Here is a 52,041-nt window from a genome sequence, read left to right on the forward strand (position 1 = left end):
AAAATGGCCGACGACGAGATCATCCTTTCCGAGCTTTCCGACGACGAGTTGGTGCAGCAGATGCACGACGACCTCTATGACGGGTTGAAGGAAGAGATCGAGGAAGGCACCAACATCCTGCTCGAGCGCGGCTGGGTGCCTTACAAGGTGCTGACCGAGGCGCTGGTCGAAGGCATGCGCATCGTCGGCGAGGATTTTCGCGACGGCATCCTGTTTGTTCCCGAAGTGCTGCTGTCGGCCAACGCGATGAAGGCCGGCATGTTCATCCTGCGCCCGCTGCTCGCCGCCACCGGCGCGCCCAAGCAGGGCAAGATGGTGATCGGCACCGTCAAGGGCGACATCCACGACATCGGCAAGAACCTCGTCGGCATGATGATGGAGGGCGCCGGCTTCGACGTCATCGATCTTGGCATCAACAATGCGGTCGAGAAATACATGGCAGCGATTGAAGAGCATCAGCCCGACATCATCGGCATGTCGGCGCTGCTGACCACGACTATGCCCTACATGAAGGTCGTCATCGACACGATGAAGGAAAAGGGCATTCGCGACGACTATGTCGTGCTGGTTGGCGGCGCGCCGCTCAACGAGGAATTCGGCAAGGCCGTCGGCGCCGATGCCTATTGCCGCGACGCGGCGGTGGCGGTCGAGACTGCCAAGGACTTCATGAAGCGCAAGCACAACGTCCGCGCTTCATAGCCCCAAGGCAATCTTCCGTCCTTCATGGAAGGCATAGGGCGCCTGGCGCGGCGCGACGCCGTCGCCGACCTCCATGAAAGGCTGGGATGTATTTTCCAACTCTTTCGCCAGCCAATTCGCTGCCACATTGGTGGTTGCGAGAACAAGGCAATCGCCCGGCACAAAGGTCTCGTCACGGGTGTTGTGGTCGACGACGGTCGCGCCGTCCCCGTGCCACTCCAGCACGCTGACATCCACCAGCCATTTGACGCCAAGCTGACGCAATGTCCGCCGCAGCGGGAAATCGGCAGCCGTGCGCTGCAGTTCCTTGCCGACCAGCGGGTCGGGCGTGAGAATGGTGACTTGGTGGCCATCCTCGGCAAGTTTCCAGGCTGTGCCGCCGCCGCGCCAACCGCCGCCCTCGTCGAGCAAAAGCACATGCTTACCCGGCCGCGCAACGCGGGCCATAACGGATTCGATCGAGAAGACATTGCCCCTTTCGATGCCGGGCAGGCTCGGCATTGCCGGCAGAGCCTTCTGAAACCCGGTTTCAGGAGACACGGACCCCGTGGCAAGGATGACGGTATCAGCTTGGAATGAGGCGATTTCCGAAGCTTCGACATAGGTGTTCAGTCGTACGTCGACGTTCAGTTTGCCGAGCTGGCGCTCATACCACCCAAGGAGGTCGAGGATTTGGCCGCGTCGCGGTTGCAGTCCGGCAAGCAGAAAGTTCCCGCCCAATCTGCTGGAGGCTTCGGCCAGCACCACGTCGTGGCCCCGCTCGGCGGCAACCCGAGCCGTCTCGAGGCCGGCGGGGCCGCCGCCGATGACAAGCACCCGTTTCTTGATGGCGGCTGCCGTGAACCGGTCACCACCCCATTCAAACTCGCGCCCTGCCGAGGGATTGATAAGGCAGCTGATCCAGTAGTCGCGTGAACGACGGCCCCAGCACATCTGGTTGCACGATATGCATCCGCGCACATCTTCCGGCCGGTCTGCCGCGGCCTTGCGGGCCAGATGCGGATCTGCGATCTGGCCCCGGACTATCGAGACCAGGTCTGCAGCCTTCTCGCCGAGTACGGTTTCGGCGTTTTCAGGCGTCCTGATATGGCTCTCAGCTACCACGAGGGCCGTCTTGACCTCGCCCTTGAGGGTCGCCGCAAGATCGACGCCAAGCTTCTCCGGATAGAGAAAGGTCGGCATTATCTTGTAGAAATCGAGGTAGCTGCCGGTTCCGCAGGTCACGTAGTCGATCAGCCCCTGCTCATCATGCAGCCGAATGATCTCCGCCAGTTCCTGGCGACTGAGCGCGACAGTGTAATCCGGCTCATCGCTGACCGAGAGCCCAACGATAAAATCTCGGCCGCAAGTTTCGCGGATGCGGGTCAGAATCTCGCGAGAGATCCGCGTGCGGTTTTCGAGCGAGCCTCCCCACTGGTCTTCGCGTTGGTTTGTCCAGGGCGTCCAGAATTGATCGATCAGTCCGACATAGGCAGCCCAGATTTCGACACCGTCGAAACCGGCTTCCCGGCAGCGGCGCGCGGCCTGAACAAAGCCGTCGATGGTCACCCAGATCTCATCCTGGGACATGGCGTGGGAACCGTCGCTGTCATGGTAGCTTGGAAGCCCCGAGGGCGACCAATGCGCATGAAATGAGTTGTCCGAATCGCCGTGCGCACCGACGTGGTAGAGCTGCTGGATGGCGATCGCCCCGTGGTCCTTGATCGCCCGCGTGACCTGCTGGAAATGAGGAATGACGCTATCATCGCCAGGCCGGAAATTGCCGCGTGTCAGCACGGCGGCCTGATGGACGGGCATGGGTTCGACAACAATCATGCCGGCCCCGCCGATTGCTCGTTCGGCATAGTAGGCAACGTGCCGTTCGGTCGGCACGCCATTTTCGGCCATGTTGGCGGTATGAGCCCCGAACACGATCCGGTTTCGCAGGGTGCGGCTGCCCAGCTTTACCGGCGAGAACAGATGCGGAAAGAGTTTTGACATTTATCTCACCAGCGGTCGGAGGGAGGCGCGGCTTATGCGGCAGTCAGGTGGCTTGTCCCATAGTCACGGATTTCCGAAGCGCTGCGGCAAGGCCGTCCGCCACGGCCGAGTCAAACCCGGCTGCGCGCATGGCTTCGATTGCTGCCGCAGTGGTGCCGCGGTAGTCGAGGAAAGCCTGGACGATGTCTTTGGGATTGTCTGCGCGGGCCTCGAGGAGTTTTCCGGTTCCAACAAGCACCGCGCTGACGCCCCGCCGGGCAATATCCGGGTTCATTCCTCGGCTGACCGCATCGTCGATCATCGCCGCCGCCAAAAGCACCGGAAACGCCGGGCCGGAGCCGGTGAGGCCGGTCATGTAGTCGATGTCTGCTTCGGTTTTGACTTCATCTGAAGCACCACAGGCTTCCAGAATCCGGCGAACGACGTTGCGATCATCCGCCGTGACGCCCCGAGAACCGATCCAGGGCGTGTAGGAGTTGCGCACCTCTGCCGCCGCGTTCGGAAGCGTGCGGACGACGCGGTCGGTCTTGAGACGTTTAGCCAATTGATCGAGAGGGATCCCGGCCATGACCGACATCACGAGCTTGCCGGACGCAGCAATTTCGATGGCAGGCCAATCCTGGGGCCGGACCGAGACGATGATGACGTCAGATCGATCCACCAGTTCCTGGTTGTCCCGGGTCCAAATAGCGTCTGGCAGAAAGCCCGGTTGCCCGCTTCTGTAAGAGAGTGTGAGGTGCTCAGGGGACACTATTTGTGCATCGACAATGGCCTCGGCGAAGGCGCGTCCAAGCCAGCCACCTCCACCAATTATCCCGATGCTCATGGGTTTGCTCATTGTCGCAACTCTTCCTCAGTCCGCCAAATAGTCATGTCTGGCGAAGAACCGATCCAGTTCGCGCTGCTGCGGGGCCTCGCCTGTAAAAATCTCCACGTAGCCGGGAATGCGCTTCATGCGGGCCGTGAGATCTTCCCTGGTCTGCATTGAGATGTAGCCGATCTGCACGAGGTAGACGGTGCGCGCTCGAACATCGGCCAAGCTTTCCTTGTAGCCGAAGCGGACGAACATCTGGCTCATGGCGTCGAGACGCGTCTGGTCGGCTTTCTGGACCTCCGCCAGAATGTCAGGGGATTGAATCGCCCAGCTTCTGACTGCGAACTCGAACTGGGCATCGAACAAGGACTTGTCGAGCCAGCAGTCGAAAACGTTCAGCATCGCCTCGGCTACCGTCTCGGCATAGGCCTCGGCCTGCTTGACGAGGTTGCCGGTGTTCTTGTCCCGCCAACGCGTCACGAGGCCAGCCAACAGTTCCTCTCTGTCTTTGAAGAACCAATAGAAGCTGGTGCGCGACAGGCCCAGCTTCTTGGCCAATGGCGAAATTCTCACCGTGTCGACGCCGGATTCCAGAAGCAGGTCGTAGGCTGCCTCAAGCCATCCCTCCGGCGATCCACGCCATCCGCTATCGTTCGAAATCTGCTCCATGAGCGGCCAGCCTAACAAAAGGTCAAACTGAAAACCAGCAAAATGTACACCTGTGTCGACTCTGTCGACCCTGCCGAAGCTAAACTTGACATATGTGTACATTTCCGGTTAGCGTTCGCGCTTGTCCTCCCAGCCCGGAGCCGGTCAGATGTCGAGCGATCCTCTTCTGCAACCTTACAAACTCAAGCATTTGACGCTGCGCAATCGCATCATCGTGACCTCCCACGAGCCGGCTTATCCGGAGGACGGGATGCCGAAGGGGCGCTATCTCGCTTACACGGTGGAGCGGGCGAAAGGCGGTGTGGCGATGACGATGACGGCCGGGTCCGCGGCCGTCTCGAAGGACAGTCCCCCGGTCTTCAACAACCTGCTCGCCTACAAGGACGAGATCGTGCCGTGGATCAGGCAGATGACCGATGCGGTGCACGAAGAGGGCGCCGCCATCATGATCCAGCTAACCCATCTTGGACGGCGTACACGCTGGGACAAGGGCGACTGGCTTCCCGTCGTGGCGCCGTCCCATCATCGCGAAGCCTCACACCGCGCATTTCCCAAGAAAATTGAAGACTGGGATATCGAGCGCATCATCAAGGACTTCGCGGACGCCGCCGAGCGGATGAAGGCGGGCGGGATGGATGGTGTCGAGCTTGAGGCTTACGGCCACCTGCTCGAACAGTTCACGTCGCCTCTCACGAATGACCTTGACGGCCCTTATGGTGGTTCCCTCGATAATCGCATGCGCTTCTGCATGGACGTCTTGAAGGCGATCCGGTCACGGGTCGGCGAGGACTTCATCCTGGGCGTGCGCTATACGGCGGACGAATGTCTCCCCGGCGGCACTGGCAAGTCGGAGGGCATTGAGATCTCCAAACGCCTCAAGGAAAGCGGCCTTATCGATTACCTCAACGTGATCCGCGGCCACATCGACACCGATGCGGGCCTGACGGACGTCATTCCGATCCAGGGAATGGCGAATGCGCCGCACCTTGATTTTGCCGGCGAGATTCGTGCCGCGACCAACTTCCCAACCTTCCATGCAGCGAAAATACCGGATGTGGCGACTGCGCGCCACGCGATTGCATCGGGCAAGGTCGACATGATCGGCATGACGCGCGCTCACATGACCGACCCCCATATCGTGCGCAAGATCATCGAAAAACGCGAAGACGAAATCAGGCCTTGCGTGGGCGCCAACTATTGCCTTGACCGCATCTATCAGGGCGGGGCGGCATACTGCATTCACAACGCCGCGACCGGTCGCGAACTGACCATGCCGCACATCGTCCCCAAGGCCGAGACCCGCAAGAAAATTGTCATCGTCGGCGCAGGTCCGGCCGGCCTCGAGGCCGGCCGCGTGGCGGGCGAGCGAGGACACGAGGTCGTGGTCTTCGAGGCTGCCAGCAACCCTGGCGGACAGATCCGCCTGACAGCGCTGAGCCCGCGCCGCAAGGAGATGATGAGCATCATCGACTGGCGCATTGCCCAGTGCGAAAAATACGGAGTGACCATCAAGTTCAACGCCTGGGCGGAAGCCGAAACCATCGAGGCGGAAAATCCGGATGTCGTCATCGTTGCGACGGGCGGGGTGGCGCACACCGACGTCCTTTCCAAGGGCAACGAGTTGGTGGTGTCTTCATGGGACATCATCTCCGGAGACGTAAAGCCGGGTAGCAATGTCCTGATCTTCGACGACGCCGGCGACCATGCGGCACTCCAGGCCGCGGAATTCATCGCGGGTGGGGGAGCGAAGGTCGAGATCATGACGCCGGACCGGTCCTTCTCCCCCGAGGTCATGGCTATGAACCTGGTGCCTTACATGCGGGCCCTGCAAAAGCTCGATGTGACCTTCACGGTCACCTATCGGCTCGAGTCTGTTGAAAAGAACGGCAATCAGCTCATTGCAAACGTCGGCAGCGACTACGGCGGAATATCCAAGCAGCGCGTCGTGGACCAGGTTGTCGTCAATCACGGCACCATCCCGCTCGATGACATCTATTTCGAACTGAAACCGAAATCGACCAATCACGGCGAGATTTCGCAAGATGAGCTCATCGCCGGACAACCGCAGTCGGTGGTGCGGAATCCGCAGGGCCAGTTCCAACTCTTTCGCATCGGAGACGCCGTTTCAGCTCGCAACACCCACGCCGCGATCTACGACGCACTGCGACTGGCGAAAGATATCTAACGTCCAGCAACGGACGATAGCGTCCGCTCACACAAGGGCTGCGAGATGAACAGAGGTGAGGCCCTGCAATATTTTGTAGACACCGCGTTCGTGGCCTTCGACCAGTTCGCACACGACCTGCGATCGCGCAGATCGATCATCCAACTCTTCGCCCAATCGGAGGTTCCCGGGCTGGAAAGGACTACGGCCGGGAGCCGTTTGCCGGTCTGCTCTTATCTTGGCTCGGCGTTGGCAGAAGAAGCGATCCCGTCCACACTCGGCAACTTGATCGAACGCTTCAAGGCGATCGAGCCGCTGCTCGAATGGCGGCCGAAATCAAATCCCGCCCAGTCTGCCAGCAGCAATTTCAGCGACGGTCACGCCAACGCCATGATCCTTGGCCCGGGTGGCATCGAGGACAGAAACGATCTGTGGCTCGGCGTCACTTTGATGGCTCCTCATGTCCGGTATCCCGACCACGATCATCCGCCGAAAGAAACCTACCTCGTGCTCTCGCATGGCGAGTTCAAACAGGATGACAAGGATTGGTTTTCGCCCGGCATCGGTGGATCATTCTACAATCCGCCAGGCATCAAGCACGCGATGAGATCGCTGGAGTCGCCGCTTTTCGCTTTCTGGGCGCTGCTGGTGGAACAGACCCATCATTGAACGACTTTCCAGCAGCTCTATGGAACTGTTCATCGACGCCTTAGCGCCATCCATCTTCGATTGATCGCGGAGCGCCGCGCATCGAAGATGCACCGGACCGAGGATCGATCGAATGCTTCTATGCGGCGACTGTCACACGACCGATCGGGCGAGAGCAGCAGGCAAGGACATAGCCATCGGCGATGTCCTCATCCGTGATGCCGCCATTGTGCACCATGTGCACCTGCCCTTCGGTCTTGAGGACCTTGCAGGTTCCGCAGATTCCCATCGAGCATCCTGAAGGGATCACCAGACCCGCAGCGCGCGCTGCTGCAAGAAGGGTATCAGTCTCGGAGCACTTCGCTGTGACACCAGACGAGGCGAAGATGATCTCAGCCTGCTTCTCTTCGTTCGGCACCACGTCGTCTGGAACGTCCTCCGCCCGCTCAGGCTCTGCCGCGAAGCTTTCCTGATGGTAGCGACTCATGTCGTAGCCGAGACCGGCGAGCGCCTCGCGCACGGCCCGCATGAAGGGCTCAGGCCCGCAGCAGAACACCTCGCGATCGAGATAATCCTGCGCCATCAGGCCCAGCATGATCTGGTTGAACATCCCCCGATAGCCGGTCCAGGACCGGAAGGGATCGGCCTCTTCAACGACCCATTTCAGATCGATGCCAATGATGCGCGATGCCATGAGTTCCATCCTGTCGCGCAGGATGATGTCTGACGGGCGGCGCGCGCAGTTGATGAAAACGATGTCGGGCTCTCGGCCAGAATCATAAAGCCAGGTGGTCATCGCGACCATCGGCGTGATGCCGGAACCGGCCGAGATGAAGAGGTATTTCCCGGCCGGGTGATGGACGATCGAGAACTTCCCTGCAGGCCCAAAGGCCCTGATGCGCATGCCTTTGCGCAAATTGTCGAGCATCCACCTGGTGCCGATTGACCCGTCCTGTGCCTTGACAGTGATCGTCAGGGCGGTCGGCCGCGAAGGCGAAGACGAGATCGTATAGGTGCGATAGAGCGGCCCGCCAGGAGCGGGCAGTTCCAGCGTGACGAACTGTCCCGGTTCGTGACTGAACAGCGCGCCAGACGGGCTCTGAAAGCTGAAGGTCACGACATTCGGCGCTTCTGGAGTACTGGTAACGCATTCCAAGTCTTCTGCGTCGGTCCAGAAGGTGAGTTTTTTGGATGCGCTCATCGGGTCATTCCGCTGCAACTTGAAGGGGCGCAAGAGCGCGCTCGATCCAGGCCGCATACCAGTCGACAAACTGTGTCACGCCGCTTTCCTGCCCAGGCGAATAGGGGCCAGGGAGATAGGCGGGGGAGAAGATTCCCAGCTGGTTGTTTTCAACAATCTCTCGGTCTTCGTCATTGGTAGCGATCCACACCTCGGTCAGGCGCTTGAGGTCGTAGTCGACACCTTCGACCGCGTCCTTGTGCGCAAGCCAGGTGGTGGTGACTTCGGTTTCAGTGGCGCTGATCGGCAACACCCGGAAGGTGAGGGAGTGGTCCGGCAGGAAGTGGTTCCATGTAGAGGGATAATGGAACATGAGGAGCGAGCCGGCGTCGGGCGGCGCAACCCGGCCAAGGTTCTTGGCGACTGCCGCCTTGCCGTCCATCGTATAGCTCAGGGCCTTTTCCTGAAGGGGCATACGCGCCAGGCGGTATTGCCCCTCTCCGGCTAGTTGGAACTGCGCCGGCGCACCGGCGGCCGAGCAACGGTCGAAATGCGCCTGGAGCTTGGCCGACACCCTCCCATCAGCCTGAACGCCAGCGACTTCGGGATCGAGCGGGAAGGACCGGCACAGCGCCGGATGATTACTGCTGCAGTGATAGCATTCGCGGTTGTTCTCCCACACCAGCTTCCAATTGGCCTTTTCGATGATCGTGGACGTGAACGCGACCTTGGAATCGTTAAGATCATGGATTTCGAGATAAGGTCGGGCCAAGCGGGCGAACGCATCGAAATCAGGCGGCGTATCGGACAGGCAAATATAAATCAGGCCGTCGAAATTGAGAAGATTGACGGGCTTCAAACCATGTTTTGAGGCATTGAAATCCGGGCCCATGTTATTTGCCCAGAGCAGCTTGCCATCGAGTTCATAGGTCCACTGGTGATAGGGGCAAACGAGCTTGGCGACCTGGCCTTCGCGCGCCTTGCAGATCAGCGACCCGCGATGACGGCAGGAATTGTGAAAGGCGCGGATTTCGCCATCGCGGCCTCGAACGACGATCACCTCGTAGGCACCCACGCGCATCGTTACATAGCTACCAGCTTTGGCAAGCTGGCACGCCGGGGCCGCGTAGAGCCATTCCTGGTAGAAGATGTGTTCGAGGTCGAGCTGGTAAATCGTCGGCGATGTGTAGAAAGGCTGCTCAAGGGCATAGCCCGAGACGCGGCGCGTCAGCAACTCTTGGATGGTCGGGGAGGCGGCGTTCATGCGGAAATTCCATAGATTGCAGGCTTATTTGGAATGAAATTTTCTGGCTTGAACGCCTTTTGCGCAACAGCAGTAATTTTCAGCACGAGTTAGTTCAGCTAATGTCTTCCACGCCGCCAGCTCCCATGAGCCAACAAGCGGTTCCGAAGGGGTTTTGATGCCAAGGCCGTACGATCTCTCCTCGGTGACCGCACTCATCTGCTTCGAGGCGGCCGCCCGAAATGCAAGTTTCAAGAAGGCCGCTCAAGAATTGAACGTGACACCCGCGGCCATCAGCCACCAAATCAAGGCGCTTGAGGGTGACTTGGGATGCAGCCTGTTCCTGCGCAGGAGCCGCGGTGTCGAATTGACCGAAAAAGGGGCGTTCTTGTTCATTGCGGTGCAGCGCGGGCTTGAGACGATTTCCGACGCCGTTGCTCACATGCGCGATCGCCCCGAAACCGCTGACGTGACGATCCGGACCACGACGGCCGTCAGTTCGCTGTGGCTGACACCGAAGATTTCAGCCTTCTGGAAAAGCCATCCCAACATCACTGTCTCGCAGATCGTCAGCGACGTGCCTGGAGCAGCCATTCGCTGCGATCTAAGTATTCAATACGGGGATGCGCAGCAGAATTCCGAGGAGTGCCACAAACTCTTTCACGATCGTATCGTCGCCTTGGGAACTCCAAAATTCGCCGCCGAGCATGGCATTGGCCGAGTTGAGGATCTGCTCAAGGCACCTTTGATTCATATGAACAACGAGGAAACCGACTGGGAGAACTGGCCTGATTGGTTTCAAGCGCTTGGACACACCATCCCAAAGGGCCGCAGGTTTTCAGTCAACAACTACATGATTGCCCTCCAAGCCGCTCAGGATGATATCGGGGCGGTATTGGGGTGGGATGGATTGGTCAAAAGTCTGATGGATCAGGGACGGCTGGTCACACTTGTCCCCGACAGTATTCCATCGCCCAGAGCATTTTATCTGAAAATCCATCCCAGGGCAGGTTCGAAAGCCCGACTTTTTGCCAGCTGGCTCGCCAAAAGCTCTTGAGGGCTGCTCTCTTGCTCGCGGACTTCGTAGGAATTCGGCGTCTTGAGGCTCAATCACAGGAAATGTAACCGCTGACCCGCAGCCTTCAACGCGGATGGAAGACCCTGTCGGTGGGAAGTTGGCAACAGGATCGCCGTCAAATCTACACGAGGAGCGCTTCGCGGCGCAGGAACTCTAGCTGTCTCGTTCCTGCACTGCGATTTCTCGTATCCAACCTCGCAGGATTTCAGCAGCGGGTGAAAGCGTGCGCTTATCGTTCCAGGTGAGATAGTAGCTGCCTGGCGCCGGGAGTTCGAGCTCGGTCAGCCTGACCAGTTTGCCTTCCTCGATCTGTGATGTCACGAGGCGATGCCAGCCCACGGCAACCCCTTGGTCGGCCTGAGCCGCCTGCATGGCTACAAGGAATTTTCCGAACCGGCGACCGCGGGTCGGGCCGTGGGGCACGGCCGCACGTCGCAAGACTTCGTCCCAGCCCGCCCAGTTCGGATCAACCCAGTCAACATGCAGCAAAGGAAGATCCGGCAGGGATGCTGCCGTCGCGTCTCGATGCACTTTGGCAAACTCCACCCCGCAGACCGGATAGATGGTTTCGCTGAAAAGAAGCTCGGCGTTCTCGTCAGGCCAGGAGCCGAATCCGTATCGGATGCGCAACTCCACCTCGGCCCTCCGGTAATCTCGCGGATTGTCAGAGATCAGATGATCGACTGCGATCTCGCTGAAGCGTGTCCAGAAATCGGGCATTCGCGGTATCAGCCACATTGTCGCAAAGGCGTCAGAACAGGCGAGCGTGACGTTCTTTGACCGATCGCCGCGCTTGACTGTGCGGACAATTTCGGCTGCGCGCGAAAAGCCGCTCGCAAGAACGCCGTAAAGGTCCTCGCCGGCGCTCGTCAGGATCACCCCTGAGCCCAACCTCACAAACAGCTGGACGCCAAGTTCGTCCTCGACCGCCTTGACCTGCCTGCTGACCGCCCCCGGAGTCACATTCAGCTCTGCCGCCGCCAGCTTGAACGACAGGTGCCTGGCGGAAGCTTCGAAGACGGCGAGAGCTGTCAGGGAGGGCAGGTCATAATATCGGCGAACCATCCTGGGCTCCAAGCATTCCAAAACCGAGCGGCGCAGCGACTTCGTCAAGGCGTGCGCGAGACGTCGTGATCTCTACCATGCATACACCAGATCGCATCTGGCTAAAGCTGGTGCTGTCGGGACTGCAGGCACTTTCACGCGCACCATGAGGACCTCGCAACTCGGCCAAGGTCTTCGACTTCTGCCGGCCCGCATGGGAAAGGCTTTCAGTGATTTTCGTTGCGTTTCCAACAAGGACGCTGGCTGCATCAATGATGGGCGAGGAGCCCAAGCCACGGGCCTCCGCATATAAGTCAACACGCGCGTGAGACTTTTGCAGTAGGTCAAATCGGCGGGTTGCAGCAATAGTCGCACGCGGCCCGGCTGCGGCTCGCATGTTCTTTTGGAGGCCCGCATGACCATTGAAGCGCAAATCTCCCGAAGGGGAGGACGCGATGCGCGCCGGATTATTCGGACCGCGCCCAAGGTGGAGATGCTGCCGACACTCAAGCGCGGGCTACCTGTAATCGAGCCCATGGATGCAGAGCAGGTTGAACGTGTTCACGAAGCGTCGCTGGCGATCCTGGAAGAGGTCGGGGTGGTTTTCCGCGACCCGATCGCGCTTGAGGACTGGAAGAGAGTAGGCGCCGACGTTCGCGGTGAGCGAGTCTATCTGGATCGCGCGTTGGTGATGGATCTGATCAAAACCATCCCCCCAGATATTGAGTATTTCGCTCGCAACCCGGCGAAAAACGTCCAGCTGGGCGGCCCGAATTCGATCTTCGTGCCGATGACCGGCGCGCCATACATGCGCGATCTTGACGACGTGCGTCGCGGCCCGACCATTGCGGACCTGGGGACCTTCCACAAGTTGGCGCACATGATGCCGGCGCTGCACTCATCGGCGCACCATATCGTCGAGCCGATGGATATCGTCGTGGCGCACCGACATCTGCACATCACCTACTCGTCGATGAAGCATTCCGACAAGATCTTCATGGGCATGACCACCTCGCCCAAGAACGCCGAGGACGTGCTCGACATGTGCGAGATTCTCTTTGGCAAAGGCTTCATGGAAACGCACGCGGTCACGACCGGAAACTGCAACGGCAATTCTCCGCTCGTGTGGGACCAGGTGATGCTCGGCGCCATGCGAGCGTTCTGCAGGCGCAACCAGCCGGTGCTGTGCTCGCCGTTCGTGTTGGGCGGCGCGAACACGCCCGCGTCGACGGCGGCTGCGGTGGCGCAGCTCAATGCCGAGGCGCTGTCCGCACTCGCCTATACGCAAGTGATCCGCAAAGGCTGCCCGGCCATCTACGGGCACTACCTGTCGACGGTCTCCATGCAGTCCGGCGCGCCCATGGCTGGAACACCCGAGATTTCGTTGATGAACTTCATGATCGGTCAGATGGCGCGACGCTACAACGTCCCCTGGCGCACATCGAACCTGCTTGGTGGCGCCAAGATTTTCGACGCTCAAGCCGGCTACGAAAGCGCCATGACAATGATGGCAGTGTTGATGTCAGGGGCGAACTACATCTGGCACTCGGCGGGCTGGAACGAAGCCGGGATGCATTGTTCCATCGCCAAGTTCGTCGTCGATGCCGAGGTTTGTGCCATGGGCTATCGCATGACCCAAGGCATCCACTGGGATGATTTCGACGAGGCCTTGGCCGCCATCCGTGACGTTGGACCCGGTGGCCACTATCTCGGCCATCCGCATACCCAGGCCAACTTCGAACGCGCGTTTTTCATACCAAAGCTGTTCGACAACAATTCGATCGAGCAGTGGAAGGTCGACGGCTCCAAGGACATAAAGCAAAGGGCGCTCGACCACGCAAAACATCTTTTGGGAGAATACCAGGAGCCCACGCTGGACCAGGCCAAAGATGAAGAACTGCGCGCTTATATCGATCGACGTTCGCGCGAGATCCCGGCTGTCGATGCGCTCAACGAAGATCATTGAGCGACACCATGCGCATCAACAGAATCAATGTCTACACGGTGCAGCTTCCCACCAAGGGTGGCGCCTACAAGATGGCGAGCACCGAAGTCCAATCACTAGACAGCACCCTTGTCGAGGTTGTGACGGATGACGGCATCACCGGATGGGGCGAAACCTGCCCCGTCGGGCCAGTCTATCAACCCCATCACGCACTGGGCGCTCGGGCGGCGATAGCGGAGATTGCGCCTGGCCTGATTGGAGAGTCGACCCAGTCGCCTCGTCATCTTGCCAAGCGGATGGATGAGAGACTGAATGGGCACAACTATGCCAAGGCGGCGCTTGATATAGCGTTCCTGGACCTCATCGGCCAGCGTCTTGGGGTGCCCGTGTCGACGCTGCTCGGCGGAGCACTCACAGACCGCGTGCCGTCCTACTACTCCCTGATTGTGGGCTCTCCGGACGAAACCGCGCGCATCGCGGCCGACAAGGTCAAGGCGGGCTACCCGCGTATCCAGATCAAGATTGGCGGTCGCAACCTGGAAAAGGATGCGGCGACCGTGCATAAGGTCTGGGAAGCTGTGGGCCTCAAGGCAAGCATAGTGGTGGACGGCAATCGTGGCATGTCCGTTGCGTCTGCGCTGCAATTGGATCGGCTTTGTCAAAACATCCCATGTGTGTTCGAGCAGCCCTGCAACAGCATGGAAGAGAACGCCACTCTCCGGGGCAGGTTTACCCATCCCATCTATCTGGACGAGAACACCGAGGACCTGAATGCAGTATTGCGGGCCATCTCATCCGGCATCGCCGATGGTTTTGGCTTCAAAGTCACACGGCTGGGCGGACTAACCAAAATGATGACCGCCCGCGACATGTGTTCGATCCGGTCGCTGCCGCACACCTGCGACGACGCTTGGGGCGGCGACATTATCGCAGCCGCCTGCGTTCATCTTGCTTCTACGGTCGAGCCACGTCGCTTTGAAGGTGCCTGGATCGCGCAAGAATACATCGATGGGCACTACGACAATGCGAACCCTGTCGTCATAGAAAATGGTCATATCGCCGTGCCACAGGGAGCAGGCCTGGGTGTCAAGCCCGAGGCCGGCATCTTTGGCGTCCCGGTAGCGAGCTATGGCTCCTGATGAACGCTCCGGCCCGCGTCCCCGAAGTCAGCAGCCCCGTCCACCTTGACGCTGCGTTTCAGGTGTCGGGCAAGCCGCATGACATTGCCGTGCTTGTGTTGCCTGGATTTTCGCATCTGGCGCTTCACGCCTATATTGAGCCCTTCCGCATAGCCAATACGGTTTCGCGGCTTCCTCTTTTCCGCTGGCGGATTGCGGGGGTCGACGGCCAAGCGGTTGTGGGCGCCAACGGGATCTCGATACCGGTGGACGTGACACTCGAGGAGTTGACAGCGGACGGGTCCCACAGTTGCAGGCTGAACCAACTCGTCGTCGTGGCAGGCGAACCGGTCGAAAAGCAGATGACGGCTCTGTTGCACTCGTTCCTGCGGCTAATGGCGCGGCGAGGGGTATCGATATCGGCGATCGGCACGGCAACGTGGCTGCTCGCTCAGACGGGGCTTCTTGGAGATACCCGGTGCACTATTCATTGGTCGCGGCTCGCGGCTTTCTCAGAGGTTTTTCATAAGCCACGCATCCGTGACTCCCTGTTCGTCAGGGATGGTCAATATTCAACGTGCGGTGGTGAATTGGCGGCGTTCGACCTCGCGGTAGATCTCATTGCAGGTCACGCGGGCGCCTTCATCGCCCAAGAAGTGTGCCGTCATGCGACGGTGGAAGGCCAGCGCTCCGGTTCGAACCGGCAGACTGGTCCTTCAGGCCTGGCGTTTGCAGGAGTCAGCGACAAGCTGGCGATGGCGATGGGCATCATGGAAGAGAATGTGGAAGTTCCGCTGTCGATGGGCGACGTTTCAGATCGGGTTGGGATTTCCCGCCGGCAGCTTGAACGCCTGTTCTCAATCCACGTAGGTCAACCACCGGCTCGTCACTACCTCGGGATCAGGGTCGACCACGCCAAGCGCCTGATCGAAGGCACGCGAATGCCCATCATCGACATTGCTGTTGCCTCCGGGTTTCTGTCGGCGTCGCATTTTGCCAAATGCTTCCGCATCATCAATGGCTTTTCGCCGCAACAGTGCCGGACGATGGTACCGGCATGGGTCGGCCCAGGCTTGGGATAATTCAGTCTAGACCCTGATGATCAAACTCATCTGCATGAACCGCAGCGAAGGCGGCGGGGCGCCCCTTGGATAAGCAGAGGCACGCGCAAGGCAGCGCCGCGCGAGGCTGCTGATCAACCTAATCGCCCCAAGTCATAATAGGCTCGCCGAGAACAGCCTGATCCACTTCGATTCCGAGCCCGGGGAGATCCGGCGGGATGACCCCTCCGTCGCCAAAGTGAGCGTTGAACTTGGCTGTTTTTGCCGTAACCATATCGTCGCTTTTCAACACGCAGCGCAGAAGTCGCGTGGGTACGGTTGCGCCAAGGTGAACGATTGCAGCAAAGGCGATGGTAGAGCCAGCGGTTTCCTGAACACTCATGGTGAGGCCTGCGGCACGACAGATGTCGCGATGGCGCCGGCCATGTGTCAGGCCACCGGCTTTCGAGATCTTCAGGCCGATGCCATCGGCCAAATCGTTGGCTACGATGAAGGCAATATCTTCATCGAGCTGAGCGAGTTCGTCGAGCACGATGGGGTAGGGGCAGCGCTTACGGAGCGACATGGTTTCACGGATCGTCGCGCACGGAGCCTCCAGGACGAAGTCCATACCTTGCGGGAGTAACCGCAGCATCCTCAGGGCAGTTTCTGGAAGGAGGCCGCCATTGGCATCAACAATGAAAAACTCGCCTGGTTTCTTGTCGGCCAGACATGCTGCGATGCGTTCGGCATCGAGCGCCGGTCCTCCCTCGCTGTCCAAGGCTCCGATCTTGACCGAGTGTCCAAGATATCCCCTGGCACGGTGGTCGGCCGTGCGCCGACGCATCTCTTCCGGATGCCCGGCATAGATCGATGAAATCATCGGCAGGGGCTTTCCTGTCCCCCCTCCTAGAAGTTCGCAAACTGGCAGCCCGACCGATTTGCCAAAGATATCCCAGCACGCGACGTCGAGTGCCGTTTTGGCGTGGTTGTGACCGAGCAGAGCGAAATCCATCTCGTCATTGATACGGTCGACCTGGCGAGGATCGCGGCCCAGCAATGAAGGCGCGATCTCGGCAATCCCTGCTCTCGTGCCAAGAGCATGGGACGCAATATAGGTTGCACCGAATGGGGTGCTTTCGCCCCATCCCTCTATGCCGGTGTTCGTGGTCACGCGCACGATCGTCGCGTCGAAGCTGCGGTACTCTCGTCCACCCGAAAGGAGGTAGACGCCGCCAGAATAAGGGAGGTCGACTTGGAAGACGTCGATTTTCTGAATCTTGAGGTCGTGCATTTTCGCCGCTTTCACTCGGGTATGACGAGGACCAGCTTGCCGCTGATTTTCTTGGACAAGAAATCCTCCTGCGCCTGGACGATGTCTTCCAATGGATAGGTCTTGCCGATGTGCGACCTGATTTCACCACTTTCGACGTAGGACACGAGGTTTTCGAAGACTATGTCCTCCTGGAACGTACAGCCAAAGAAGCTCAGATCCTTGAGATAGAGCGTGCGCACATCAAGCTCGACAATTGGTCCAGCAATTGCGCCGGCGACGGCATAGCGTCCGCCACGCCTCAGTACATCCAAGAGCTGCGGAAACTGTGGGCCTGCCGCGACGTCGATGACAACGTCGACCGAATCCCTCCCTATGGCGTCGACGAGGTTCTCGCCACGCGACACCACGCTATCAGCACCGAGTTCGCGTACGGTGGCGGCCTTGCTTTGGCCTGCAACCGCGATGACGATGGCCCCACGCCGCTTTGCCAATTGGACCGCAGCGGATCCGACGCCGCCGGACGCGCCCGTAATGAGCACGGTCTCGCCGGCCCTCACGTCTGCCCGATGCAACATGCCTTCGGCGGTCGAATAGGCACAAGGCAGCGCAGCCAATTCGACGTCGCTCCAGTCACAGTCGACCTTGAACGTCTCACGTGATGGAGCCTTCGCGTATTGCGCGAATGCACCGTCGCATTCGGATCCAAATGTCCAGCATTCCCAAGGCCGATAGTCCACATAGGTTCGAAGCAAATTCCGTACGATCACCCGTTCGCCGATGCGCGCATCATCGACACCCTGTCCGACAGACACGATGTGGCCACAGCAATCAGCGCCTTGAATGCGAGGGAAGGACAACGCCATACCTGTCCAGCTCGCGTCGTCATCCTCCGACGACTCAAATCCGGAGGAACCCCCTTCGGACGTACCGCTTCTCACGCCTTTGGAATACCAGCCAATCCGGGTGTTGATATCGGTGTTGTTGATGCCAGCTGCAGCCACCTTTATGAGCACCTCGCCCGGTCCCGGCTGTGGAATCGAGAGGTCGGTCTTGAATTGCAGCTTCTCGAAGCCGCCATGTCCGGTCAGCACCACGCCGGACATCGTCGTTGGAATGCGGGTCGATGGGGACAATCTCGCTGCCTCAGTGTTCATGCTCGTCATCCTTATGGGGTAAAATCGGGAAGACGGCGGTCGGGTGCGCGATCCGCCGCCTGACTGGTCATTGTGGTAGGCTAAGCTTCGCCATTCGACCGCCGTCGATGGTCCAGACCTGACCTGTCACGAATGAAGATTCGTCCGATGCCAACCAGGCAACCAGACTTGCAACCTCTTCGGGCTTTCCGGTGCGTCCCACCGGATGAATTTTGCCGATATCCCGGCGGAACCCTGACGGATCGGGCATGCTTTCGATGAACTCAACATTCAGATCGGTGTCGATCCACCCTGGTGCTACGGCATTGCATCGCACACCTTCGGCACTGTGGTCGATCGCAACCGCGCGGGTCAGGCCGTGAATTCCAGCCTTGGAAGCGCAATAGGCTGCGTGTTTCGGGTTGGAGCCCAGCCCCTCGATCGAGCCAATATTGACGATCGTCCCGCCAACCGCTCGCAGATGCGGAAGTGCTGCCTTGATCATGGCAAATGGTGTTGTCAGATTTACCGCTATCGTCCGCTGCCAGTCCTCGAGGCTCATGTCCTCCACGAGCGCTTCTTGCATCATGCCGGCATTGTTTATCAAAACGTCGAGCCGTCCGGCACGGTCGGCTACCGACTGCACAGCGCCGGACGCGGCGGACGGGTCGGTGAAATCAACGGCTATCCCTTCGAACTCCTGGTCCTCGCCGCGTTGTGCCGTGAATACCCGCCCGCCCTCGTCTCGCAACCGGCGTGCAATGGCTAGACCAATACCGCTGCGACCGCCTGTGACGAGGGCGACTTTGCCTGCGAACCTGTTCATCCGACTGGCTTTCCACCATTGACCTCGACCAGCGAGCCGCACATGTAGCGAGCGGCGTCGGAGGCAAGAAACAGGACAACCGCGGCAATATCGTCCGGCTCGGCAATCCGGCCAATCGGAACGGTCTTTCCCAGCTCGGCAACGGCCGAGTCCGGGTCGAAGCCGCGTTTGATAAAGCCTGTTCGAAGCATCGGCGTGTTGACCTCGTTGGGGCATACGGCATTGACCCGAATGTTCTGATGGGCGTGGTCCATGCCCATGCACTGGGTCAACGAGGCAATTGCAGCCTTCGTCATGCAGTATACGGCGTGGTTGGGACCCGGCCGAACGCCCCAGCATGACGACACGTTGACGATTGCGCCGCCACCCCGATCGGCCATGATAGGGATGGCGCCCCGGCACACACGAAACGGAGCCTCTACATTCACGCCGAGCGACAAGGCCCAGTCGGCGTCAGTTGTGTTTGCTACCGAGCCCCGCGTGATCACGCCGGCGTTGTTGACCAAAATGTCCAGGCTGCCCAGTGCCGCAAGTGCGGCCGCCGACAAACTGTCCGCATAGTTTGCATCAAGCAGGTCGCCAGGCAGATGCGCCTCCGCGTCCACGCCCGCCACGTCGCGATCCGCGACGGCGACCCTGACACCTTCAGCTCGCAGCTGTTTGACGATCGCCGCCCCAATGCCGCCGGCGGCACCTGTCACTAGGGCGGTCTTTCCCCTGAAATAGCTCATCAGTCCCTTCCTGCTCACTTTCAATTTAGGGTTAGTCCTGGCTATCCGGCTGTTGCCGAAACTCGCTCGATAAAGGCCTTCGAACAATGCGACGTCGAAGTGATCGCCTCCAGAGCGATATCTTGATCCTCAGGCGATATGGGCCTGTATCGCTCGATCAACCGCCTTCAACTGCCAGGAAGGCATGCCAAGCCGGTCAACAGGCTTCGAATCGCTGGCCCGCGCTCGATGTGCTCTTCATCCGCCAAGGCGGCTATTGCGCTGCCGGGCGAGGGGCAAAAATAGGTTTGCGGGGCGCTGCTTGGGGCGCGCCCCGCTGTGGACAATCATTTCGCTGTTTCGCGGGCTGCTTTGAGCCAGCCGTCATACGCATCGCGGTGCGCCGCGATCCAAGTGTCCACATGTTTGTCGATGTCGGCGGAGTTCTTTTCCCCGTCAGCGATCAATTTGTTCTCAGCCGAGATGTCTTTGATGTCGATCTTCGCGAGTTCAAACAGCTTTGCCGCCGCCGGGTTTGCCTTGAGGAAATCGTTGCGAGCAACAATCCGCAGGCTGTCCACCGCGAAGCCCAGATTCTTGCCATCAAACACAGTGTTCGCTTTGGCGCCATCGGGCAGAGAGCTGTAAGGCACGCTCAGCCATTCCGCGTCCTTGCCTGGAACCAATGCGCCCGAGACCCAATAGGGCGTCCAGGTGTAGTAGAGGACAGGCTTACCGTTCTTGGCACGTGCGATCGTATCGGCGATGATCGCGTTGTATTCGCCCTGGTTGTGGGTGACCGTGTCCCGAAGCTTGTACTCGGTCAATTGATGCTCGATCACGCGTTCGCATCCCCAGCCGGGCACGCAGCCGGCGAGATCGGCCTTGCCGTCGCCGTCCTCGTCGAACATGGCAGCGATCTTGGGGTCTTTGAGATCGCCCAGGTTCTTGACCCCGGCGTCGTAGCTCTTCTTGTCGACCAGATAGCCCTGGAGGGCGCCTTCGACCAAGGTGCCCACTTTGCTTATCTTGTCCGGCCCGCCTGCTTCCTTGAAGAACGCTTCATGCAGCTCATTCCAGCTATCCGTGAAGAAATCCGCATCCCCGGTGCCAACGGCGAGATGCGCGGTCTGGGCGATGACCTCCTGCGGTTCGGCAACGGTATAGCCGAGGTCCTGGAGCGCGCGGAAGACGATCCGAGCCTGGAACATTTCCTCGATCGCGGGCTGTATCACCGGTCGTACGGTAACTCCTTCGCCTGGCTTGTCCTTGGCAAAGAGCGGACTTGCGGTAAGCGACAGGACGATCGCTGTAGTCACAGAAAAGAGTTTCATGCGCTTTCTCCCTTGTTAAACGTGAGATTGGTTCTCGTCAGGCATGCTTTTGGAACAGGTTGGCGATCAGTCCGACGGGCCCGCTCTGCCACCAGTGGCGATGGCCCCTTTCGCGCCTTGATTGATTCAGGCCTTGCGTGATGCGGTCGAGGACGATCGCCAGGATCACGATGCCAAGCCCGCCGACGATGGCCTTTCCGGCATCGAGTCGTCCCATTGCGCGCAGCACCTCGTTGCCAAGGCCGCGGACCGAGATCATCGACGCGATGACCACCATCGACAGCGACAGCATGATGGTCTGGTTGAGGCCCGCGAAAATGGTCGGCGTGGCCATCGGCAACTCGACCTTGAACATGATCTGTGACGGTGAGGCACCGAACGCGCGGGCCGCTTCGACGACGCTTGGATTCACTGTGCGGATGCCGAGCGAAGTGAGCCTTATCAACGGAGCTAGCGCGAAGATGACCGTGACCAGGACGCCCGAGACATTGCCAATTCCGATAAGCATGACGACGGGAACCAGGTAGACGAACGCTGGAATGGTCTGCATCGTGTCCAGGAGGGGCCGAAGGACTGCTTCGAAACGATCGCTCTTGCCGGCGAGGATTCCCAGAGGAAGCCCGATGATCACGCAGAGGATCACCGCACCCATCACAATGGCCAGCGTCGTCATCGCCAGTGACCATGCTTCTGGCGAGAGAAACCCGAGGACAGTCAGAGCGACTGTGACGTAGATGGCGGTCCGGCGGCCGGCGGCCTGCCAGGCGATCAATACGATGATGGCGAGCATGATGAGTGGCGGAGTTGCCAGAAATGCTCGTTCGATGCTTTGGATCACGCCGTCAAGGAAGATTTTGAAGGGCTGGATTGCTTCGCGGTTATCAATCGCCCACTGCTTTATGCCGTCGGAATGATCAGCGATTTTCAGATCGACGCTCTCGAACGGATTTAGCCAGTTGAAGGTCTTTTCGTCGGCCATCAATTGATCTCCCGTTTGGCCGGGCCGGCGTGGTCCCGGCCTTGAATGCCCCGCAGCAAAGCGTCCTTGGTCACGACACCGGCAACGACGTCGCCGTCTCGCACCAGGATGGGATGGGCGGTTCCGATAGACAGGTTTACCAATGTGTTGAGCTTGTCGTCGGGCCGGGCGACTGGCCAATTTGCGGTATCGGCCGAGCCGTTGGTCTGTCGGTACTGCTCAAGTGGCAGCATCACCTTGGCGGCGGTGACAAGATCGAGTTTGGAGATGCCGCCGACGAATTGCGCGACGTATTCGTCCACGGGGTTTGTGACGATCTCCTCCGGCGTCCCGATCTGCACCAGAACGCCGTCCTTCATAATGGCGATGCGGTCGCCGATGCGGATCGCCTCGGCCAGATCATGCGTAATGAACACGGTGGTCTTATGGAGTTCGGCGGAGAGCTCCATGAAGGTGCCCTGCAACTGGTGGCGGATAAGCGGATCGAGCGCGGAAAACGGTTCGTCCATCAGCAGGATCGACGGATTGGCCGCTATGGCGCGCGCCAGGCCTACGCGCTGTTGCATGCCACCGGACAGTTCGTCTGGGTATTTGAGGTCCCACCCCGTGAGCTCCACCGCCTCGATGGCCTGCCGGGCCACTTCACGGCGTTTGTCTTCAGCGACGCCTCTCACCTCGAGGGCGAACGCTACGTTGTCCCGGACGTTGCGGTGGGGCATCAAGGCCATGTTTTGGAAAACCATGCCGATGGTTTCGGCGCGGATCTGACGCAGTTCCTTTGCGCTCATGGCACTGACGTTTCGGCCCTCGATGTAAATCGCACCGTCGGTAGGCTCAATCAGTCGGTTGATGTGTCGGATCAAGGTCGACTTCCCTGACCCCGACAGCCCCATGATGCAGAATATTTCACCGCGGCCGACGCTGAAGGTAGCGTCACTGACCCCAACGACGCAGTCGAGCTTGTCGCGGATTTGAGCTTTGTTGAGCTCTCCAGCCCTGACAGCGCGGATCGCCTCCTTGGCCTTGGACCCGAATACCTTCCAGACGCCATCGCATCGAATGACGGGCTCTTCACCCTGGGTACCCATTGGCTGTTCCCTTGTGCCGTTTTTTTTCTTACAACACAAATTTTCTGAATAGACAATATGTATTATGACGCGCTACAAAGATTGTGATGTTAGATCGCAGGACGAAACCCCTTGTGAGGATCATCCATGCCCGGTGACGCTAAACGAAACAAAAGCAATTGCTTGGAGGATCTGCGCCGACGGATTCTGACGGAGAATCTGGAGCCAGGGAGCTACCTCGACGAGACCGAGATCGCCGAGTCGTATGGCATGTCCCGTCCTCCGGTACGCGAAATGCTGCGCCAACTTGCCGGAGAAGGCTACGTGGTCCTTCACGAGAATCGCGGCGCTCAGGTTGTCCCGATGAGCCACAAGACGCTAAGGAATTTTTTCATCGCGGCGCCGATGATCTATGCGGCAATCGGCCGGCTGGCCGCCCAAAATGCGACCCCGCCACAGATCATGCGGCTGAAGGACACGCAGCTTCTGTTTCGCGCCGCTATCCGGGATGGTGATACCGAGCAACGCGCCCTGACCAATGAGCGCTTCCACTCGATCATGGGCGAGATGGCGGACAACGAATTCCTGATGCCCAGCCTGAAGCGATTGCTCATTGATCATACGCGCATCGGGATGACGTTCTTCAGCCCGCGAAATGCCGACCTGGCCGCCCAACGGGCGACAGCCGTTCAACAGCACGATCAGTTCATTGAGCTTATCGACGCGGGAGATGCGGAAGGCTGTGCGGAGCTATCGATAGCGCACTGGGAGCTATCTCGCGCTCAGATCGAAAGCTTCGTCTCGCCGGCAAGTTTTTTCGTCCCACTAGGACGGGTGCCCGACAGAATTGGTTGAGGAGAATTTGATGAAATTCGAAGGGATATACACGCCCGTCATCACGCCACATCGTGAGGACGGTTCAATCGATCGCGATGCGTTCGCCAAAATTTTGGAGCACCTGATAGCATCAGGTGTGCAGGGCATCATCAGCGGCGGGTCGACCGGCGAATATTACGCGCAGTCGATGGACGAACGCGTCGAAATGGCGACGTTCGCCAAGGAAGTCATCGGCGATCGCGTATCTCTTACCATAGGCACAGTCGCCATCCGTCTGCAGGACTCGATCCTCATGGCCGAGACAGCGGCCAAGATTGGGGCTTCGGCCATACTCGTCGGATCGCCGCCCTATTCGGTGCCAACGGAGCGCGAAAACGCCCTCAACGCCTTGGCAATTGACCGGGCGGCGGACCTCCCGATCATGCTCTACAACTACCCGGGCCGCATGGGGATCAATATGGGCGAGGATTTCCTCGACCGCGTCGCCCGCAGCCGAAATTTCTGCGCCATCAAGGAGAGCTCCGGCGACATCAACCGGGTGCATCTGCTCGCCCGCGACTACCCGCACATCCAGATGTCCTGCGGAATGGACGACCAGGCCCTGGAGTTCTTTGCATGGGGAGCGCGCAGCTGGGTCTGCGGAGGCTCAAACTTCCTGCCGAAGGAACATCTCGCGCTTTACCGCGCATGCGCGGTCGAGGGCAATTTCGCCAAAGGGCGTCGGATCATGTCCGCCCTAATGCCTCTGATGCGCGTGCTGGAGCAGGGTGGGAAATTCATTCAATGCATCAAGCACGGCTGCGAAATGGGCGGGTTCCATGCCGGCCCCCCACGGCCACCGCTTAAGGGATTGAACAAGGACGATATGCGCCAACTGGAACAGGTCGTGCGGGTCCTGAAGCGCACGATTGCGGAAATTGAAGCGGAGGCATGAGCATGGGCAATCTTCTGACACACGACGAATATGTAGCGATTGCCGCCAAGCTGGAGTTTCCGACACAGGCTTTCATCGACGGCAGCTTCAGACCGGCAATCTCGGGGAAAACATTCGAAACGACCAACCCGGCCACGGGCAAGGTGCTGGCGAAGGTTGMCTCCTGCGGTCCCGAGGACGTCGACTTTGCCGTACAAAAGGCACGCGACGCGTTCGAGGACGGCCGGTGGTCGCGCCTTCATCCGTCGGCACGTAAGGATGCGCTCATCCGTCTCACCAAGCTCATGAAGCGCAACGCCCATGAACTGGCCGTTTTGGAAAGCCTCGACAGTGGCAAGACGATCTACGACTGCGAGAACGTCGATGTCCCTGAAACCATCCATTGCCTTGCCTGGCATGCGGAATTGATCGACAAGATCTACGATCAGGTGGCGCCTGCCTCCGACAACCACATCGCGATGATCGTGCGCGAACCGGTCGGTGTCGTGGGCTTGGTCCTGCCCTGGAATTTCCCGCTGCTGATGCTGGCCTGGAAGATCGGACCGGCCCTCGCCGCGGGCAACTCGATTATCGTCAAGCCGGCCAAGGAAACGACCTTGACTGCGCTGCGTGTCGCTGAGCTGGCAATGGAGGCGGGCATCCCCTCCGGCGTCTTCAACGTGCTGCCGGGAGGTGGCTCCGAAGTCGGGGAGCCGCTTGGGCGACACATGGATGTGGATATGGTGTCGTTCACGGGCTCCACGGAGACTGGAAGGCGCTTTCCGCGCTATTCGGCGGACTCGAACCTCAAGGAAGTGACGCTTGAGATGGGCGGGAAGAACCCGGCCGTCGTGCTGGACGACGCGGAGAATATCGACCGCGTTGCCGCCCACATCGTCAACGGCGCGTTCTGGAACATGGGGCAAAACTGCTCTGCCTCGTCGCGGCTCATCGTTCAACGCGGCATTAAGGACGAACTGCTCAAGCGGGTGATCGCGCATGCCCGGGAGTGGCCGATGGGCGACCCGCTGAATCCCGAGAACCGGGTGGGTGCGCTGGTTTCCAAGGCGCACTTCGAAAAAGTCTGCTCCTATCTCGAGAAGGGGCAGAAGGTGCTTCTCGGCGGAAAGGCCAAGGGTGGGTTCGTGGAACCCACGATCCTGGACGTCAGCGACCGCGACGCGAAGGTCGTGCGGGAAGAAATCTTCGGACCGATCCTGACGGTGCTGACTGTCGAGAGCTTCGATGAAGCCATTACGCTCGCGAACGACACAGAGTACGGATTGTGTGCGTCGATCTACACAGCGAACGCGAAACGAGCCATAAGGGGAGCAAGAGCGATCCGGGCGGGTACCGTGACAGTCAACAGCTTCGGCGAGGGAGACATCACAACGCCTTTCGGAGGCTTCAAGTCTTCCGGCTTCGGCGGCCGCGACAACGGCATCCACGCCCACGACCAGTACACCAGAATCAAGACCATCTGGCTTGATCTCACCGATGACGCAGACGAGGCTGTCGCGTGACCATCCACAAGGCTGAAAGGCTGCCGGTCCAACAGGGGCCGGCAGCCTGGAACGCCATCCTCCCGGCCCAACCCTGTTCCGCGCCCCTTGAAGGCGCTCTGCGTGTCGATGTCGCCATAGTGGGCGGCGGCTTTGCTGGTCTTTCAGCCGCCAAACGCCTGCGCCAGCAAGACTCGAGCCTTCGTATCGCAGTTCTTGAGGCCAGCGGCCTCGCGGAAGGCGCTTCTGGCCGCAACTCAGGCTTCATGATCGACCTGCCTCATGATTTGCAGTCCGATGATTATGCCGGAAAGGGTGTCGAGGAGGACAAGAAAATGATCGCGCTGAATCGCGCGGCCATTTCTTTCGCCAAGGAGCGCGTCGAAGAATACGGAATCGACCCCGCCTACTTCGACCCAGCGGGCAAGATCAACGGAGCAGTCAGCGAGACCGCACGCAACCTCAACGAAAGCTACGCCCAACACCTCACTCAATTGGGCGAAGTCAGCGAGACGCTGGACGCCAAGGCGATGCAGGAGGTAACGGGAAGCCGCCACTACACGTCTGGCCTTCACACACCCGGAACAGTGATGATCCAGCCGGCGGGCTATATCCGGTCGCTTGGTACAGGCCTTCGACGAGACGGCGTGTTCGTGTTCGAGAGATCGCCAGTCTCGAAGCTCGCGAGAGTGAACCAAGATTGGATGCTTACAACGCCCAATGGCCATGTCACCGCGGCGAAGGTCATTCTTGCCAACAACGGGCATCTTGAGAGCTTCGGCTTCGCCCGCAAGCGCCTCATGCACGTTTTCCTCTACGCCTCAATGACTGCCGAACTCGACGCTGAGGTCCTCTCCAGGTTGGGAGGGCAGCCTCGTTGGGGCGTTACTCCTTCCGATCCGATGGGTACGACGATGAGGCGCATCGACACCGCACAGGGCGGAAACCGTATCGTCACCCGGACCTGCGCCAGCTATCTGCCTGGGATGGTGCCATCAAAGTCAGCGGTCGCCCGCGCGGCAAAAGTCCATCGGCGAAAATTCGCCGACCGCTTTCCTGCCATCGCCGATGTTCCAATGGAATACAGTTGGGCCGGGCACCTGTGCCTGACCTGGAACGGCGTCTCTGTGATGCGCGAACTGGAGCCGGGTCTTTTCTCGGCCTGCTGCGACAACGGCCTGGGAACGGTGCGCAGTACGCTAACCGGGATCGCCGCCGCCGACTTGTTGTTCAACCGGTCCTCGGAAATCGCCGCGCATTTCATGGCCGAACCAGAACCACCGAAGCTCGTGCCGTCGCCTTTCGCCGAGATCGGCGCGAACCTCTATTTCCGTTGGAAAGAGTGGAGAGCGCGTGAGGAATAGCAATACCCCAATCACTGACCGCCTTGGGCCGATCGCTTAACTCGACGTTCGCACGCTCTGCTTCGCGAAAAAACACCTTCACATTGGAACGAACATGAAAATCAAGGAAGTTCACGTCTTCGCGCATGATCTGCCGGTCAAGAACGGCCCCTACACAATGGGCGGCGTCAAGGTGTATGCGCTCGATACGACGATCGTTAAGATCGTGACCGACAATGGCCTCGTCGGTTGGGGCGAAACCTGCCCCGTAGGCCCAACCTATCAGCCCCATCATGCAAAAGGTGCACGCGCTGCACTGGATGAGATGGCCCAGGGACTGATTGGCGCAGACCCTCTTCAGCCAGTAGTCCTAAGACGCAGGATGGACAGCCTCCTTAACGGACACCGATACGCGAAGGCCGCCGTGGATATGGCGGCATACGACATTGTGGGTAAACAGTTCGGCATGCGCGTCGCCGACCTTCTTGGCGGCGCCGTGACCGAACGGGTTCCTTCATATTACGCGTTGGGCATAGGCGAGCCCGATGAGGTTGCCCGTATTGCGGCCGAGCGTGTCGCGGAGGGCTATCCGCGCCTCCAGATGAAGATCGGCGGTAGACCGGTCGAGATCGACGTCGCTGTCGTGCGCAAGGTCTGGGAGCGCGTGGGGGGACGCGCCCGGCTCGCGGCCGATGCCAATCGATCGCTGACGACGCGTGACACGCTTCGGCTCAGTCGCGAATGCCTCGATGTTCCGTTCGTGCTGGAACAGCCTTGCAACACGTTCGAAGAGATCAAGGCCATCCGGAATCAACTACACCACGCTGTGTATCTCGACGAAAACACAGAGGACCTTTCCACTGTAATCCGTGCGATTGGAGAGGGAGTGTGTGACGGCTTCGGGATGAAGGTGACCCGCATTGGGGGCCTGCATGCAATGGCGACGGTACGTGATATTTGCGAGGCACGATCAATGCCGCACACCTGCGACGATGCGTGGGGCGGTGACATCCTCGCCGCCGCCTGTGTTCAAATCGGTGCGACCGTCAGTCCGCGCCTGAACGAGGGCGTCTGGATAGCGGCACCATACATCGAAGGCCATTATGACGAGAAGAACGGTGTGTCCGTCGAAGATGGACATATCAGGCTTCCGAACGGGCCAGGCTTGGGAGTTGTTCCGGAGGAATCATGTTTTGGCTCCCCGATGGCATCCTATGGTTGATCGGAAGAGACTGCGGAGCCTCCCGGTCCAGTGTCGGGCAGACCCTGCCAGCAAGAAAGATGCCTTCGCTTCGAATGGCGCGATGGCGCTGTTAGCCAATGATACATATGCAGCCGGTCATGAAATCAGCACCAGAAGCGCTTGGGGTCGGCCGATTGAAGATTGGCTTTGTACTGGCTCGTTCCTTTACTCTTTCCGCGTTCGCGCTGTTCGTTGACACGCTCAGATTGGCGAGCGATGAGGCCGACAAATCCGGTAGGATTTTCGCGGATTGGCAGCTTCTAGCGAGCACCCGTAATCTGATCACCTCCAGTTGCGGCGTCCAGGTCGCACCGACATCGGATTTCGTGGACCCGGCCGAKTTCAACTATATTGTGGTCGTGGGCGGGCTGCTGAACAGTGAATTTCCAGTCGATAGCGAGACGGTCAGCTACCTCAAAAGAGCCGCCGCCGCCAAAGTTCCACTGATCGGGGTCTGTACGGGGACGTTCATCCTGGCCGAGCCGGCTTAATGAAGTTCCACCGAACCTGTGTAAGCTGGCTCCACTATCACGCTTTCCGCGAACGCTTCCCGGATCACGAGGTCAGGTCGGACCGTCTTTTCAATCTTGATCGCGCCAGGGGATCATGTGCCGGGGGCAGCAGCGCAGCGGACATGGCGGCGTCAATCGTTAGACGTCATATCGGTAGAGAGGCAGAGAGAAACGCCCTCGAAGTGTTGCAGATCGAGAGGGCGCGCGCGCCGTCCGACATCCAGCCGCACAGCCCGACCTTCATTGAATGCCAGGATCCTCGGCTCAAGGCGGCGCTCATCATCATGGAGAACCATATCGAGAATACGATCTCCATTCCCAAGGTGGCTGCCTTGGTTGGACTGTCCCGAAGGCAACTCGAGCGCCTCTTCATGGAGAAGACAAAGAGTTCTCCGGCTGTTGTTTACACAAGGGTGCGTCTGGAGCGGGCGAAGCACCTCCTGATGCAGACCCGTGCTCCAATGATCGAGATCGCCGTCGAGGTCGGGTTTGAGAACGCATCGCATTTCTCGCGGCTCTTCCGTGAGACCTATGGCCAGCCGCCTACCAAATTCAGGTCAGCGATTTCGGGCTAGGCCACCAACCGTGTGTGGTTGCAGCTCAGGACTGCAAATCCGAGGCTAACGAGCCGTATTGCCCGCGTTCAATGCAGCCACTCAGCAAACGCGATGTCCGTCGGTCCTATTTCGACGCGATCATTGTCGTCGATGCTCCCATCCGGCCTTAGCGCGACCTGGCTCCTGGTAGGATCAATTTTGGGACTGATGATTGAAAACGAGGACATGTCGGAGAAGTCTCGTGGGATCGGCAAAGAATACCTGTGCCTTTGTTCTGCGGGACTCGGGTATCGTTAGAAAGGGCCTCAGTTGCGGACGTTGTGCTTGCGCTTCATGAAGTCCTTGGCGGTTTCGACGGCCACGGCCGCATCGCGGCAATAGGCGTCGGCGCCGACGGCCTTGCCGAATTCCTCGTTGAGCGGTGCGCCACCGACCAGCGACGTAATCGTCGCGAATGCCCTTTTCCTTCATCGTATCGATGACGACCTTCATGTAGGGCATAGTCGTGGTCAAAAGCGCCGACATGCCGATGATGTCGGGCTGGTGCTGTTCGATGGCGTCGAGGTATTTTTCGACCGCATTGTTGATGCCGAGATCGATGACGTCGAAGCCGGCGCCCTCCAGCATCATGCCGACGAGGTTCTTGCCGATGTCGTGGATGTCGCCCTTGACCGTGCCGATCACCATCTTGCCCTGCTTCGGCGCGCCGGTGGCGGCGAGCAGCGGCCGCAGGATGAACATGCCGGCCTTCATCGCATTGGCGGACAACAGCACTTCGGGAACGAACAGGATGCCGTCGCGAAAATCCTCGCCGACGATGCGCATGCCTTCGACCAGCGCCTCCGTCAGCACCTTGTAAGGCACCCAGCCGCGCTCGAGCAGGATGTTGGTGCCTTCCTCGATCTCTTCCTTCAACCCGTCATAGAGGTCGTCGTGCATCTGCTGCACCAACTCGTCGTCGGAAAGCTCGGAAAGGATGATCTCGTCGTCGGCCATGTCGGGTCGCCTCACGCATAGTTCAAAGGAGGTCGGTACCCCATGCTCGATGGGGCACCGACCAGGCTTCCGGTTGGAGCCTCGGGAGTCTGCTAGGCTGCCAGCCAGACTTTCTGCAAATCCATCTGGAAAGTCTGGTGGATTGCATAGTTCTGAACTTTTTTGTTCATGTGACCAAAGAGGCTTTGCCAGAACGGCTGTATGATGACCCCAGAATCCTGAAGCACATCTTCGATGTCCTTCATCAGTTCCTTCCGCTTGGCGGCGTCGCTGACCGAGAACGCCTTTTTGAGCTTGGCATCGAAGTCGGCGTTTGCGTAAGCAGTCTCATTCCAAGCCTCGCCAGTGCGATAAGCCAGCGCCAGGACCTGAACCCCGAGCGGCCGCATGTACCAGACGGTCAGCGAATAGGGATACTTCGCCCAGTCGTTCCAGAAAGTCGAACCCGGAAGCACCGTGCGCTTAACCTTGATGCCGGCCTCTCGAAGCTGCGCCGCAATGGCGTCACCGGTATTCTTCTGCCAGTCCTCATCGATCGAAATCAGTTCATGCTCGAACTCGGCATGACCGGATTCAGCAATGAGTTTCTTCGCGCCATCGACGTCCCGGCTCTTCTTAGGCAATGCAAAATATTCCGGATGGATTGGGGCGACGTGGTGGTTTTCGCCGACCGTTCCGCGCCCTGCATAGCCGAGTTGAAGGATGGTTATGTTGTCTACCGCCATCTGCAGCGCATTGCGGACCTTCTTGTCGTCATAGGGTTTGTTGGCCGTGTTGGTGCGGCACACCAGTGTCGTTGCGGTGGCGACCTCCGATTTGTCCACGTCCATCTTGTCCAGGATGTCGATGAAGTCCGCCGGTGTCTCCATGTTCACATCGATCTCACCGGAGTCGAAGGCAGCCACCGTTGCCTGGAAGTCGGTGCCATAATCGATGAATTGCACTCCATCCAGCAGAGCTTCGCCGCCCCACCATTTGCCATTCTCCCGGCGTTTGACTTCAGCCTTGCTGCCGACCGCGTAGGATACCAGTTCGAAGGCGCCCGTTCCGATCGCCTTTGCGGCCGGATCAGCGCCGCCGGCATCGAAACTGCGATGGACGATCAGTCCAGGGTAGTCGGTGAAATTCGCGATGATAGCGATGTCCGGGTCGCTCAGCTTGAGCTTGACGGTATGGTCATCGACCTTGACGATCGCTCCATCTCTTGCCTTGCCGGTCTTGGTATCGATCAGTCCCCCGACGCGCGCGGCCATCGAATTGCCGGAGACGCCCTTCTCGCACCAGCGGGTGATGTTGAGGACTACGTCATCGGCGTCGAACGCGTCGCCATTGTTCCAGGTCACGCCCTTCCGGACATGGAAGACATATTCGGTGGCATCGTCATTGACCTCCCAGCTTTCCAGCAGGACCGGTTCGAATGTGAATTCATGGGTGTAGCGAACCAGCGGTTCGAGCCAGCAGCGAGAAATGTTGGCAAGCTCAACCCAGTCATAGGTACGTGGGTCTTTCTGCGCCTTGACGGGCATGGACACGCGCAGAGTCCCGCCCTTCTTCGGCTCGGCCGCGCGTGCGGGCTGCGGCAATGCCACGCCAATCAGGCCGTAGGCCATCGCAGCCGAGGCGCCGAACGTGCTTGCAAGCGCGAGAAACTCGCGCCGGTCCATTTGTCCGGCTTTGACGTCGCTCGCCATCTTTTCGATGGCAGCCGGAACTTGATTCCCATTGCTTCTGAACAGTCCCATTTTCTTCTCCCTTGTTAGTGTTTCCCGGATATTGATCGCGTGGGTTCTTGGCGGATGCCTAGGCGAGGCTTGGCGAGATTTCCTCCTGGCGATGCGCCACGAATGCATCGAGTTCCTCGCGCACGGATGGATCCATCTGCGGCTGCTCGTAACTCGCGATGATCGATGTCGCTTTCTCACGGCAGCGCTGCGCCATATCCTTGGAGCCTTTGACCTTCCACTGCTCATAGCTGAGGTAATCGAGGATCTCCGGCGCGAAGAATGCGTCCTTGAAGCGCTTGAGCGTGAAGGAATCTCCGAGATAGTGGCCGCCGGGGCCGATGCGCCGCACTGCCTCGAGAGCGTCGTCGAAATGCTCGAACGAAATTCCCCGCGCGTATTTTTCAATCAGCAAATTCTGTTCGGCATCGGCGACAAACTTCGCCATGCAGCATACGAGGCCGGCCTCATCCCAGCCGCCCGCATGCATCATCAGGTTCGCGCCTGCGCTCGCCCCCGACATGTAAGCGATTGCCGACTCGTACCCGGACTGAGCATCAAAGGTCTTGGCGGACGACTGGGATGCAGTCGTCCGCCACGGCAAGCCATACCGCCTTGCCAGTTGGCCGATAACGGCGTTGATCAAAGTGACTTCGGGCATGCCGGACATCGGAGCGCCGCTGCGCATCGACACCGAAACTGAATATTGCCCATAGATCATTTTGGCGCCGGGCCTGACCAACTGGGTGTAGGCGAGCGCTGCGAGCGCCTCAGCGTTCAACTGGGCGATGGTAGCCGGGACGTCGGCGGGAGTGTTGGCGGCGCCGAGCACAAAAGGCGACAGCAGGACGACCTGGTTCGCCTCGACGAAAGCGCGGAGCCCTTCAAGCATGGTCGAATCCCACACCAGCGGCGAGTTTCCCGATACGTGACCGAGCATCACCGCGTTCTGATCCATAAAGGCCTTGCCGTGGACGATCTGCCCCATGGCGATCGAGTCGTCGGCTCGCTGCTTCCCGGTCGTCAGACCGAAGAAGGGCATGTTCGTTTCCACCAGGCTCGAATGGTTGATGTGCAGATGGCGCCATGGAACAGCGATGTCGGTCGGCTCACAGGTGAACCCGCCGGCGATATGGAACCCCGGCAGCATCTGGGTCAGCCGGTTCATGTCCCGCAGGTCCTCGATCGTGGATGCGCGCCGCACACCCTGAAGATCCCGGACGTTTGGCGCGCCTTGCATGGCGCTGAAGGTCATTGTGTCGGGCGCGATCTCGAAACGCTGTGACGGATCGCGAGAGGTCATCTCAAAGCGGGATGGCGCCTTCGAGATGAGATGCATCAGCATCTCGCCATCGAGGCGCACACGTTGGCCTTGGACGTCGGCGCCAGCCTCCTTCCATTGCCGGATTGCTGTTTCATCCCGGAATTCGATTCCGATCTCGCGCAAGATCGCCAACGAAGCCTGGTGAATGCGCTCAAGCTGCTCGCCCGTGACGGCCTCCACAGGCCGAATGCCGTACTTGATGGTCGAGACGCGAGGCCTCTTCTCTGCTTCCCGGGCGGCTACGACCGACGCGCGTCCTCCGCGACGCCGGATTGCGGGAGTATCGGTGTCCATCATCGCGTTTTCCCAGAGGGCGCAAAGGTCGCCGTCAAAAGAGCCTTCTTCGGTCCGCGTACGGAGCGCGGCCCTGCTCATTGACTTTGATGATAGGGTCTGGCGAACGCCCTGAGGACTCGCAAAAGGTTTCGCTGGTGTTAAATTCAGTTTATACCTGGGTCGACGGCGCAAGTACCGGTGACCTGGTAAGGACCGCCCGAAAGGCGAAGCGGCGGGGGTGGGTGCGGGAACCGAGGCAGGGGCGCCGGTAGCTGTCTAAGGGCGCAATTCCTTCGACTGAGCGAGGAACCAATCCACAAGAACCTTGCACTTCTTGTTTTTGCCGGCATCTTCATTTGACAAGAGGAAGAAGGCGCGGTCGGTCTTGATCTCAGTCGCAATGGGCCGAACCAGCTGGCGGTTGTGGAGCAGATGTTGGGCGGTCAGGGACCATCCCAATGCGATTCCTTCGCCTGCAAGAGCTGCTTGCAGCGTCAGCTGATAGTCATTGAATACAATGTTCGGCTTCGTCTCGCTGGCATCTCCGCCTGCAAGCGCGACCCATTCCGGCCAGCCCATTCGCTTGCGAAAGGCGTCGGACGAATGAATGAGCTGGTGTCGAACCAACTCATCGACGCTCGTTGGAGCGGCGTGCGCCAGAAGATATGCGGGCGAGCAGACGGGAAAAATGATCTCGTCGCATACAATCCAACTGTTCGTCCTGTCAAAATCCCGTGGCCGCACCCATACGGTAACGTCCACTTCGTGATCGGGCTCGATATCCCGATCGGTGGCGACAACCTTGATCATGACGTCTGGATGCTCTTCCTGGAAATGATAGAGTTGAGGCGCAAGCCAATGTGCGGCGAGGGATGTCGACGCAGCAAAAGTGATGTATTTCGTTCCGCGGTCGGAGATAGTCTCAAGCCGCTGTTCCAGACGGCGGAAACTCGTGCGCACCTCATCGTAGAGCTGCCTGCCAGCCTCCGTCAGCTGCACTCCTCGATTGTCACGGGCAAAGAGTGCGGTCCCGCAATGCTTTTCGAACGACTTGATTGAGTGCGAGACGCTGGGTTGCGTCACGTTGAGTTCGCTCGCTGCGTTTTTGAAACTCAGGGTCCGGGCAGCCGCTTCGAAGACAAAGAGCGAATGCGTCGAGGGTACCAGGCTACGAAGCTTTGACATGAAGCAGGTCTATATCAGACGCTATATTTTCCGTCTACGAGATGCCCGCCAACCGGTCTATTCAAACAGGAAACCAAAGCGACCACGGACCGTAGCCAAGCCCTTCGTCACCGGCCGCCTGAACTCAGCGAGTTGGCAGTGAATTCGTTCAACCAAACAGTGACCAAAGAGCGCAAAGTCGTTCAGCCGCCCCATCCCGAACCGACTATGTCGGGCTGGTACACTACGGCAGGGCCGGAGTTGGCGCTGGTGCCGCTAGAAGGCGACGTTGCATGTGACTGCCTCGTGATTGGGGGCGGCTGGATGGGGCTGCACGCGGCGCGCCGATTTGCCGAGCTCAACCCGCAGTCTTCGGTTGTCCTGGTAGACGCCGGCCGCATTGGAAACAATGCATCCGGACGGTGCATGGGTTTCGTCATCGATCTAGCCCACAATCCTCGGAAGCGCGATTTCGTCGAAGACATCAAGGGGAACAAGGAAGAGCTGTTCGTTAACCTGGACGGCATCGCCTACATCCGAAGCGCCGTCGAGGAGCATGGGGTCGATTGCGACTGGGACGCGCAGGGAAAATACCACAGCGCCGCGACCGCTCACGGTGTGGAGGACCTCCACCGCTTTTCGCAGGCGCTGGATAAGCTTGGCCAGAATTACAGCTGGGTCGAGACCCCGGAAATCCAGGCGATCACCGGCAGCAAGCACTACATCAAAGCCTTGCATCATCCCGGCACCGTCTTGGTCCAGCCTGCGAAGTATCTGAAGAACGCAACGCGAAGCCTGCCCGCGAACGTCACCGTTCACGAAAACACCCCCATCGTGGCGGTGCAGTTCGGCGTGCCGAAGCACATCTGCGAGACGCCCGCAGGAACAATCAGGGCTTCGAAGGTCATCATCTGCGCGTCAGGCTATCTGACGAAATTTGGCTTCTTCGATAACCGCGCCATACCGCTATACACATTTGCGAGCATGACACGACAGCTCACGGAGCGCGAGCTTTCGCGGGTGGGAGACAAAAGAGCCTACGGGCTTATCCCAGCCAACAGCTTCGGCACAACGGTTCGTCGCACAATCGACAACCGGCTTTTCCTTCGCAACGTCTATTCCTATGCGACTGACTTCAAGACCACTACGCAGGACGTGATGAGGGCTCGGGTGCAGCAGCAAATCGCGTTCGATCGGCGGTGGCCGGAGCTTTCGTCGATCGGCTTCGAGGCCAGCTGGGGCGGCCTTCTTACACTCGCGCAAAATGGCGGAATGGTCTTCGGCGAGTTGGCGGAGAAGGTCTACGGCGCCGCATTCTGCAACGGAACTGGCGTCGCGCGCGGTGCAGCCTTCGGTAAGGCCGTAGCCGATCTGGCGTCAGGGCGATCATCGCCGGTGGTCGACATCCTGAAGACGCGCGCACGTCCCAGCAAGCCGTATCCCAGGCCTGTCACAGCGATGGGCGTTCGCATGATAACCGCCGTCCGTTTTCGACAGGCCGGCGCTGAAGTCTAGATACAATGAGAGAGATCATGGCAGACCTAAAGGGCATAAATCTGGCAATGCAGACACCGTTCGACGAGAATGGTGCGATCAACTATTCGGTTTTCGAGGAACTGATCGAGAAGTATGTCGCCGCAGGTGTTCACGGGCTGGTTTTGGGTGCCGGCACGGGGCAACACCCCTATCTCACCGAAGCCGAATGCAACCAGCTCTATGAAGTCGGCGCGAAGCGCATAGCTGGCCGCTGCAACGTCATCTGCCAGACGTCGGCCCTCAATATGGACGAGATTATCAGAAGGTCGCGTCATGCGGAAGCTATCGGTGCCGACGCACTGATGATCCTACCTCCGTACTTCGAAGGGCCGGGTGACGAAAACGGAATCTTTGATTTCTACAAGGCAATCGATGACGCGGTCGGCGTAGATATCGTCGGCTATAACATTCCGCAGGCCACGGGCATTTCCGTTTCACCCCGGCTGTTCGAGCGTCTGAGCCAGTTGAGGAATTTCAATTATATCAAGGACAGCGCTGGCGATCTCACCGTGCACCAGGAATACCTTCAGACCAAAGGCGCGGTTTTGAACGGGTGTGATACGACGACAATTTATGCTCTCATGGCCGGCGCGCGAGGCGTTATCTGGGGGGCAGCAAACTACATGCCGAGCGAGGCTGTCCAGTTGTACGACTTGGTGATGGCAAGAGATTATGATCAAGCCTTCACGCTCTGGCAACGAATTTTGCCGTCATTGCTTTTCATTTGGCGGGCACCTTACACGCCGTCCGTCGTAAGGGCGGCACAGTTGCGTGGGTATGGAACCGGCAATGTCCGCAGGCCACTTTCGAAGCTTTCGTCTGACCAGGAAGCGGCGCTCCTGCATGCGCTCGAGCCGTTGTTAGCGTAGGAACTGGCAACTGCCAGCTATGGCCTTCAGATCCGACGTAAGCCCAACCCCTCTGCATTAGCTAGGCGCGGATCAATTCGACCGGCAGCCCGTCGCTCACGGCGCCATTGCCCCGGTGCCACACCGGTCGGTGATCTGCCAGCAGGGAACTGCGACCCGGTCCGGCCAGCGCCCAAGATGCCCACGATCTCCTGCTTGATGATGAGGCAGTCGCCTGCCTGAACGGCAAACGAGGTCATACAATTCGTGCCGGGTGAAGGTGTGCTGCATCCGGGTTTTGTGAGATTTGGCGGGGTGACGCTACCCTGTCGCAACGCAGCTCAAAGTCAAGCAAACGGGTGCTCATTTGCAGCCCTCGAGATCCGAGTCGCTTCCCTGTTAGTGTGCTTTCGCTTCCCTGTTAGGCCGAATAGGGAATTTTCTCTCAAGAGGTTGAAACCGCTGCGGGATTTAAGGTCAATTTTGGCTCGGGCGCCCAAAATCTCCGAAAATTCGCTGTTTTCGGCGCGTAACAGGGAAAATCAGTCGGAGACTGGTTCGCTAGCGACTGCCAGCACCACCAAAAGACCAACTTAAGTAATTGATTTTGCGGCATTATTTTGAGATGGTCCACAATGTGGACTCGAACCCCTCTTTCCAACCAAAACTAACCCCGAGCGATTTTCCTCGCGATCTCAGAGTCGCCTGAGGCGATATTGGGGTGTCGAAGGGTTCGAACCGCTAAAGCGTTACCGTGTTCCCTACATTTGGAAACGCCAGGTTTCCACGACACGAACGGCAGCTTTGCGCCTGATGTCGGCCTTTGAGGTGAGCTTTGCCCTTGCCTAAAGGCCGACATTGCGGGCCCGGTATCACGCCGGACCGAACACCTGACTGGTCCTGGGCAGGATCCGGTCACAGATTGGAGCGCAGGCGGGCAGCGAAGGTTGTTGTGACGGTCTAGACATGACACCACGAGTGCTTGGATTGAGCGCCGCGCCCGGATGCTGGTAGACGGCGGCGATATGGTTTCCCCTGAGCTGGCGCAGTTGCTCGGCCGAGAGATCGCGGATTTCCCGGCCTTGAAATCCAAGCGCTGACGCCGCGATGCGGGCATTCTTCGGCAGATAGCGCAGGATGGCGAGCGCCACCGAGCTTTTTCCCGACCCCGACTCGCCGACCAGCCCGAGCGCTTCGCCTTCGCCGATGCGCAGCAACACGCCGCTGACGGCGGGATGCGATCCCTCGCCGGCTGCGGCGCGCGCGCTTCCTATGATCGGTTGGCTCTTCGCCAGCTTCGCTGTCTAAAACAGCGACGGCATGGCGACTTTTATCATTAGAACCACGCATGCTTGTCCCGCCTGCGAGAACGCCCGAGCATCGAATTCGGTGTTCCGATCAGCGCGTCCATTTTCCACCGGACGCGTTCGTAGCCAGCATGAGCAGAAGTCACCGGGACCGTATTGACAAGGTCGCGCTGATATGAACATTTGACTTTGCGAAAGTAACGATGTTCATGTTGGGGGCAAGTTTGCTCCTGCTGAAAATCGGGGAGTTGGGAGGCCCGATCACATGGCTCATAGCCGTTGTACCGCTCTGGAAATTCAACAGGCGTCGCCGTCCGGATTGCTTGCCGGCCGGACAGGATGCGCCGTGATTGGATAGTCGGCGCGGGCCTGGATCGGTCCGTTTTTCGAACCTGGCATCGTCGTCGTCCCGCAAACGGTGCATGATATCTCTGAGCGGGCATTTGGGAGGATTTGCAATGCCTATTGGAACTAGGAAGGATGTGTCGCGTCGGTCGTTTTTGATGTCGACGGCGGCTGTCGGCGCGTCGGCTGTCGCGGTCAGCGGGGTCTCGCTGTTCAACGTCCGGCGCAGCTTCGCGCAGGAAGCGGCCAACCCCGCAGACATTCTCGCCAAGATCAATGTCGGCGGCTACGTCAAGAAGGAATACCGTGACCTCTACAAGCTCGCCGATGGCGACGAGCTGTGGGATCCGGCCAAGGACTGGATCCGCACCGTCGACTGGGAAAAGGTGCGCAGCGAATTCGCCGGAAAGACGGTCAAGTTCGCGATCGGTGCCGCCGACATGGAGTCGGCCGCGGACGGCTTGAAGCCCTTCGAGCAGCTTTCTGGAATGAAAGTCGAACTCGTTCCGATTCCCGACGATTCCATGTACGACAAGGTGCTGGCCGAATTCATCTCGGGCAATGCCAGCTTCGACGCGCTGCAGTTCTTCTCTCCCTGGCTCGGCGACTTCGCCGGTCCGGGCTTCCTCGCCAAGCTCGACGACTATGCCGAGAAGTGGAAGCTGCCGCTTGACGATTTCTATGACACCTATCGCCTCAACTACGGCTATTTCGGCGACAAGGGCCTCTACGGCATTCCCTTCGACTGCGACATCCAGATGGTGCATGTCAGGCCGTCGCTGCTGAAGAAGGTCACCGGCAAGGACGCCGACACCAAGCTGACCGTGCCGACCTATGACGAGATGATCCGTCTGTCGGCCGAGCTCAACAAGGTGGAGAAGGGCGTGGCCGGCGTCGGCATGATGGGCGCTCGCGGTTTTTGGTCCACCTACACCTGGGAGCACATCGCCGCGCAGCATGGCGTCGACCTGTTCAACGATTCCTGGGAACCGGTGTTCAACAGCGACGCCGGCATCAAGGCACTCGAAACCATTCTCGCGCTGAAAGCCTCTTCCGCGGAAGGCGTGGCCGGCTGGGGCTGGGGCGAGAACCGCGCTGCCTGGCTTGGCGGCCAGCTTGCCATGAACATCTCGTGGCAGGATTCCGGCACCCAGGCGACGCGTCCGGACCAGAGCCGCATCGTCGGCGACGTGCTCACTATCTACGAGCCACGCGTGCAGATTGAAGGCGCTCGCTTCGCGCCGCCGAACATCGCCGGATCGACCTCCTGCGTGACCGCCACATCGCAAAACGCGGAAGGCGCCTTCCTGATGCTGGCCTTCCTGACCTCGGCATCGATCATGGCGATGAACGAAGCCAACGCCAACGGTGTCGCGCCGGGTTACAAATCGGTGCTGAAGAACGAAAAGCTGCGCTCGGTATCGCAGCCTGCGGCGGTCTGGGCTGATTCACTCGACTATGCCTGGTGCGCGCCGCGCATCCCCGGCATGTTCGAGATGGAGCAGGCGCTTGGCAACGAGATCAACAAGGCGATCGTCGGTCAGGCGACCCCGAAGGAAGCTCTCGACGCCGGCGCCAAGGCCTGGAAGGAGATCATGACCAAGAATGGCTTCTTCTCAGACAAGGAGCCGTTCAAGTATGCTGCGGTGGCGCCCGCGACCTGGGCCGGCAAGGGCAAGACCCCACCGGTTTGACGGTCGAACGATGCTGACTTGCCGACAGGTCCAGGGAGACTACACGTAATGCAGGACTCCATGGTCCACGACAATACAGGATGGGCGGCTTCGGCCGCCCGTCCCGGCGTCAGGCCCCGGCCCCGGAGCCGGTTGCGCCGCAAGGCGTTCCCCTACCTTCTGGTCGCGCCGGCGATGATCTTCCTGCTGGGGATCACGCTCTATCCCGGCGTCTACGCCATGTATCAGAGTTTTTTCTTCGTCCGCTTCAACAACTGGTCTTTCGCCGGGTTCGATAACTACACCAAGCTTCTATCGGACAATGAATTCTGGCAGGCGCTTTGGAACACCTTCCTGATGGGCGCAATCGCGCTAAGCCTCGAATGCGTCATCGCCATCAGCATCGCCGCTTTCGCCTATCGCGATCCATGGGTGCGATCGTGGCGCATTCTGTTTCTGATGCCGATGCTGTTCATGCCGTCGGCGGTGGCCTTCATCTGGAAGCTCGCCTTCAACGATGGGCGGATCGTCAGCGATCTCCTGATGCGGTTGGGACTGATCGACGGCAATCTGGATTTTCTCGGCTCCATCTGGCTTGCGCGGCTTACTCTGATCGTTGCCGATGTCTGGCAGTGGACCCCGTTCTTGTTCATCATCTTCGTCGCCGCATTGCAGGGCCAGGATGCGGAAATGGAAGAGGCAGCAAGGCTGGACGGTGCCAAATGGCGGCAGATCTTCTGGAACATCTCGCTGCCGCTGATGATGCCGATCGTCGCCGTTGCGCTCATCCTGCGCGGCATCGACATCATCACCATGTTCGCTTCGGTCTTCATCATCACTGGCGGAACACCCGGCGGCGCCACCGAGACGATCAGCTATTTCATCTACCGCATCGGCTTCAAGACCTTCAATTTCGGCTACGCCTCGGCCATTTCCGTGGTCATGCTGGCGATAACGGTCACGGTTGCGCAGCTGTTCGTGAAACGCTTCTTCCGCTCGGGACGGGAATAGAAGATGGCCAGCAAAAGCAAATCGTCGGAGAGCCTGTTCCTGCGCTACCTCGTGCTGTTCGCATGGGCCGTGTTCTGCCTGGCGCCGATTCTGTGGTTCCTGTCCATCGGTTTGCGGCCCCGCACCGAGATCATTGCCGCCGAGCCGATCTACTGGCCGACCTTTTCCCTCGATGCCTGGAACATGATCTGGACCGACTGGCCGATGGGCAACTATCTGCGCAATTCGGTTGTCGCCGTTGTCGGCAGCGTCATCATCGATCTCTTGCTGGCGATCCCGGCCGCCTATTCGCTGGCCCGCTATACCTACCGGTTCCGCGAGGACATCGGTTTCTACATCCTGTCGACGCGCATGATGGCGCCGGCCATCGTCGCCATCCCGATCTTCTTCCTGTTCCGCAATATGGGCCTGCTCGATACGGTCTGGGCGCTGATGCTGATCTATGCGGCGATCAACCTGTCGCTGGTGACCTGGATCATCCGCTCCTACATGCTCGACATACCGCATGAGATCGAGGACGCGGCCCGCACCGACGGCGCCTCGGACCTGCGCATCCTGGTGTCGATCATCGTGCCGATGTGCCTGCCGGGCGTCATCACCGCCGCCGTCATCGCCGTCATCTTCGCGGTCAACGAGTTCCTGTTTACCTTGCTCATTGCCTCTACCAAGAACGCCTACACGCTGTCGGTCGCGCTGGCCAACTTCACCGGCGGTTCGGACGGCATCATCTACAACGCGATCGCGCTGGTCGCCTTCCTCGCCTTCGTTCCGATCATGCTCCTGGTCGTGCTGATCCAGAAGCATCTGTCGCGGGGGCTGACCATGGGCGCGGTCAAGGGCTGATATCAGGCTCGGCCGGCCTGCGAAGAAAAACTGGAAAGACAGATATGGCTCAGATTCAACTGAAGAATGTCACCAAGGGGTGGGGAGCAGTGGTTGGCGTCGACAATGTCGATCTCGACATACGCGATGAGGAGTTCATGGTCTTCCTCGGACCGTCGGGCTGCGGAAAGACCACGACGATGCGGATGATCGCCGGTCTGAACGACCTGACGTCAGGCGAAATCTGGATCGACGACGAACTGGTCAATGATTTCGATCCGCGCGACCGCGACGTGGCCATGGTGTTCCAGAGCTACGCGCTCTATCCGAACATGACTGTGTACGAGAACATCCGCTTCCCGCTCAGAATGCGCGGCGTCCCGAAAGCCGAGCACGACCAGCGGGTGCGGCGGGCCGCCGACATGGTTGAACTCGGGGCCTATCTCGATCGCAAGCCCGGTGCGCTCTCAGGCGGGCAGAGGCAGCGCGCGGCCCTTGCGCGAGCCATCGTCAGGCAACCGCGCGTTTTCCTGATGGACGAGCCGCTGTCCAACCTCGACGCCAAGCTTCGCAACGCGATGCGTGTGCAGTTGAAGCACGTCCAGCGCCAGCTGAAGATCACTACCGTCTACGTCACCCACGACCAGGTCGAGGCGATGACGCTGGCGGACCGGATCGTTATTATGGACAAGGGCCGCATCCAACAGCTCGGCACACCGGACGAGATCTATTCGAACCCAAGCAACACCTTCGTGGCCGGCTTCATCGGTTCGCCGCCCATGAACCTGATCAAGGGTGCGGTGCGCGGCAAACGTTTTTCCGCTCCGGGGATGGAGGTTACCGGTGTGAACCTGCCCGACTCGCAAAGCGTCATTCTTGGCGTGCGACCGGAAGACGCAAAGGTCTCCACCGGCGCTGCCGCCCATCTGAAAGGGACGCTCTACGGACTGGAGCCGACCGGCGACCAGACCTTCCTCTCGGTCCGTACGGAGGCGATGGTCGTCGAGGTGAAGGCCGACCGCGACTTCCGGCAACCGCTCGATACGGCCATCGCCATTGAGCTCGACGTCGACCGCCTCTATTTCTTCGAGGCGGAATCGGGCAATCGCATCCGCGCAAACTGACGGGACATAATGGTGCTCTACGACTACGCCTCCATCGGCTTCTTCACCTTCGATTGCCTCGGCCGTCCCGTGCGGCGCATTCCGGGACCGACCGAATTCGACTTCCTGGAGGAGATCACCATCGCCGTTTCCGGCGCCGCGGGTGCTGCAGCAATCGTCGCGGCGAAATACGGAATGAAAGTGCTGGGCGTCGGTGGTGTCGGCGCCGACGACATGGGCGACTGGGTGCTTGGCAAACTCAGCCGGCACGGCGTCGACACCACCCTGATGCAGCGCATCGAAGGCGTCGGCACCTCGTCGAGCATCGTCGCCGTTCAGGACAATGGTCAGCGGCCCGCCATGCACATGCGCGGCGCGACCGGTTTCTTCGAGATTGCACCGGACCAGTTCGACCGGGTCCTCGATGCCTCGTTCGTGCATATCGGCGGCGCCGGCCTTATGGACCGCATGGATGGCGAGCCGACGGTCGACCTCTTGGCGCGTGCCAAGCAGCGTGGCTGCACGACCACGCTCGACGTTGCATCCGCCCGCCACGAAGACATGCCGATGATCGCCAGGCTGCTGCCGCATGTAGATTATTTCCTCCCGTCGGTCGAGGAGGCGCGCCTGCTCTCGGGCCTGTCCGACACGCGGGACGTGGCGCGCTTCATGCTCGATCGTGGCGTACGCTGTTGCATCCTCACCCTTGGCGAGGAGGGGGCCTACTATCACCACGCCGATGGCACGCGGTTTCACATTCCCGCATTCGAGGTCGAGGTGGTCTGCACCTGCGGCTGCGGCGATGCCTTCAACGCCGGCTTCGTGGCGGGGCTGTATCGTGGGCTTGGTCCGGAAGACGCGGTCACCCTCGCGCAGGCGACGTCGGCGCTCAATGCCACCGGGCTCGGCAGCCAGGCCGGGGTCCGGTCATTCGACCACACGATGGAATTTGCACGGCGCACGAAGAGAAAGACCAATACGCTCGCAGCTTGAGCTACGCTGGCCCGTTGCTCTCCTTCTGGCGCCGCGATCCGCGCAGTTGCATTTTTTCTATCATGCTTGCCGCGGTTACTTCATCGGTGATGAAAACCGTCGGCTCGACCAGCTTCATCACGCCGATCAGCGCTCCAACCTTTTCGGGTCCGCCAGATGCCAGCAGGCGGATTGGCGCCCTGCGCAGCCGGTCGATGCCAACCGACATCACGCGATCGTTGATCTCGTGATCGACAAGGTTTCCGTGCTCATCGAAGAAATGAAACAGCAGATCGCCGATAGCGCCTGCCGAAACCAGCGAGTCGTGCTGTGCGTCCGTCAGATAGCCGACCCGGTAGGAGGTGGCCGTCGATGTCGTCCCGCCGACGCTCAGGAGCACGGCGTCGAGATCCTCGGCCATTTCGAAGATGGTGTTCAGCCCGCAGCGCTCGATCAGGGTGCGCTTGGTCTCGGCGCTGTCGACGATGGCCGGCGCCGGCACCAGGAAGCCCTCACCTTGGAAGAGTTCGGCGAGTTGCCATGCGAACTCGGCCGGATTGAAGCGGCGCGCCTGGATGATGCCGCCGAGCAGCGAATAGACGCGGAACCCAGTCAGAGTTTGACCTTTTATGAAGGGCAGCGTGTTGTAGAGCGTCCTTCCCCAGCCGACCCCGACGCGCATGTTGGATGTCGCGATCTGCGAAATATAGTCGCCGGCGGCAGCACTGATCACGGGCACCGGATCGGCCTGCGGGCTCGACAGCGGCGCCACGATCGCCTTCTGGATGCCGAACAGCTCTTCCAGGCCGCGCTCGAGTTCCGTCGTGTCGGCGACTTTCGCATTGATCGTGATCTTGATTTCATTGCGGGCGCGGGCATCCGCCAGAAGCCTGACTACCGTCACCCGTCCGACGTTGAGGATCGCGGCGATCTCGCTCTGGGTGAGCTGCTCGACATAGTACATCCAGGCGGTCCGGATGCGAACCCGATCGGCCTGGCTCGAGCCACGAACATTCTCGCCAAACAGCATCTCGGGGTCTTTCGTCCCCCGTTTCCTTTGGCGCATGATTGCCCTGGCTCCATCGTTCCGGCCCACCTGTCACAGCCGGAATGCAGGATGCGCGGATGACGATGTCATAGCTTTGCAGGCCATAATTGTCTATCATTCAACGGACAGTACAAAGCAGTCATAGGGACGGGATCATGGCGTCATTCTTGCCGGACGAATTGCGGACAAAGGTGAAGGAGCGTCTGCGCGATGCCCGCTTTCTGGCGCGCGAGATGCGTGCTTCCGCGCGAAAGGGCCAAGACAGCCATGCGTCTGAGGGGATTGACCCTGCTGCGGGCGCAGCCGGCCTGGTGACAGTGATCGCTGATTTCTCCGACAGTGCGCTTTCTGCGCTGGAATCGGTTGCTATTGAGCTGCTGTCGTCCGATCCCAAGGCTCATTTCCGCAGTGCGTCCGCCTATCCGCTAGGCCGGTATTTCGATGGCGACAATGCGATCGCCCAGGGGCTGTTCGCCCGCGACTGCTATTTTGCGGCCAAGCAGATCCTGTTGGCGAAAGGCATCTCGAATCCGCGACTCAGCGAGGAACTCTTCATCGAGGCCCATCGCCTCGTCGCCAGTAGCCAGCGCTCGTTGCCTTCCAGCAAGGCCGCAGCCTCAGATATGTCGCTCGACGATATTGCCCTGCAGGCCGCAGTCATGGCCAGGGCCATCCTTCGCGCCCGTCCGGTCGAGGCGCCCAGGCATATCGAGGATGCGGCCGATGGCCGGCTGCTAGACACCGGCATCTACGTAGCGGCGGCACTCGCCTTGGCCACAGCGGTGGCGAGCTATCATGACGATGTTGCGGCCGACGACGATATCTATACGGGCGTCTGCGCCGCAGTCGACGCACGCTATACGCTGTTCGCGAAAGCCTTGGCAGGCCAGGACCGGCCCGGGGAACTGGCGAGTGTTTTCGCCGATCTGATACCGCATCTTCCTTAGTTGCTCTCAAGAAAGGGCAGGGCGGATCGGGGTTGCTTGAACCTTTGCCTTTTCATTGAAACACATGTACATGTCGATTGCCTCAGAACCTGAGCAGACATGTATCCGCCAGGAATGGAACAAGACAATGGACCTGACGCCGAAGGACAAATTGTCTTCGATACCGGACCTCCGCCATCGGCTCAGGCAATTGCGTTGGTTTTCCAAGGCGTTCCGAAACAATGCGGAACTGGTGGAGGCGCATTTCGGCTTTACCTATCGGATCGATGAAAAGCTGTTGAACCAGGTCTTCTTCGACTGGCTCGCCGTAATCGACGCACAGGACGATTCAGCAGCGGCTGACCGGGCCGACTACATCGTCTTCGTTGCCGGGCTCGCCCTGCGCGAGCTGATTCGCACCAAACCTGCGGTCATGGTTTCCGACGCTGGCGCGGGGCCGGTGGACGATCAGGCCACGCTTGAGATCGCGCGGTTCTGGCCGGAAGGTTTTCTGTTCACGAATTTCTGTGTCTGTGCCATCGCCGCCGTTCAGGAACAGGAATTCGGCGTGACACGTGATCTCGAAAAGGCCGCCTCCGATCTGCGAGTCTGGTGGTCCTATCGGGAGAACGCGGCGCAGGATCCGAGCATGTCAATCGCGTTCCTTGACCAATTCGTCGGCTTGGAGCCGAACTGGCTTTTTCCCGCAATGGCGCAGGAGCGGGCAGCGATAAAGAAAGCCCTAGGCGCCTCCCGCGACGCCATGCTCGGTCGCTCGTAGCCTTCGACGTAAGGTCGTCAAGATCCGTTTTCGCTCGCTCGTCGCTTCGGTTTTTGAAGCGGTAACCACGGTTTGCCGAGGTGCTTGTCCCAAGGCTTGCGGTGACCATCGCCTTGCGTTTGCCATATTCGATCTTTGCGACGAAGATTTGTACATTCGTCTTGATATGGAGACAGATGTTCAGTATTTGTCTGACCGGAGGCAAGTCGCCTATGGGAGGATATCGCAATGACCATCAACGTCGCGCCGACCGGCCTTGCGCGCGATCTTTCCGAGCGCGCCAAATCAGGCAAACCGATCCGCATCGGGCTGATCGGCTCCGGTGAGATGGGTACCGATATTGTCACCAGGGTCGCCCACATGACCGGCATTGAGATCGGAGCGATCTCGGAACTCAACCTGCCGGCGGCGACCAAGGCGGTCGACATCGCGTATCAGGAAACCGGCCATTCACGCGAAGTCTCCAGCGCTTCCGCCATGACCGCGGCGATCGAGGCCGGTGAGGTCGCGGTGACTGCCGACGCCGACCTCATCATCAACAGCGGGCTGATCGACGTGGTGATCGACGCCACAGGCGTTCCGGCCGTCGGCGCCGAATTCGGCTTGCGCGCCATGGAGCATGGCAAGCATCTGGTGATGATGAATGTGGAGGCCGACGTCACCATAGGCGCCTATCTGAAGAGCGAGGCTGACCGGCTCGGCGTCACCTATTCGCTCGGCGCCGGCGACGAACCATCCTCTTGTATGGAACTGATCGAATTCGTCTCGGCCATGGGGCACCCGATCGTCGCCGCCGGCAAGGGCAAGAACAATCCGCTCAACATCGATGCGGTCCCACACGACTATGCCGAGGAGGCGGCGCGCCGCCACATGAACGTGCGCATGCTGGTGGAATTCGTCGACGGCTCCAAGACCATGGTCGAAATGGCAGCGATTGCCAACGCCACCGGGCTGGTGCCCGACAAGCCCGGCATGCATGGCCCAGCCGCAACGCTGGGCGAGTTGTCGAAAGTGCTGGTGCCGCAGAGGGATGGCGGCGTGCTGTCGAAGGTCGGTGTCGTCGACTATTCGATCGGCAAGGGCGTCGCTCCTGGTGTCTTCGTCATCGCCGACATGTCGCATCCGCGCATCTCGGAGCGCATGGAAGATTTGAAGATGGGCAAAGGCCCGTATTTCACCTTTCATCGCCCGTATCACCTGACCTCGCTCGAGGTGCCGCTGACCTGCGCGCGCGTCGTCCTCTACGGCAAGGCAGACATGGTTCCGCTGGCAACGCCAGTGGCTGAAGTCTGCGCCGTCGCCAAGAAGGACATGCAGCCGGGCGACAAGCTCGATGCGATCGGAGAATATTGCTATCGCGCCTGGATCATGACAGCGGCGGAAGCGCGGGTGGCCAGGGCGGTCCCTTGCGGCCTGCTTCAGGGCGGCTCCGTGACCTCACCGATCAGCAAGGGCGATCTCATCACCTATGCCAACGCAGCGCCCGTTCCCGGCTCGAAGATCGCCGAACTCAGGGCGCGGCAGGACAAGCTCGTTTACGGCGACAAGGGAGCATGACTATGGCCAGGAAAGCCGTGATGGAAAAGGCGGTGCCCACCAATCTGCCCTTCGCCTACCGGCAGTATGATGCCGGGCAGTTGAAGGAAGTGCTGCGCAAGATGTACCTGATCCGGCGCTTCGAGGAGGGCGCCGAGGATTGCTATACGCGCGGCCTGATCCACGGCACCATGCATTTGTCGATCGGACAGGAGGCGAGCGCCATGGGCATCTGCATGCCGCTTGCCGAGGATGACCAGATCACCTCCACTCACCGCGGCCACGGCCATTGCATTGCCAAGGGCGCCGAGGTCAAGAAGATGTTCGCCGAGTTCTTCGGCAAGACCACCGGCTACTGCAAGGGCCGCGGCGGCTCGATGCACATTGCCGACGTCGCCAAAGGCAATCTCGGCGCCAACGGCATCGTTGCTGGCGGCATCCCGATCGCCGTTGGCGCGGCACTGTCGGCCAAGCGGCTGAAGACCGGCAAGGTCGTCGTATCGTTCTTCGGCGACGGCGCCAACAATGAGGGCGCCTTCCACGAGGCATTGAACATGGCGTCGATCTGGAAGCTGCCGGTTATTTTCGTCTGCGAGAACAACGGCTACGGCATGTCGACATCGACTGCGCGCTCCACCGCCGTCAAGAACATCGCTGACCGGGCGGCCGCTTATTCGATGCCAGGCGTCATCGTCAACGGCAATACGTTTACGGAAGTCGCGGAAGCGTCGCACGCGGCGATCGAGCGGGCCCGCGCGGGCGAAGGACCGACGCTGATCGAGTCCAAGACCTACCGCTATCGCGGTCACTCCAAGAGCGATCGCAACCGCTATCGCACCAAGGAGGAGATCGAGGACTGGATGTCGAACCGCGATCCGATCATGCTTTTTGAAGCCGAATTGAAGGAGTTCGGCATCGTCGACGACAACGGCATCGAAGCGGTGCGTGAGGCGGTGCGACAGGAAATCGCCGAGGCCATCGAATTCGCCAGGGCGAGCCCCGCTCCCGAGATCCGCGACCTTCAGAACTACGTCTATACGGAGCTGGCGTGATGGATGCGATGGTGCGCGAACTGAGTTACGCCCAAGCGATCCAGGAGGCGATGGCGATCGCCATGGAAGCCGACGAGCGCGTCTTCCTGATGGGCGAGGACATCGGCGTCTATGGCGGCGCCTTCCAGGTCACGGGCGATCTGGTCGAGCGCTTTGGGACCGACCGCGTCATGGATACGCCGATCTCGGAACTCGGCGGCGCCGGTGTCGCCGTCGGTGCAGCAATGACCGGGTTGCGGCCGATCTTCGAGTTCCAGTTTTCCGACTTCGCCACGCTTGCCCTGGAGCAGATCGTCAACCAGGCGGCCAAGATGCGCTTCATGCTGGGCGGAGAGGTTTCCGTGCCGCTGGTGATGCGGTTTCCGGCCGGCTCAGGCACAGGAGCTGCCGCCCAGCACAGCCAGAGCCTCGAAGCCTGGCTCGGCCACGTGCCGGGGCTGAAGGTTATCCAGCCAGCGACGCCCTATGATGCCAAGGGCATGTTGCTGGCCGCCATCGCCGATCCCGATCCGGTGATGATTTTCGAACACAAGCTGCTCTACAAGATGAAAGGGCCGGTGCCGGAAGGCTATTACACGGTGCCGATCGGCAAGGCCGACATCCGCCGCGAGGGCCGCGACCTGACCATCGTCGCCACCTCCATCATGGTACACAAGGCGCTGGAAGCGGCACAGGCGTTGGAGGCCGAAGGCATCGACATCGAGGTGGTCGATCTCAGAACCGTCCGGCCGATGGACAAGCAGACGATCATCGACAGCGTCAAGAAGACCTCGCGGTTGCTTTGCGTCTACGAGGCCGTCAAGACACTGGGCGTCGGCGCCGAGGTCAGCGCGATGATCGCCGAGAGCGAGGCGTTCGATTTCCTCGATGCGCCGATCGTGCGGTTGGGCGGCGCCGAGACGCCGATCCCCTACAATCCCGAGCTGGAAAAGGCGACGGTTCCGCAGGTGGTGGACATCATCGCCGCGGCACGCGATCTCGTCAGGGGAGTACGATAGCCGATGCCTGTCGAAGTCATCCTTCCCAAGGTCGATATGGACATGGCGATGGGGCAGATATCACGCTGGTTCGTCGCCGAGGGCGCCACCGTCAAGCAAGGCGACGTGCTGTTCGAGATCGAAACCGACAAGGCGGCGATGGAAATCGACGCACCGGCCAGCGGTACGATCCGCAATATTGTCGGCAAGGAAGGGATCGATATTCCCGTCGGAGAGGCTGTCGCCTGGATATATGCAGCAGGCGAGGATGCGGGCTCCGCCGTGACGGCGAAGACCGAGCCCATGCGGGATAATGCCCCTCTTGTGGGGGAGATGTCGACGACTTTGACAGAGGGGGGCGCTGTCCCACCAGCCACAGAAAGCGAGACTCACCCCTCCGGCCCGGTTATCTCCGCCACATCGGATGAGATCAGCCAATCGTCAGGCGCCGTCCGCGCATCACCCTTGGCCCGTCGCATCGCCAAGGACGCTGGTGTCGATGTGGCGGCCGTCACCGGCACCGGCCCGCATGGCCGCGTCGTCAAGGCCGATGTCGAGGCAGCGATTGCCGGTGGTGGCGCCAAGGCGGCTCCGGCTGCGAAAGCAGCGCCTGCTGGCGCTCCGGCTGCTGCGGCACCAGCACCGAAGGCAATGTCGGACGAGCAGGTGCTGAAACTGTTTGCCGAAGGCTCCTACGATCTCGTCCCACATGACAATATGCGCAAGACCATCGCGCGGCGGCTGGTCGAGGCCAAGACCACCATCCCGC

Annotated in this window: 43 protein-coding genes and 2 pseudogenes; 26 read left to right on the forward strand and 19 right to left on the reverse strand. The window is 60.0% G+C overall.

Annotated features, from left to right (window positions below):
* Nucleotides 1–3 precede the first annotated feature (3 nt).
* Nucleotides 4–699: a corrinoid protein gene (locus tag AC1DVW_RS27715; RefSeq protein ID WP_477327422.1), complete on the forward strand. Its 696-nt coding sequence runs from the start codon at nucleotides 4–6 to the stop codon at nucleotides 697–699.
* On the opposite strand, the gene AC1DVW_RS27720 is transcribed toward AC1DVW_RS27715, so the two are convergent.
* The 3 genes from AC1DVW_RS27720 to AC1DVW_RS27730 are packed head-to-tail and all read right to left on the reverse strand — an operon-like array spanning nucleotide 694 to nucleotide 4,162.
* Nucleotides 694–2,679: an oxidoreductase gene (locus AC1DVW_RS27720; RefSeq protein WP_477327346.1), complete on the reverse strand. Its 1,986-nt coding sequence runs from the start codon at nucleotides 2,677–2,679 to the stop codon at nucleotides 694–696. The genes AC1DVW_RS27715 and AC1DVW_RS27720 overlap by 6 nt on opposite strands.
* Before the next feature lie 43 nt (nucleotides 2,680–2,722).
* On the reverse strand, nucleotides 2,723–3,517 hold the full coding sequence (locus AC1DVW_RS27725) for a pyrroline-5-carboxylate reductase family protein (protein WP_477327348.1): 795 nt from the start codon (nucleotides 3,515–3,517) through the stop codon (nucleotides 2,723–2,725).
* Between the two features lie 15 nt (nucleotides 3,518–3,532).
* Entirely contained in the window at nucleotides 3,533–4,162 is a 630-nt protein-coding gene (locus tag AC1DVW_RS27730; protein ID WP_477327424.1) for a TetR/AcrR family transcriptional regulator, read from the reverse strand.
* Nucleotides 4,163–4,310: 148 nt separating this feature from the next.
* On the opposite strand from AC1DVW_RS27730, the gene AC1DVW_RS27735 reads away from it, so the two are divergent.
* Nucleotides 4,311–6,347: an oxidoreductase gene (locus tag AC1DVW_RS27735; protein ID WP_477327350.1), complete on the forward strand. Its 2,037-nt coding sequence runs from the start codon at nucleotides 4,311–4,313 to the stop codon at nucleotides 6,345–6,347.
* A gap of 45 nt (nucleotides 6,348–6,392) precedes the next feature.
* The gene (locus tag AC1DVW_RS27740) at nucleotides 6,393–6,995 is read left to right on the forward strand and encodes a dimethylsulfoniopropionate lyase (protein ID WP_477327352.1); all 603 of its coding nucleotides are present in this window, start codon (nucleotides 6,393–6,395) and stop codon (nucleotides 6,993–6,995) included.
* 118 nt (nucleotides 6,996–7,113) lie between these two features.
* Here AC1DVW_RS27740 and AC1DVW_RS27745 read toward each other — a convergent pair whose 3' ends face one another.
* Nucleotides 7,114–8,175: an FAD-binding oxidoreductase gene (locus AC1DVW_RS27745; RefSeq protein ID WP_477327426.1), complete on the reverse strand. Its 1,062-nt coding sequence runs from the start codon at nucleotides 8,173–8,175 to the stop codon at nucleotides 7,114–7,116.
* Nucleotides 8,176–8,179: 4 nt separating this feature from the next.
* A complete protein-coding gene (locus AC1DVW_RS27750; protein ID WP_477327354.1) occupies nucleotides 8,180–9,418 on the reverse strand; it encodes an aromatic ring-hydroxylating oxygenase subunit alpha in 1,239 nt (412 codons plus the stop codon).
* 157 nt (nucleotides 9,419–9,575) lie between these two features.
* On the opposite strand from AC1DVW_RS27750, the gene AC1DVW_RS27755 reads away from it, so the two are divergent.
* Nucleotides 9,576–10,454 (forward strand): LysR family transcriptional regulator, encoded by an 879-nt coding sequence (locus AC1DVW_RS27755; RefSeq protein ID WP_477327356.1) that lies wholly within the window; start codon nucleotides 9,576–9,578, stop codon nucleotides 10,452–10,454.
* Nucleotides 10,455–10,628: 174 nt separating this feature from the next.
* On the opposite strand, the gene AC1DVW_RS27760 is transcribed toward AC1DVW_RS27755, so the two are convergent.
* Entirely contained in the window at nucleotides 10,629–11,540 is a 912-nt protein-coding gene (locus tag AC1DVW_RS27760) for a LysR substrate-binding domain-containing protein (RefSeq protein ID WP_477327358.1), read from the reverse strand.
* A 394-nt stretch (nucleotides 11,541–11,934) separates the two neighbouring features.
* Here AC1DVW_RS27760 and AC1DVW_RS27765 point away from each other — a divergent pair, with 394 nt between their 5' ends.
* From AC1DVW_RS27765 to AC1DVW_RS27775, 3 genes are read left to right on the forward strand one after another with little or no spacing between them, the layout of a single operon-like run.
* A complete protein-coding gene (locus AC1DVW_RS27765) occupies nucleotides 11,935–13,485 on the forward strand; it encodes a trimethylamine methyltransferase family protein (protein WP_477327360.1) in 1,551 nt (516 codons plus the stop codon).
* A gap of 8 nt (nucleotides 13,486–13,493) precedes the next feature.
* Nucleotides 13,494–14,603, forward strand: a complete 1,110-nt coding sequence (locus AC1DVW_RS27770) for a mandelate racemase/muconate lactonizing enzyme family protein (protein ID WP_477327428.1) — start codon at nucleotides 13,494–13,496, stop codon at nucleotides 14,601–14,603.
* Entirely contained in the window at nucleotides 14,603–15,664 is a 1,062-nt protein-coding gene (locus tag AC1DVW_RS27775) for a GlxA family transcriptional regulator (RefSeq protein ID WP_477327362.1), read from the forward strand. The genes AC1DVW_RS27770 and AC1DVW_RS27775 overlap by 1 nt, the downstream gene beginning before the upstream one ends.
* A gap of 118 nt (nucleotides 15,665–15,782) precedes the next feature.
* On the opposite strand, the gene AC1DVW_RS27780 is transcribed toward AC1DVW_RS27775, so the two are convergent.
* The 7 genes from AC1DVW_RS27780 to AC1DVW_RS27810 form a co-directional block, all read right to left on the reverse strand.
* Nucleotides 15,783–16,916, reverse strand: a complete 1,134-nt coding sequence (locus AC1DVW_RS27780) for a mandelate racemase/muconate lactonizing enzyme family protein (protein ID WP_477327364.1) — start codon at nucleotides 16,914–16,916, stop codon at nucleotides 15,783–15,785.
* An 11-nt stretch (nucleotides 16,917–16,927) separates the two neighbouring features.
* Complete coding sequence (locus AC1DVW_RS27785) at nucleotides 16,928–18,052, reverse strand: alcohol dehydrogenase family protein (protein ID WP_477327366.1); 1,125 nt, start codon at nucleotides 18,050–18,052, stop codon at nucleotides 16,928–16,930.
* Nucleotides 18,053–18,119: 67 nt separating this feature from the next.
* Nucleotides 18,120–18,857 carry an SDR family NAD(P)-dependent oxidoreductase gene (locus tag AC1DVW_RS27790; protein ID WP_477327368.1) on the reverse strand — a complete coding sequence of 246 codons (738 nt, stop codon included), beginning with the start codon at nucleotides 18,855–18,857 and terminating at the stop codon, nucleotides 18,120–18,122.
* Entirely contained in the window at nucleotides 18,854–19,588 is a 735-nt protein-coding gene (locus AC1DVW_RS27795; protein WP_477327370.1) for an SDR family NAD(P)-dependent oxidoreductase, read from the reverse strand. Before AC1DVW_RS27795 ends, AC1DVW_RS27790 begins: the two co-directional genes overlap by 4 nt.
* Before the next feature lie 326 nt (nucleotides 19,589–19,914).
* On the reverse strand, nucleotides 19,915–20,901 hold the full coding sequence (proX, locus tag AC1DVW_RS27800) for a glycine betaine/L-proline ABC transporter substrate-binding protein ProX (RefSeq protein WP_477327372.1): 987 nt from the start codon (nucleotides 20,899–20,901) through the stop codon (nucleotides 19,915–19,917).
* A 37-nt stretch (nucleotides 20,902–20,938) separates the two neighbouring features.
* On the reverse strand, nucleotides 20,939–21,880 hold the full coding sequence (locus AC1DVW_RS27805; protein WP_477327374.1) for an ABC transporter permease: 942 nt from the start codon (nucleotides 21,878–21,880) through the stop codon (nucleotides 20,939–20,941).
* Nucleotides 21,880–22,968 (reverse strand): quaternary amine ABC transporter ATP-binding protein, encoded by a 1,089-nt coding sequence (locus tag AC1DVW_RS27810; protein WP_477327376.1) that lies wholly within the window; start codon nucleotides 22,966–22,968, stop codon nucleotides 21,880–21,882. The genes AC1DVW_RS27805 and AC1DVW_RS27810 overlap by 1 nt, the downstream gene beginning before the upstream one ends.
* A 126-nt stretch (nucleotides 22,969–23,094) precedes the next feature.
* Here AC1DVW_RS27810 and AC1DVW_RS27815 point away from each other — a divergent pair, with 126 nt between their 5' ends.
* The 6 genes and pseudogenes from AC1DVW_RS27815 (at nucleotide 23,095) to AC1DVW_RS27840 (ending at nucleotide 29,872) form a co-directional block, all read left to right on the forward strand.
* Entirely contained in the window at nucleotides 23,095–23,802 is a 708-nt protein-coding gene (locus AC1DVW_RS27815; protein WP_477327378.1) for a GntR family transcriptional regulator, read from the forward strand.
* Nucleotides 23,803–23,812: 10 nt separating this feature from the next.
* Nucleotides 23,813–24,718 carry a dihydrodipicolinate synthase family protein gene (locus AC1DVW_RS27820; protein ID WP_477327380.1) on the forward strand — a complete coding sequence of 302 codons (906 nt, stop codon included), beginning with the start codon at nucleotides 23,813–23,815 and terminating at the stop codon, nucleotides 24,716–24,718.
* Nucleotides 24,719–24,720: 2 nt separating this feature from the next.
* Entirely contained in the window at nucleotides 24,721–26,220 is a 1,500-nt protein-coding gene (locus AC1DVW_RS27825; protein WP_477327382.1) for an aldehyde dehydrogenase, read from the forward strand.
* Nucleotides 26,217–27,563: an NAD(P)/FAD-dependent oxidoreductase gene (locus tag AC1DVW_RS27830; protein ID WP_477327384.1), complete on the forward strand. Its 1,347-nt coding sequence runs from the start codon at nucleotides 26,217–26,219 to the stop codon at nucleotides 27,561–27,563. Before AC1DVW_RS27825 ends, AC1DVW_RS27830 begins: the two co-directional genes overlap by 4 nt.
* Before the next feature lie 94 nt (nucleotides 27,564–27,657).
* Nucleotides 27,658–28,764, forward strand: coding sequence for a mandelate racemase/muconate lactonizing enzyme family protein (locus AC1DVW_RS27835; RefSeq protein ID WP_477327386.1), 1,107 nt, complete (start codon nucleotides 27,658–27,660; stop codon nucleotides 28,762–28,764).
* 119 nt (nucleotides 28,765–28,883) lie between these two features.
* Nucleotides 28,884–29,872: pseudogene (locus AC1DVW_RS27840) on the forward strand (GlxA family transcriptional regulator).
* A gap of 287 nt (nucleotides 29,873–30,159) precedes the next feature.
* Here AC1DVW_RS27840 and AC1DVW_RS27845 read toward each other — a convergent pair.
* The 4 genes and pseudogenes from AC1DVW_RS27845 to AC1DVW_RS27860 form a co-directional block, all read right to left on the reverse strand.
* Nucleotides 30,160–30,850 (reverse strand): annotated as a pseudogene (locus AC1DVW_RS27845) (corrinoid protein).
* Between the two features lie 92 nt (nucleotides 30,851–30,942).
* On the reverse strand, nucleotides 30,943–32,592 hold the full coding sequence (locus tag AC1DVW_RS27850; RefSeq protein WP_477327388.1) for an ABC transporter substrate-binding protein: 1,650 nt from the start codon (nucleotides 32,590–32,592) through the stop codon (nucleotides 30,943–30,945).
* Between the two features lie 58 nt (nucleotides 32,593–32,650).
* Nucleotides 32,651–34,192, reverse strand: coding sequence for a trimethylamine methyltransferase family protein (locus AC1DVW_RS27855; protein ID WP_477327390.1), 1,542 nt, complete (start codon nucleotides 34,190–34,192; stop codon nucleotides 32,651–32,653).
* Nucleotides 34,193–34,447: 255 nt separating this feature from the next.
* Entirely contained in the window at nucleotides 34,448–35,356 is a 909-nt protein-coding gene (locus AC1DVW_RS27860) for a LysR substrate-binding domain-containing protein (protein ID WP_477327392.1), read from the reverse strand.
* 138 nt (nucleotides 35,357–35,494) lie between these two features.
* Here AC1DVW_RS27860 and AC1DVW_RS27865 point away from each other — a divergent pair, with 138 nt between their 5' ends.
* Together AC1DVW_RS27865 and AC1DVW_RS27870 are read left to right on the forward strand one after the other, a co-directional pair.
* Complete coding sequence (locus AC1DVW_RS27865; protein WP_477327394.1) at nucleotides 35,495–36,850, forward strand: NAD(P)/FAD-dependent oxidoreductase; 1,356 nt, start codon at nucleotides 35,495–35,497, stop codon at nucleotides 36,848–36,850.
* A 17-nt stretch (nucleotides 36,851–36,867) separates the two neighbouring features.
* Nucleotides 36,868–37,740 (forward strand): dihydrodipicolinate synthase family protein, encoded by an 873-nt coding sequence (locus AC1DVW_RS27870; protein WP_477327396.1) that lies wholly within the window; start codon nucleotides 36,868–36,870, stop codon nucleotides 37,738–37,740.
* Nucleotides 37,741–38,591: 851 nt separating this feature from the next.
* Here AC1DVW_RS27870 and AC1DVW_RS27875 read toward each other — a convergent pair.
* On the reverse strand, nucleotides 38,592–38,939 hold the full coding sequence (locus tag AC1DVW_RS27875; RefSeq protein WP_477327398.1) for an ATP-binding cassette domain-containing protein: 348 nt from the start codon (nucleotides 38,937–38,939) through the stop codon (nucleotides 38,592–38,594).
* Nucleotides 38,940–39,529: 590 nt separating this feature from the next.
* On the opposite strand from AC1DVW_RS27875, the gene AC1DVW_RS27880 reads away from it, so the two are divergent.
* Genes AC1DVW_RS27880 through AC1DVW_RS27900 form a run of 5 tightly spaced genes read left to right on the forward strand, consistent with a single transcriptional unit; the run spans nucleotide 39,530 to nucleotide 44,973 of the window.
* Nucleotides 39,530–41,065 carry an ABC transporter substrate-binding protein gene (locus AC1DVW_RS27880; protein WP_477327400.1) on the forward strand — a complete coding sequence of 512 codons (1,536 nt, stop codon included), beginning with the start codon at nucleotides 39,530–39,532 and terminating at the stop codon, nucleotides 41,063–41,065.
* Nucleotides 41,066–41,113: 48 nt separating this feature from the next.
* Complete coding sequence (locus tag AC1DVW_RS27885) at nucleotides 41,114–42,055, forward strand: carbohydrate ABC transporter permease (protein WP_477327402.1); 942 nt, start codon at nucleotides 41,114–41,116, stop codon at nucleotides 42,053–42,055.
* Between the two features lie 3 nt (nucleotides 42,056–42,058).
* The gene (locus tag AC1DVW_RS27890; RefSeq protein ID WP_477327404.1) at nucleotides 42,059–42,898 is read left to right on the forward strand and encodes a carbohydrate ABC transporter permease; all 840 of its coding nucleotides are present in this window, start codon (nucleotides 42,059–42,061) and stop codon (nucleotides 42,896–42,898) included.
* Between the two features lie 44 nt (nucleotides 42,899–42,942).
* Nucleotides 42,943–44,001 carry an ABC transporter ATP-binding protein gene (locus tag AC1DVW_RS27895; protein ID WP_477327406.1) on the forward strand — a complete coding sequence of 353 codons (1,059 nt, stop codon included), beginning with the start codon at nucleotides 42,943–42,945 and terminating at the stop codon, nucleotides 43,999–44,001.
* Between the two features lie 12 nt (nucleotides 44,002–44,013).
* Nucleotides 44,014–44,973 (forward strand): carbohydrate kinase family protein, encoded by a 960-nt coding sequence (locus AC1DVW_RS27900; protein ID WP_477327408.1) that lies wholly within the window; start codon nucleotides 44,014–44,016, stop codon nucleotides 44,971–44,973.
* Nucleotide 44,974: 1 nt separating this feature from the next.
* On the opposite strand, the gene AC1DVW_RS27905 is transcribed toward AC1DVW_RS27900, so the two are convergent.
* Nucleotides 44,975–46,018 carry a sugar-binding transcriptional regulator gene (locus AC1DVW_RS27905; protein WP_477327410.1) on the reverse strand — a complete coding sequence of 348 codons (1,044 nt, stop codon included), beginning with the start codon at nucleotides 46,016–46,018 and terminating at the stop codon, nucleotides 44,975–44,977.
* A gap of 149 nt (nucleotides 46,019–46,167) precedes the next feature.
* On the opposite strand from AC1DVW_RS27905, the gene AC1DVW_RS27910 reads away from it, so the two are divergent.
* The 6 genes from AC1DVW_RS27910 to AC1DVW_RS27935 all read left to right on the forward strand — a co-directional run.
* The gene (locus AC1DVW_RS27910; RefSeq protein WP_477327412.1) at nucleotides 46,168–46,947 is read left to right on the forward strand and encodes a hypothetical protein; all 780 of its coding nucleotides are present in this window, start codon (nucleotides 46,168–46,170) and stop codon (nucleotides 46,945–46,947) included.
* Between the two features lie 127 nt (nucleotides 46,948–47,074).
* Nucleotides 47,075–47,707, forward strand: a complete 633-nt coding sequence (locus tag AC1DVW_RS27915) for a hypothetical protein (RefSeq protein ID WP_477327414.1) — start codon at nucleotides 47,075–47,077, stop codon at nucleotides 47,705–47,707.
* Between the two features lie 228 nt (nucleotides 47,708–47,935).
* A complete protein-coding gene (locus AC1DVW_RS27920; RefSeq protein ID WP_477327416.1) occupies nucleotides 47,936–49,264 on the forward strand; it encodes an NAD(P)H-dependent oxidoreductase in 1,329 nt (442 codons plus the stop codon).
* Nucleotides 49,261–50,295, forward strand: coding sequence for a thiamine pyrophosphate-dependent dehydrogenase E1 component subunit alpha (locus AC1DVW_RS27925; protein WP_477327418.1), 1,035 nt, complete (start codon nucleotides 49,261–49,263; stop codon nucleotides 50,293–50,295). The genes AC1DVW_RS27920 and AC1DVW_RS27925 overlap by 4 nt, the downstream gene beginning before the upstream one ends.
* Complete coding sequence (locus AC1DVW_RS27930; protein WP_477327430.1) at nucleotides 50,295–51,293, forward strand: alpha-ketoacid dehydrogenase subunit beta; 999 nt, start codon at nucleotides 50,295–50,297, stop codon at nucleotides 51,291–51,293. Before AC1DVW_RS27925 ends, AC1DVW_RS27930 begins: the two co-directional genes overlap by 1 nt.
* 3 nt (nucleotides 51,294–51,296) lie before the next feature.
* The coding region (locus AC1DVW_RS27935; protein WP_477327420.1) for a biotin/lipoyl-containing protein at nucleotides 51,297–52,041 on the forward strand (745 nt) is incomplete at its 3' end.

It is taken from the genome of Mesorhizobium sp. P3_B5 (assembly GCF_056402815.1).

What these genes read in the sequence shown, in the direction of transcription:
- AC1DVW_RS27715 (WP_477327422.1), top strand. Translation starts at nt 4, where the DNA reads ATGGCCGACGACGAGATCATCCTTTCCGAGCTTTCCGACGACGAGTTG.
- AC1DVW_RS27720 (WP_477327346.1), bottom strand. Translation starts at nt 2,679, where the DNA reads ATGTCAAAACTCTTTCCGCATCTGTTCTCGCCGGTAAAGCTGGGCAGC.
- AC1DVW_RS27725 (WP_477327348.1), bottom strand. Translation starts at nt 3,517, where the DNA reads ATGAGCAAACCCATGAGCATCGGGATAATTGGTGGAGGTGGCTGGCTT.
- AC1DVW_RS27730 (WP_477327424.1), bottom strand. Translation starts at nt 4,162, where the DNA reads ATGGAGCAGATTTCGAACGATAGCGGATGGCGTGGATCGCCGGAGGGA.
- AC1DVW_RS27735 (WP_477327350.1), top strand. Translation starts at nt 4,311, where the DNA reads ATGTCGAGCGATCCTCTTCTGCAACCTTACAAACTCAAGCATTTGACG.
- AC1DVW_RS27740 (WP_477327352.1), top strand. Translation starts at nt 6,393, where the DNA reads ATGAACAGAGGTGAGGCCCTGCAATATTTTGTAGACACCGCGTTCGTG.
- AC1DVW_RS27745 (WP_477327426.1), bottom strand. Translation starts at nt 8,175, where the DNA reads ATGAGCGCATCCAAAAAACTCACCTTCTGGACCGACGCAGAAGACTTG.
- AC1DVW_RS27750 (WP_477327354.1), bottom strand. Translation starts at nt 9,418, where the DNA reads ATGAACGCCGCCTCCCCGACCATCCAAGAGTTGCTGACGCGCCGCGTC.
- AC1DVW_RS27755 (WP_477327356.1), top strand. Translation starts at nt 9,576, where the DNA reads ATGCCAAGGCCGTACGATCTCTCCTCGGTGACCGCACTCATCTGCTTC.
- AC1DVW_RS27760 (WP_477327358.1), bottom strand. Translation starts at nt 11,540, where the DNA reads ATGGTTCGCCGATATTATGACCTGCCCTCCCTGACAGCTCTCGCCGTC.
- AC1DVW_RS27765 (WP_477327360.1), top strand. Translation starts at nt 11,935, where the DNA reads ATGACCATTGAAGCGCAAATCTCCCGAAGGGGAGGACGCGATGCGCGC.
- AC1DVW_RS27770 (WP_477327428.1), top strand. Translation starts at nt 13,494, where the DNA reads ATGCGCATCAACAGAATCAATGTCTACACGGTGCAGCTTCCCACCAAG.
- AC1DVW_RS27775 (WP_477327362.1), top strand. Translation starts at nt 14,603, where the DNA reads ATGAACGCTCCGGCCCGCGTCCCCGAAGTCAGCAGCCCCGTCCACCTT.
- AC1DVW_RS27780 (WP_477327364.1), bottom strand. Translation starts at nt 16,916, where the DNA reads ATGCACGACCTCAAGATTCAGAAAATCGACGTCTTCCAAGTCGACCTC.
- AC1DVW_RS27785 (WP_477327366.1), bottom strand. Translation starts at nt 18,052, where the DNA reads ATGAACACTGAGGCAGCGAGATTGTCCCCATCGACCCGCATTCCAACG.
- AC1DVW_RS27790 (WP_477327368.1), bottom strand. Translation starts at nt 18,857, where the DNA reads ATGAACAGGTTCGCAGGCAAAGTCGCCCTCGTCACAGGCGGTCGCAGC.
- AC1DVW_RS27795 (WP_477327370.1), bottom strand. Translation starts at nt 19,588, where the DNA reads ATGAGCTATTTCAGGGGAAAGACCGCCCTAGTGACAGGTGCCGCCGGC.
- proX (WP_477327372.1), bottom strand. Translation starts at nt 20,901, where the DNA reads ATGAAACTCTTTTCTGTGACTACAGCGATCGTCCTGTCGCTTACCGCA.
- AC1DVW_RS27805 (WP_477327374.1), bottom strand. Translation starts at nt 21,880, where the DNA reads ATGGCCGACGAAAAGACCTTCAACTGGCTAAATCCGTTCGAGAGCGTC.
- AC1DVW_RS27810 (WP_477327376.1), bottom strand. Translation starts at nt 22,968, where the DNA reads ATGGGTACCCAGGGTGAAGAGCCCGTCATTCGATGCGATGGCGTCTGG.
- AC1DVW_RS27815 (WP_477327378.1), top strand. Translation starts at nt 23,095, where the DNA reads ATGCCCGGTGACGCTAAACGAAACAAAAGCAATTGCTTGGAGGATCTG.
- AC1DVW_RS27820 (WP_477327380.1), top strand. Translation starts at nt 23,813, where the DNA reads ATGAAATTCGAAGGGATATACACGCCCGTCATCACGCCACATCGTGAG.
- AC1DVW_RS27835 (WP_477327386.1), top strand. Translation starts at nt 27,658, where the DNA reads ATGAAAATCAAGGAAGTTCACGTCTTCGCGCATGATCTGCCGGTCAAG.
- AC1DVW_RS27850 (WP_477327388.1), bottom strand. Translation starts at nt 32,592, where the DNA reads ATGGGACTGTTCAGAAGCAATGGGAATCAAGTTCCGGCTGCCATCGAA.
- AC1DVW_RS27855 (WP_477327390.1), bottom strand. Translation starts at nt 34,192, where the DNA reads ATGATGGACACCGATACTCCCGCAATCCGGCGTCGCGGAGGACGCGCG.
- AC1DVW_RS27860 (WP_477327392.1), bottom strand. Translation starts at nt 35,356, where the DNA reads ATGTCAAAGCTTCGTAGCCTGGTACCCTCGACGCATTCGCTCTTTGTC.
- AC1DVW_RS27870 (WP_477327396.1), top strand. Translation starts at nt 36,868, where the DNA reads ATGGCAGACCTAAAGGGCATAAATCTGGCAATGCAGACACCGTTCGAC.
- AC1DVW_RS27880 (WP_477327400.1), top strand. Translation starts at nt 39,530, where the DNA reads ATGTCGACGGCGGCTGTCGGCGCGTCGGCTGTCGCGGTCAGCGGGGTC.
- AC1DVW_RS27885 (WP_477327402.1), top strand. Translation starts at nt 41,114, where the DNA reads ATGCAGGACTCCATGGTCCACGACAATACAGGATGGGCGGCTTCGGCC.
- AC1DVW_RS27890 (WP_477327404.1), top strand. Translation starts at nt 42,059, where the DNA reads ATGGCCAGCAAAAGCAAATCGTCGGAGAGCCTGTTCCTGCGCTACCTC.
- AC1DVW_RS27895 (WP_477327406.1), top strand. Translation starts at nt 42,943, where the DNA reads ATGGCTCAGATTCAACTGAAGAATGTCACCAAGGGGTGGGGAGCAGTG.
- AC1DVW_RS27905 (WP_477327410.1), bottom strand. Translation starts at nt 46,018, where the DNA reads ATGCGCCAAAGGAAACGGGGGACGAAAGACCCCGAGATGCTGTTTGGC.
- AC1DVW_RS27915 (WP_477327414.1), top strand. Translation starts at nt 47,075, where the DNA reads ATGGACCTGACGCCGAAGGACAAATTGTCTTCGATACCGGACCTCCGC.
- AC1DVW_RS27920 (WP_477327416.1), top strand. Translation starts at nt 47,936, where the DNA reads ATGACCATCAACGTCGCGCCGACCGGCCTTGCGCGCGATCTTTCCGAG.
- AC1DVW_RS27925 (WP_477327418.1), top strand. Translation starts at nt 49,261, where the DNA reads ATGACTATGGCCAGGAAAGCCGTGATGGAAAAGGCGGTGCCCACCAAT.
- AC1DVW_RS27930 (WP_477327430.1), top strand. Translation starts at nt 50,295, where the DNA reads ATGGATGCGATGGTGCGCGAACTGAGTTACGCCCAAGCGATCCAGGAG.